Below are 57,671 nucleotides of genomic sequence, written 5' to 3' on the forward strand. Positions count from 1 at the left end.
TAAATTACTAATGTACATATTAAAGAGTAGTCAACATAATATCTAGATTGAAAGTTTACAAACATTCTTTCCTTAAAATTTATATAACACAATACTAAAATAGAAATTATTGTTTTTGCAAACTCTTTCTTTTTAGAATATTTTATATACAAATTTTTATAGTTCACTTCATTAATTACTGACAGTTTATCGATAAATTTAAATGTCCATAAAATGAATATAATAGTAAGAAAAGCATAGTACCCAATGGTAACTATAAAAACAATTGATTCAAATTTAAAAGTAAAAATAAGCATTCCTGATAATTTTAGTGCAAAAAGTACGATGATTTTTGAAAATGCTGCACCTAAAATCAATCCTATGGGCATATAGATAAAAAAAGTTAGAACATTTTCCATAAAAATTAGCATCTTAATTTCGCTGCATGTCATTCCTAAAGTCAAAAATGTTGTAAATTCCTTTTGTCTATATTTTATAAAAGAAATGTACGTAAAAATGCTCCACAACATTGTATTAAAAACTGCAATTGATGGAAGTATAAAAACATTTTTTAGTCCAATTGCTGTTACATATGAATTATAAAATATTAACTCCGTAAAGAAGAATGAAACTGAAATTACAAGAGAAAATATATATGCAAAATATTGATCTAAATTTAATTTTATAGTTTGTTCAAGCATCTTTCTCCAATTCATATCACTCACCACTAATTACAGCAAGAGTATCCAATATTCTATTAAAAAAAGTATGCTGATCTCCTTTTGTGTATATATCTGCAAATATTCTCCCCGATTTTATAAAGATAACCCGGCTACAGCAGCTTGCAGCATATATGTCATGTGTAGCCATAAGAATTGTTGCTTTTTTTTGATCATTTATTTTTTGCAAATACTTCATAAACTTTTTTGAGGTATTTGGATCAAGACTGCTAGTTGGTTCGTCAGCTAAAATAATACAAGGATCATTTATTAGTGCTCTACATGCAGTTACCCTCTGTTGTTCACCTACAGATACATTATAGGGATATTTATTTCTAATATTGTATATATTAAAAAACGTAAAATATTCTTCTATTTTTTCATTAACCTTTTCTGTACTGATACCTTTAAATATCAATGGAAGTGCAGCATTTTCTGCAAGGGTAATATTATCAAGAAGGTTAAAATTTTGAAATATAATTCCTAAGTTTTCTCGTCTAAAAATGGAACGTTCTGTTTTGTCTAGGGAAGTTATGTATTGATTCATTATCTTTACTGTTCCGCTGGTAGGTTTATCGATTCCCGACAAAATGTTAAGCAAAGTCGTCTTACCACTGCCTGATTGTCCCATAATAGCAGTAAATTCTCCACTTTCAACGCTCAGATTTATACCATTCAAAACATTAGTAGGATTAACTTCTAAATTCCATTCATAGACTTTAATAATATCCTCGGCACTCAAGATCTCCATTAGTATCACCCCGTTGTATTTAATTTTAATGGATAAGTAATTGAAAAAGTAGTCCCCTTATCAACTTCAGAATCTATATTTATATTGTGATTCAACTTTTTTGATATTAATTTACATATATATAGGCCTATACCCGTTGCATTACCTACTTTTCTCCCATTTTCTCCTGTAAAAAATGGTTCAAAGATTCTTTTTATATCATAACCCGGAATTCCAATACCTTCATCTCTAATTGTTAACTTTACTTCTTTATTATCTAAATATATATTAAAATATACATATTTCTTTTGTCTGCTATCTCCAGAATACTTAATAGCATTCGATATTATTTGTTCAAGCATAAACTTATTCCATTTTTTATCTGTAATAATTAATATTTTTTCATAATTAAATTCTATTTTAGGGAAAACATTATTATAAATAAACTGGTTTTTCTTACTATTGATAACTTCTTTTAATAATAAAACTAAATCTACCTCTTGAGGATCATAATCTTTAGAAAAACTATTTAATCTATGAATGTTTAGGATTTGATCTAAACCGCTTTTAACTTTATCATTTTCTTCTCTTATATCCAAGAATAATTTTAATATATCTGTTTGGTTTATTGTGGAATTTTCATTACTATATTTTATTCCTTTAGCAGCTTTTTGAACAACAAGATCAATTATTGAAGTGGGCGTCTTTATATTATGAATCCATTGGGATAAGAAGTATTTATTATCTGCATTTTGTGCATAAATTGTACTTATCTTATTTGTATAGTTTTCATGAATTTTAAATATAGTTTTAGCTATTTCTTTCTGTTCATTTGTTTTTGGATTTAAATCAAAGTATCTACTTTCTATACCTTCATTAAAGCTTCTATTGAACCTATAATATTTAATCCATTCATTAAACATTATAAATACATATATTATTGTAGATATAAGTAAAGGGTATATCACATCACTTTTGTTACTTATCAAATAGCCATAAAAAAGAATTAAAATTGTATTAAGGAAATACCCAACAGTAAATGCTAACTTATATTTTAAAAAGTTTACTAATACTTTTTTATTATCCATACTAATTCCCCTTATTTGCAGTTGTGTGGAATATATATCCTACACCTCGCTTGGTTGATATAGCTTCACTAACACCCAATTTTTTAAGTTTATTTCTTATTCTCGTTATATTTACTGTTAAAGTGTTATCATCTACAAAAAAGGAATCATCCCAAAGTTCTTCTAGAAGTTCTTCCCTACTGACTATTTTATTTTCATTTTTAATAAGCATATTTAATAGCTTGAACTCATTTTTGCTAAGTTCAAGTTCAATCTGATTATAAAGTACCTTAAAAGTGTCTTTATTAAGTTTAATGCCTCCATCACTTTCAAGTATATTTGATTCATTTGCATATTCACCATATACCCTTCTTATTCCAGCTTGTATCTTAGCCAGCAAAAAATCAAAGTTAAAAGGTTTTACAATATAATCATCGGCTCCTAACTCAATCCCACGTATTTGTTCTTCATCACTACATCTTGAAGAAATAATAATTACAGGTATTTTTGATACTCTTCTAAAAGTTTTACATAATTGAAAACCATCATAATAAGGCAAATTTATATCTAAAAGAACTAAATCAGCATTTGATTTTTCTAACTCAGTATCTACATTTTTAAAATCTTGTATATTAACGACTTCATATTTATATTTTTGGAGGTACTCTGTTATTAGGTCATTTAATTTAATATCATCTTCAATAACAAGTATCTTATACAAAGCAATTTCCTCCTTTTAAAATTATGCTATAGTAATTTTAATATAGCATAATTTTGTTTGGGAGAAAAGCTAGGTTGAAATTTTGATATTTTTTAACTAAAATTTAAATCCTAAGAGATTCCAGTAATTTAGATACAGAGTAAAAGCTAAAAATACACAATAAATTAATATATTGGGTATAATTGTTCCTAAATTAGATTTTTTATTATGCCAATATAAGCATATTGATATTATTAGTCCCAAAGTAAGTATGGTAGTTATTATTGGGATCATTAACAGATATATAGCGGCCTTAGGCAATTCTGTTAAGAAAATCAAGGATGATAATAAAGTAATACATTCTTTAGCCATACCAATTAAAAAAACTAAATTCAAAATACAAATAAAAGCTATAGCCCATCTATGATATTTAAAAATTAGAGGCTTTTTGTTGTTTCTATTTTTAAGATTGAATAGTATCATGGCAATAGCCATAGACAAAAATAATACTAAAAAAAACACGAAAATAATTTTATGCAATGTAGGATTCTCATACCAGTGAATTTTATTCATAACAGTATTTGAACCAGCATTAAGCATATAGGATATCTTCCCTTGCTTATTTGCTATAAAGGTAAGACTATTTCCCATAACATTTTTAAAAAGTAAAGGGGATGTTTCTTTGTAAGCATCTTGTTGTCCATTAGGGTTTTGTATAATCAATGTATCCTTAGTACTTTTTACATTTATAGGTTGAGACATTAACATCAATAACTTTCCTATTTCTCCTCTTGGATACCTGCTAGGAATATAAGCACCTTCCAAATTTTTTAAGTTGGTTTTATTGAAGTTAGTTGTATTATTCATATTTGCCTGAGGCTTAGTTTGAGGATAGTATCTATTCATAAATTGTCCAGCTACGTCACCACAAATTTTAGCTCCATTGTCACCATTAGTTGATATAAAAAAACCTACATTGCTGCCTGGTATTAAATATAACATATTGTGAAAACCATAATCATCTCCACCTTGACCAAGTACTCTTGTACCATTTATATAATTTTCCGCAAATCCATAGCACATGCATGGTATATTTTTATCTAATGGAAAATGTTTTTTATGCATATCTTCTATGGATGCTTTGCTCAATATAGAAGTATTATCATAAGTGCCATTATTTAAATGCGCAATCATAAATTTACTCATATCATCTGCTGTAGTTTTTAACCCTCCTGCTGGTAAAAAGGTATTTCCATACATAGGTACTTTTTTGTAAACTCCATTTTTATAATCATAACCTTGTGATAAATTAGCTAGTGTTTTCTTATCAAAGGCAAAACTGCTGTCATTCATATGGAGAGGTTTTAATATGTTATCTTCCATATACTTATCAAAAGTAGTGCCTGATACACTTTCAACTGCATATCCGGCTACAGCCATACCATAATTACTATACTGTATTGCTTCACCTGGTTCTCGAATTATAGGACGAAGACGAGCTGTTAAGGTATCTTTAAGTGGTTTTTCCTGGTGATAGTTATCTAGTTCTGATTCTCCTATAATCCTTTCATCAAAACCACCTGTATGAGTTAAGAGATTATCAAGAGTAACAGGCTTAGAAAAGTTATCCTTTATCTGAAAGCCTTTTAAATAATTATTTACATTTTCATTTAAGTTTATTTTACCTTTTTCTTTAAGCTGCATAACAGCTGTAGCGGTAAAAAGCTTAGAAATGGAAGCAGCTCTAAAAACTGTTGTTTTAGGATTAACTGGTGTTTTTTTATCTATGTCAGAATATCCATATCCTTTTTCAAAAAGTACATGATTATCTTTAACAACAGATAAAACAGCTCCTGGCACATTAAATCTTTTTAATTCTTGGTTAAAAATAGTGTCCGCAAATTTTTCTACATTGTCTTTGTTTAAAGTTTCTGTAGAACTACTGTTTAACAAAGGTGCTGAAAATTCTTTTTTATTTTCTTTTGCTGAAACAGTTGCGTTACTATTAACAATATAGCAAAAGCTACATATTGAAGCGCATAGCGTTGGGAAAATATATGCAACAAGCGAAAAACAAATTATAAATCTTTTAATATAAGTAATAAGTTTTTTCATAATTAGTAACCTCCTTAAACTTCTTAAGTTGACATTTTCTCTTCACATTTCATCAGATAAATAGATTTTATATGAATTAAGAAAATCAACAAATCGATTTATATAAAAAAGCCTTACAGTTTTGTAAGGTTTCTTTGTTTTTCAAAAGTTATCTTTGATATAACAGAAATGTAAAAGTAAACGGCATTTTTATGTTATGAATTTGGGTAATACAAAAATACCGTTTTTTATTTTTTATCGTGTGAACAACTTCTTTACAGAATTATTTATGAACTAGATAGGTTATGATAGATGAGGTTATAATTTGATTATAGCTTAATTAAAATCAAATAGAGGTATAATCATATGAATACAAATTTTCATACTATTGACATGGAGACATGGCCAAGATCTCACACATATAATTATTTTACAAAAACAGTATCCACACTTATTTATTCCATTAATGTAACAGTTGATATTACAATCCTTAGAAATGCACTAAAAAGTAAAGGCTTAAAATTCTTTCCTACATACCTTTACTTGGTAACCAGAGCTATTGGAAGACATCAGGAATTTCTTATGTCAATTCAAAATGATGTGTTAGGATATTGGGATTATCGGACTCCTTTTTATCCAGTATTTCATAAAGAAAGTAAAACAATAACATTTCTTTGGACAGAATATGATGATGATTTCAAAGTGTTTTATAGAAGTTATATTTCGGACATGAAACAGTATGGTAAAGATTATAGTATTATGTTATCAAAGGGAGCACCACCTTCTAACAACTACATAATTTCTTGTGTTCCATGGTTTAGCTTTAATGGCTTATCAATGCAATTGCAAAATGCAAAAAATTATTATGCACCAATTTTTGAATCCGGTGGATTTACTGAAACCAATGGTACAATTATGATGCCTTTATCTATTACAGTTAATCATGCTGCAGTAGATGGCTATCACATAAAAGTGCTTTTAGAAGAATTACAATGGACAATAACTCATCCTGAAGAGTGGATTAAATGAACAAAAATATAAATATAACGTAAGTATTCTTTCATTACAAAAAATAATGTGTATAGATTTGGTTTTTACACAAATCTATACACATTCCCATATCCATTCCTGAATGCCCACTTCTTCCAGAAAAGCTTAAACGCCTCCAATTATAATCACTTCATAGTTTTACTGTAAATAAGGTTTTAAAGCATCTCTCCATACTCTATAACCATCTCCATTTATATGTAATCCACTTACAGTATATTTATAAGATAATTTATTTTCATTAGGTAATGTAAAAAGATGATATAAATCTATGTATTGAACACTTAAGCTTTTACAAAGCTTATTTAAAGATATATTTAAATCTATTATCTGTTTTTCACTTGTATTAGTTTTAAACAAATCCTTATTTATTGGAAGAACACTTTCTACATATATTGTAGTATTAGGTAATTCTTTCTTAATCCTTCCTAATATTTTAGAATAGTTTTTAGTAATTTCATTAGTAGATAGCCCTTTACCGATATCATTTATCCCTATCATAATAAAAATTTTTCGAGGCTTTAACTTTATAACCTCACTTAAACGATTTAAAACTCCAGAGGTATTATCACCACTGATTCCACGATTTAATATACAAGGATTATTTAGTAATTCATTCCACTGACCGATATCTGTAAGACTATCCCCTAAAAATACTATTTGGCCTTGTTTATCATCTGAATTCATATACATCGTAACTTTTTGTATATAATAATCAGAATACGTTTTTTGATCTAAGCTTATATCTCCAACTTTTTTAGGCAGCATTTTATTTTCTGGTACAGTAGTATTACCTAACACTCCTACATTTTTAGATGAATGTGAAAAAAGTTTAAGATACATACATAAACACAATATAATAAAAAATATTATTGTGATAATTATTAATAGTTTTTTATTTTTCATATATGTCTCCCATCAAGTATTTAGGCATGACATATAAAGTGTCCCTCAACAAGTGCTGAGAGACACCCCATATTAACACCATATATGTTTCTAATTGCCACTTTGCTCAAATGTGCTTGAACCTACAACAAGATTAATTAATTCATTCAATTCATTTTCACTTAAACCATTTTTGTTTGAAGAACTAGAATCAAACTTGTAGCAAACACCATTTTCACTCCAAATATAAACTTTTTCTTTATTACCTTCGCCATTTTTTAATTCATATTCATATTTAAAGACTTGTTTACCTGCAATATTTAATAACTGTGTCTTATTTTTTGTTAAGCTTCCACCTAGCCCTGCAATAGTAACATATCCTGTATTTCTTGCTTCCTCATACTGTTTATAATCTTTTGTTTGAAGCAGATTTCCAACTACAGCATTATTCTTGCAGTATTCTATACCAAAATATTTATTCTCTTTGGACACAAAAGCACTTGAAATCTTTATATCTTTATTTGCACTATTCGGGAACTTAAATTTAAAACCAAGTGCATTTTCAGCTGCTTTTAAATCATCTTTATCATAAATCTCATAATCTGAACTTTTACCTGGAGTATTATAATCTAACTTTTTTACTTCCTCTGGATATCTTATGGATGATGCTATTTTTTCTATTTCATCTTGAGAAAGATTTACAGACTCTATTCCCTGATATACACCACTATATTCTAAGCTATACCAGTTGCCTTCATCCTGCCATATGAAATACTTACTAACACTCTGAGTATCTTTACCTTGATTCTTTTGGGCTGGTGTAAAAAATTTTGCAGTAACACTTGTTCCATTTATTTCCCCAAGCTTCATAGGTTGTTCTGACGTTTCGACTTTACCACCGTCTTTTTCAAATTGAGGATCTAGATCTACCACTTTCTTTAGTACCTCTGCATAGTTTGTATGAAAAACTTTAAACGAAATACGATCTATTGGTATATTAGGCATATTATATTTATCATTAAAACTTATAGATAAAAAATTATCCTTATCTGAAATTTTTTCAACCTGAAAATAATTAATAACTTTATAGCCTGCAGGCATATAATCTGGTACCTTAAATTTAAAACCAGCTACTGTTTGTGCTTTTGCTAAGTTATCATATTCTTTTACTTGTGAATCAACAAGAAACTGAATTTTTTGAGCAGAACTCATAGTGCTACTAGAGGTTACAGCAGGGATAGCATTGGGTCCCACAGCTTTAACACTAATGCCATTGACAAGTGTTAATCCTCCAACTAATACACAACATAAAGCAGCCGATGCAGACATTTTATAAGATCCTTTTTTGAATTTTGTTATCATTTTTATTCTCCCTTCGATTTGACTCTCAGTTTCAAAAAAAATTGCTGCTTGAGGATACCTAGCTAAATTTAGAGACTTTCTTGAAAAATTAATTAGTGTCATACCATAATCTACAGTCTCTTTTTCTCCAAGTATTTCAAGTACACAAGCATCACAAGCGCATTCTCTTTGCAACTTCATTTTATTCATAGCAAACCATACCAAGGGATTAAACCAATGTATTAAAACAGCAACTATACTAAGCGAATTATAAAATAGATCTTTTCTTTTATAATGAACTAGCTCATGTAAGATAATATATGAAAATTGTTTGAGGTTGTCCATATTAATTAGGCCTTGTGGTATATAAATTTTAGGTTTCAAAACGCCTAATATACAAGGACTTTTAAAATTGTCATATACATAAATTGGAATATCTATATTTATATCAGCTTTTTTCTTACATTCCTTAATTAGTGTTAATACTTCCGTATCATCAAGGGTTTTCAAGACTTTAAATTTCCTCTTGGACTTTACTAAAACTAATAAAAATATAGAAGCTATAATAAGCAATCCTAATAGCCATACACAAGAAGCTGCCTTATATATATTCACAACTAACTTATTTTTATCTATACTTTGCCATTTATCTTTTATATACATAACTTGCTTATTTTCAATGTTGTTGTTATAATGAGGTTGACGTTTAGTACTATTCAAATTTGCTTGGTTTAACCCTGAAAGATTCAAGGGTAAGCTATGTCTTTTTTGGATAGTATTTTTATTTTGTGAAGTACCCTGTTCATTTCTCGTAAAAATACTAAACAAATTTATTTGATTTTGTGAAATTACAGGTATAATAAGTCTTATAAGCACTATAATCCATAGTGCATGCTTAAACTTTACACCAATATGGTTATTGAATAACTTCAAAATTAAAGTAATTATCAGTATTGCAATACTTGCTGTTAAGGAAGTTTGCAAAACCCATAAAAAAATCCTTTGTAAGATTTCCATCTCTAACATTCCTCTTTCATAATAATCCAGAAACTCTTAAAATTACTTCTTTTTTTCTTTTTTACTCTTAAGAAGCTTTTCAAGATGTTCAATTTCTTTTTCTGATAAAGACTCTTCTTCTAAAAACTTTGTAAAAAGGATACTTACAGCTCCATCATATACTTTATGAAGAAAAGATTTATTTTCAACTTTAATACACTCATCTTCTGAGATTAGCGGATAGTAATTATAAATTCTACCTGACTTCTTAAACCCTATTATTTCCTTTTTTACAAGTCTTGCCAAAAAAGTTTTAATTGTTTGGGCTGACCATCCCATTTTATCAGATAAAGAATTTATTATTTTTTGAGATGTCAACGGGTTTTCCTTCCATATAACCTTCATTATTTCCCACTCAGCTGCTGATATTTTAGGAATATCTCTCATAATATACACCTTTTCCTTTTATAATCTACAATTGTAAACCAACAAGTATAGTCTACAACTGTAGATGATACTTGTCAAGGTATATTATGAATTTTTTACCTCCCAATAAATATGTGCAATAAAATAAATATTCGTTACAAATTTCTAATTATTTTTTATCTGATCTTTTTCTGTTGTATATATGATTGCTTTAATATATTAAAGGTGTTATTAATTATTATGGTTTTCGTGAGAGAAGTTCTTAATTTTAATATACAGGGCGACATATTAATTATAACTATAATAATATATTTTTTAGCTATTATGCTTTACATAATAGCTAAACTATCGTATAATAATAAAACACTAATATGTAATACATAATAGTCAAATCAAGGAGGGATAATTTGAAGCAGACTCAGCTTTTAAAAGGCGTACTGGAAGGATGTGTACTTCTAGTTGTTTTAGAAAACGAAATATATGGATATGAAATGATTCAAATGTTAAAAAAATATGGGTTTAAAGAAATAGTTGCAGGTACTGTATATCCCCTGCTTCAAAAGTTAGAAAAGCAAGGCTATCTTTCAAGTACAATAAAGCCTTCACCAGAAGGCCCTGATAGAAAATATTATTGCATAACTACAGAAGGAAAAACTCACTGTAAGGATTTTGTTGAACAGTGGAAGGATTTAGAGTCCAAGGTTGATAATTTAATATGCTTGAAAGGGGAAAAATTATATGAATAAAAAGGACAATTCTGTGAAAGAAATTATTGAAAGAAATAATAAATTGCGCAAAAAATTAACGGATGAAAATAGAGAGTATTATGAACAACTGCTGATATACATTCGTACCGCGGGATTATTTTATGACGATCATGAGGTAGAAAGCTTGTTGATGCAGATTTTACAGGATATAATTTCCGCCCAGAAAGATAATCAATCTGCCGAAGAATTCTTTGGAAAAAATCAACAGCTGGCGGCAGACGAATTGATTCACAACCTTGGTAAATCCAGCAAAAAAGAGACATTTAAATTAACTGGTCTTGTCTTTGGCATCAGCTCTTTCTTTGAACTCCTGAGTGCATTAACTGCTCCAGACAAGGGAATAAATATCCTTATACTAATCATAAATGCTTTATTGAGCTTCTTAGTTGTGGAAATTGTATTTTTTATACTACACAAAAGTATTTATACAAAAATCATAAAAGGAAAGGTTGCCGCTTTTTTATCTATATGGCTCCTTGTTTCTTTGATAATTGGTTTGTTTGTATTGATTGATTTGTTTACTCCTCACCTGATAACTATACATTTGTCAAATTTGTTGGGAATTTTTATTATATCTATATTACTTATTGCTGCCGCTTTCTTTATATTTAACTGCGACAAGCAGGAACGTCGTATATGGTGGCCTTTTCTACCACCTATATTTATTCTTTGTTTCATTGGAATTACATTAAGAATACCATTAACAAAAAATTGGATGTCAAGCGGTAATGGCAAAATTGCAGCAGTTGTATTAGTTATATTTGGGTATATTCTTTTCTTAGTGCTAAGTTACTTTGGTTCTAAAGGTAAGAAAGAATAGTATTTTTTATATGAATGACAAATCTCTATCTAAAAATATTAACTCATAAAAAGTTATTTATTATACTTCAAATTCACTAATAAAATATAACCGTACTGGACAAACCCAGTACGATTTTTTCCTGATACCAACCTATTAAACTAATTATTATAGCTCTTCATCTAATTTTACTCTTAACAAGTTAGTTTTTACCTTAGCCGCATATTTTATTTCATATGCTGGTATTCCATTATTAATTGCTTGTGCAATTTCATCCATTTCCCTTTTTATTTTTTCTTCGTCAGCATACCAGCCAAGTACTATTGATTTTTCTCCCCAAAACGCTCCACTGTTAACACCTATCAACCAATATTTGGGTTCGTCATTTTTTGCTCTATACATTACATGTGATGCTAAAACTTTATAACAATTAACAATTGATTTTCCATCATATGATTTAATAGTAATCTTTCCAGTCGGTACAATCATATGATTCGATAAATTTCTACTATTTTGAGCAGGTTCCTTCTCCCCCAACATCAAATAATCTAATGATACATTAAGTTCTTTTGTTAACACAATCAACTTTTCCACCTCTGGATAGCCACTTCCCTGTTCCCATTTGGAAACTGCTTGACGACTTACTCCCATTATTTCTGCTAACTCTTCCTGTGAGATATGTCTTTCCTTTCTAATTGATTTTAAATTATCTGCAAAACTCATGATTTTTTACCCCTTTCCTTTGTTATTCTGTGCAAATTATAATAGGTTTTGCACTAACTTAACACCAATCTATAGTTGCAAATCCGCAACTTGAATTTGCAACATTGTGTTTGGTAAAATAAATGTGTTTACAATCTCATTTTTTCATTCTACCGAATGGCGATATATAAATAACAATGTGCCTTTCCATCTTTCGTATATTCACTTGGAACGGTACTCTCATAATCTTCGGTAAAAACTCTCTTTATATCTCCCGATTTTTGTTTAATTACTCATTATTGTGTGAGCTATACATGCGTTAGGAAGTTTTTCTTTGCAAAAATCCCACCATTGCTTTTCTGTCATATTTCCTATTTTAATTTGATGTGGAAAATAATTATAGATTACCCCAGGCACAGAAGTTCCAAGAAGCATTCTAACATTGCCACATCCCATTTCACTAGAAAACAATTCATCACATTTAGAGCGAAATTCTGAAATAACGTTAACACCTATTAATTCTTTTATTTTATCCTTAATTAAAATACACTCCCTCATTGGATAACGTAATAATTCTACCCTGGCATCCAATATAATCATATCTGGCACAGATACATCTACTATTACTTGAATATCATGTTGATGATCCATTAGATGTGAGGTAGTTCTCCAAATATTATCCTCCACTTCATAATAGTTTACTTCAAAATTTCTTGAATAAAGACTCTTTTCCATAAATATACCTCCATAGTTATACTCAGTACTGACTATAATAACATTGAAGGAACTCTTAAGAGAGTTCCTTCAATGTTTCATTTATCCATTTTAATTCAGTTTCTAAATGATATATATGATGATTAAATATGCTAATACAGTAAATTCTGTAATCAGGTAACAATTTGCTTACTGTATTATCCTTATTTCTAGCTAATTCTTTCAGCTTATTTTCTATATACTCTTTTTGTATATTTAAATTTTTAATAACAGTATCTTTATCAGCAAAGTCAGAAAAATATAATACTCCATCAAAATCAAATTCTACACTATAATTTTTAGCTAAAATTTTATTAAGCAAAGAATTAAAATAAGCAATTCCTAAATCAGTAATAGAATATACTGTTTTTTCAGGCCTATTGCCATCCTTTTCGATAACAGAATTTATATAACCTTTTTCAGCAAGTTTATCTAAATGATAATAAATTGTAGGAAGTTTGATTTTAGCAAAGGCTGCTATGTTATCTGATACTATTTGTTTTATACTATATCCATGTTGAGGACCATATCTCATAAGAATCCCTAGAATATATAATTGTACTTTCATTTGTAATCCCCTTATACTCAGCACTGACTATAATTATATCATATTTTGGGGTAGTGTCAACAATATGTACAAATTATGTAATTAATCTAGCATAAAAATCAGCTTTTTTCTAAAATGACATGGCATAACATTATTATTTATTAATTCACAAGTTATACACAAATTATCCACATTATCCACACAATATCCTACCTATGTGCAATAATTTTAGTTGAGTCAGTTCCCTATGGGAGATTTAGCTTAATAGCTGTTTCAATAGCTGCAGGAAACTAGATTTGAAATAGTAAGTGACAATAAAGTATAATACTTGTTATGAGCATATGAATGTGATAATAACACTACTTAAATAAAGGAGCTTTTAAACATATGAATTTTTACTTTGCACCTATGGAAGGTTTGACTGGATACATTTATAGAAATGCCCATAATGCCTTTTTTAATAAAATAGATAAATACTTTTCACCTTTTATTTTTGCAAATCAAAGTGATAAGTTTAAAACAAAAGAATTAAATGATATTTTACCTGAAAACAATCAAGGTATAGTTTTGATTCCACAATTACTAACAAATAATGCAAAAGACTTCATACATACTTCAAAGAAAATAAAGCAAATGGGATATACTGAAGTCAATTTAAATTTAGGATGCCCTTCTGGAACTGTAGTTTCAAAAAATAGAGGATCTGGATTCCTTTCAAAAACAAAAGAACTTGATGCATTTTTAGATGAAATTTTTTCAGAGGCTGCAACAAAAATCTCAGTAAAAACTAGAATAGGAAAAGACAGTCCAGAAGAATTTTATAATTTGATTGAGATATTTAACAAATATCCTATAGAAGAACTTATCATTCATCCTAGGATTCAAAAAGACTTTTATAAAAATAAGCCTAATCTTAAGGTTTTTAAAGACGCCCTATCTTTAAGTAAAAATCCTATTTGCTATAATGGTGATATTTTTTCAGTCAAAGATTACAAGAAATTTACCACTAATTTTCATAGCGTAGAAACTCTAATGCTTGGTAGAGGATTATTAATCAATCCCGGATTGATTAATGATATTAAAAATAATACTAAACTAGATAAAAAATTACTAAAAAATTTTCATGACAAGATTTATGAAGATTATAAAAAAGTACTTTTTGGAGATAGAAATGTCTTGTTTAGAATGAAAGAATTATGGTCTTATATGATTCAGATATTTTCTAATAATACAAAATATGCAAAAAAAATTAAGAAATCAGAAAAATTATATGATTATGATGCGGCGGTTTTAAGCCTATTCAGAGAACAGACTATTTTAGAAAATTAATAAAATCAAATTTATCTATTACATTTTTAATTTCGTTTAGACTTTATATGCACGGGCATACTAATTTCATCAGGTGATTCTTAGACTCAGGTAGAGTTTGCTTAAGATGATCGGAGTATTACAGATGGTATTTCTCAAACTAAATACCATATTTTGCTTCTTAATATTAGTTTATAGGTAGGTGATTAAATGCTAAGTGATAAACCAATCAATTCTTTCTTAGAAAATATAGCTTCTAAACCATTAACTCCAGCTGCAGGAAGCATAGCTGCCTTGAGTGCAGCTTCTGCAGCAGCATTAACTGAAATGGCTGCTAACCTTACCTCAAAAAAGCCTAAATATCATGATATTTCAGCTAAAATGAAAGAAATAGCTGAGGAATGTTCTTCCTATAGGGAGATTTTTCTTAATGATATTGATAAAGATACAAAAGCCTTTAAAAAAGTAATAGATTTATATTTAATGCCGTTAAATACAGAATCTGAAAAAGAAATTCAACAAAAGGAATTACAAAATAGTTTTAAAACAGCTATAGAAATACCTCTAAGTATGGCCAATAATATTGTAGAGTTAATTTATGCTATAAGATTTGTTAATAAACATGGGTGTAAAACATCAGCATCAGATGTAAAGCAAGCTTATATTCTGGCAGAATCTGCAGTCCGTTCATCAATTTTTCTTATAAAATCAAATCTTGTCTTTGTCCACGATGAGGATTTTCAAACCTATATTTCAAAAAAAATTGATGAATTAGAGGCAAACTTAGAAATGTAATAAATAATATATTTATTATGTATTAACTCAATTTTCACAGTTTAATAATATTGCGAATCAATTTAGTTGACAATTGAAAATTGACAGTGGACAGTGAAGGTGAATTTTTTTCCGTTACACTACAAAAAATCTTTAATTAAATTTTTCAAAGCTCATTTTGCTAAAGCAAAACATAGCTGAGTTGATTCATATAAATTTAAAGATTTTTTCCGATAGCTAAAAATCTTCCTTCACTGTCAATTGTCCACTATCAGCTTTCAACTCAAAAACTTTGTTTCACAAAGTTTTTATATTAAGTCAAGATTTCATATGTGCGAAAGTTGAGCTATTAATTTAACACACTTTTCTCACCTTTAATACCAATATAATTAAATATCTCTTGAAACAAAGTTTTTGCCACAGGTGCTGAAACATCTGAAGCATAATAATTTGATCCACTAGGTTCATCCACACTTACAAGCAAAGTTATTTTAGGGTTCTCCTCAGGAGCCATACCGGCAAAGGAAGACATGTATTTTCCCACTGCATAACCTCCTGTTTTAGGATCAGCTACTTGAGCCGTGCCAGTTTTACCTGCAATATCTAATCCCTGTAAAAAGGCATTTTGTCCTACCCCTGAAGTAACTACTTTAGTTAAATCATCTCTTAACTCAGATGCTAATTTAGCATCATACACAGTTTTTTTACCATAATTACTATATTTTTTATCTACAACTTCATTATTTGTATCATCAATATGTGCAATACTTTTCATAACATGCGGTCTTATCCATGTTCCTCCATTTGCTATTGAATTAAAAGCAGCCATGTATTGAACTTGATTGACTGCAACTCCTTGTCCAAAAGCAAGCTCAGATAAATCAAATCTATTAATTTGATCAGGACTTCTCAAAATACCCGCTGATTCTCCAGGCAAATCTATTCCTGTTTTTTGACCAAACCCCATTTTTTGCGCAGTAGCAACAAGCTTGTCTTTACCTAGTTTATTTCCTAACTCTGCAAAACCTACATTACAGGAATTTTTTATTATATCCACAAAACTTTCGCTGCCATGCCCATTTAAATTCCAGCAGTGGATAGGACTTTTATCAATTGTTATGCTTCCATCACATATATAGGTATCATTCAATCCAATATTGTTTTCTAAAGCACTTGCTGCAGTAACAACTTTAAATATAGACCCTGGTTCAAAATTATCTTGAATAGAAGGATTTTTCCAAAGCATTTCAGCATCTTTAGAATTTTTGGCTATACTTGCTGCGTTGTTAAGATCTACACTAGGCTTATTTGCCATTGCTAATATTTCTCCATTTTGAGGATTCATAACTAAAATATTAACTGCTTTCGCATTATTATCTTCTAAAGCTTTTTGAGCTGCTTGTTCAGCATATTGTTGAATAACTGAATCTATTGTTAAAATAACATTTTTACCATCTACTGGCGGAGTATATTTTTCAGATTCATAAGGTAATTGATTATTTTTTGCATCTTTTTCATAAGTCATACTGCCAGGCGTACCCGAAAGTTCTTTATCATAGCTCATTTCTGCTCCAGAAATTCCATCACCTTCAGGATTCACCAATCCTAAAATACTTGTCATAAAATTTCCATTTACATAATACCTTTTAGTATCTGGTGAAATAATAATTCCTTTAATATTTAACGCTTTAACCTGGGTCATTACAGGTTTCTCAATCTGCCTTTTCAATAAAGCTGAATTAGCAGGCAATCCATTAGGTAGTGTTGTACTTAATACTTTTATAATGTCGCCAGATTTCATATTAAGTATGGGAGACAATTTATCAGCTAATTGAGAAAAAGACATTTTTCTCTCACTTAAAGTTTGTCTTAATGTTTTTAAATCCAAGTCAACTCTATAGATACTTTCATTTACTGCCAATTCATTAGAATTTCTATCTAGGATTTCTCCTCTTTTAGCACTAATTGGTATTGTAGTTGTTTGTTGCTCTATAGCCATTGATTTATATTCAGAACCCTTTGCTACCATTAAATACCCTAACCTTCCAACTAGTCCTAAAAATACAATAATCAATAGTATACCAGCAAATATAAATTTATTTTTTTTAACAAATTTTTTTGTTTTCATCCTTCGCCTCTTTAGTCTTTCAGGCAATTTTCCCATTTAACTAATCGCCATTTTATAATATTATTTCTTATATGCTATATAGATTATTATATTAAAAGCTATAATCATATTCAACTATAAGTAATCATGATAATCAAGTTTATTACATAATTGTTTGTGAACTAGATAAATTGCAAAATGCAATGGTATAATTTATTAGTAAAAGGATATGAAGGAGAATTTTCAGTGATTAAACAAGATTTAAGAATAAAAAATATACCTGCAATCTTGTGGGGTCTCAAATCAGATAAACTATTTATAGCAATTCACGGTAGCATGTCAAATAAGGCAGATGATAACATTGTGGTATTTGCAGAAGAAGCACTAGCAAAAGGTTATCAAGTTCTTAGTTTTGACTTACCTGAGCATGGTGACCGCAATAATGAACCCTATGTCTGCAAGGTTCAAAACTATGTTCAAGACCTTAGTACCATTATGGATTATGCAAAATCACTATCAAATAATATAAGTATATTTGCCTGCAGCTTGGGAGCATATTTTAGCTTACTTGCTTACAGCCGTGAACCATTAAAACAGTGTTTGTTTCTCTCTCCTGTAGTGGATATGGAACGCATCATAAATAATATGATGACATGGTTTAACATAAGTGAAAGTAAACTAAAATTAGAAAAAGAGGTACCAACGCCTATTGGACAGACACTATATTGGGATTACTACTCCTATGTAAAAGAACATCCTATAATCACTTGGAATTGTGCTACTTCGATTCTATACGGATCAGAAGATAACTTGTGTGAGCTTGATGTGATATCTGCATTTGCAAAACACTTTAATTGTAAACTACAAATAATGGAACATGGAGAACATTACTTTCATACAAAAGAACATCTTGAATTCTTTAGAAAATGGGTGAGAAAAAATATATTTTATAATTAAAAAGTTTTATTTCAACTTTATTTAACTCTCACTCTACATGTGGGACTTTTAGCCTATAATGATTTATTCTGTTACTTTCGCTTTTGCACTTTATTTTTATACATATTGTTATCTGCTATCTCTATTAAAGTATCAATATCAACCTTTTTTATATTATTATATTCTGCAAAACCATAGCTAAAATCCACTTTATAATTAAAAGAGCTGCCTGCATTAAGCTTGTCCATATCACTTCTTATTCTATTAATAATTAATTCTGCATCTTTTATAGCAATATTAGGAAATATAATAAGGAATTCATCTCCACCTATTCTACAAACATAGTCAGAATTTCTTACATTAGAGACTAACAACTTGACTACATTTAAGATAAGGTTGTCCCCTTCAATGTGACCATAAGTATCATTTGTCTTTTTTAAATTATCCACATCTATAAAACATATTGTTAGATTATTTTTGCTTCTCAATGCATTTTTCATTTCTTTATCCAAGAACTCCATACCTGCCCTTCTGTTGTATAACTTCGTCATTTCATCAGTGGCAGCTGTTTTTTCTAATTCATTTTCTTTGTCTGTTAATTCTTTGAATATAGTATTATAAGGCTGAGTAATACAGGTTATTATAACTGCCTTATATATAAGATAAAAAGATATTATCTTAAAATAATGCCCTAACAAGTTTGAAAATGCATAGTTATTTATATATAAAGTAAACTCAAATTCAGATATTATAGTAAAAATAATAGACCCAAACAAGTACCCATAAACTTTATTATCAAATTTATTTTTGTTCTTCCTTAACAATATGATATCAGTTGTTAATATTCCACATATAATATATTCGCTAATTATTTTAAATGGGGTTTGTCCTTTTCCTTGAATAAAACATATAGGGAATACCTTGAAATAAAAAATTGAAGCTATAATACTTGACGTAACTACGGTATAAATTCCAAAGGTTAAATATGGTCTCAATTTTCTTTTAAAATGTATAAATATAAATGGTATCAACAAAGAAATGCTTTCAAGATAACGTGCTCCTATCCATAATTGATTGGCATAAAAATTATATCCTCTAAAAATGTTCATGCCGTGGTATGACAGCGTATGTAGTAAATCTAAAAATGCTACAAACACATATGCAATACCTATGAATACAAGGTAATCAAAATATTTTTTCGAAAAATTTTTTGAATTCCATGCTACTATAAACAAAGTAAATCCTATTATTACACTAAATAATTCTGCAAGGCTGTGAAACAATAAATAGCTATATAGGTTGGTCATATACAAAGCTGCTGTCACAATTAATAAAATAATAACTTCAAAAATATAATTTTTGTATTTATACATATGATCAGCCTCCCAATAAAATAATAATTACATATAACAAATACTTCAAATAATTTTATTTCTAGATATAAACTATTAAGTACATTATATTATTAAATAATAAGAAAATCCAATAAAATATTATTTGTAAAAAATATATTAAGTTCTTTTATTTGAGAGGTGGCTTTAATTATAGTAAACTGTCCCCTTTTGATAAATTTCTTATGGCATTACTAAAATGGAAAATTAAAAGTAAAAATCCAAAAAAATTAACAAGTGATGAAATAGGTATGCTTGCCATATATGATAAACCAGTGAATTTTACGGCAAGAAAGAGTATAGATGAAATAGTAGCCTACGTTAAATCATAGTATAAAAAATATAGAAAATACACAGTACTATATACAATAATTATAAATTTTATAAGGAAACGTGATTAATATGGGACAAGGAAAGGATACAAATTACTCGAATTCATTTGTTGAACAAAATTTATCTTTTATCAAAAATCAATTAGGAGATGGTATTGGTCTCGGTGAAGGCAGATTTAAAGCATTTGGTGGTCAAAGAGAAATTGGAGTATTGTATGTGACCAGTCTTTGTGATAAAGAGTTTATAAGTGACCAAGTTATTACCCCCCTATTACAGGGAACATTAAAAAATAATATAGAAAATGGTGACATAAGTATATTGGCACAGACAATGTTTATTTCACCAATAAATACTAAAATAATAAAACAAAAAGAAAAAGCTGCAGCTGAATTATTAAAAGGAAATACAGTAATTTTCTTTGAGGGATGCAGCAGTATACTTATAGTTCAAGCTCCAAAGATGGAAAAAAGATCTATAAATAACCCAGAAAATGAAACAACTATTTTTGGTGCTAAAGAATCCTTTGTAGAAGATATAGAAACCAATATTAGCATGGTTATTAGGAGACTTCCTATACCGACACTTAAATTTGAAACTTTCACGTTAGGAAGATTATCCTGTACAAATTCAAAATTGTTATGGATTAAAGGATTAGCTAAGGATGATATTGTAGAAGAAATCAGAAGGCGGATTAAAGATGTGGATACCGAGATAATAGATGGTACTAGTACTTTAGCTGAACTTATACAAGATAAGCCTACTAGTATATTTCCAACCTATAGATTGACAGAACGTCCAGACATAGTTTCAAGGGCTCTGTCTGACGGCTATGTTGTAATACTTTGCAATAATAGTCCCTTTGCATTGATAATGCCAATGACTTTTTGGAATAACTTTAAAACCATAGATGATTATTCACAGTTACCTTTTGCTGCTTCGCTATTAAGAATCATTAGAATTTTAGCTTTCATTATATCTATTACCGTATCACCGTTATACCTTTCCTTTGTTACCTACAATCATACTATTGTTCCACCATCTCTTGCTTTGAATATTTCTCAAGGAAGAAATGGTGTCCCATTCCCTTCAATAGTAGAGCTACTCGCCATGACGATTATAATTGATATAATTCGTGAAGCTGGAACACGTATGCCGGGAATAGTAGGTTATTTTATAGGAACTTTAGGTGCAGTTATAATCGGTCAAGCAGCTGTATCAGCAGGTTATATAAGTGTATCTATTATTATAGTGGTGGCATTTTCAGCAATAGCTACCTTTGCTATTTCATCTACTATGCTAGTAAATATTTCAAGAATAATTAATTATTTTCTAATATTGTTATCAGGATTCTTGGGTATATTTGGTTTTTTTAATGGTAGTTTTATTATTCTATGGAGAATGTCCATATTGGAATCCTTTGGAGTACCTTACTTATATCCAATCATACCAGTTGAATTTCAGGGATGGAATGATATTTTTATCAGAGCACCTTTGAAAATGTTGAAAAACAAACTAACACTTATTGCAAATGTAAGTAGTAATAAAGCTGGAAATACAAAAAAGCAATGAAATATCTTTTATTATAAGAGAAGGTGACCTCCATTGAGGTATGATAAATTCACAAGAGAACAAATTGTTTTTCTTACGTATGCAAGTGGATGTGGTAATATGGCATTTAATTTTATTTGGGCTGTATATTTATCAGGAAGAAGTGGATGGGTTGCAATGTGTATAGGAATTCTTTTGACCATTCCTATTGCCATTGTAATAGTATATTTAAGCAAAAAGTATCCTGAATGTAATATATTTGACATTATAAATATTAGTTTTGGAAAACCTTTATATATAATTGTGATAATAATTAATGCAGTAATAAATATTGTTTTAGCAGCAATTGTTTTGAATTTTATGACCGGAACAGTTAAGATACACTTTTTACAATTAACTCCTGTATGGGTGATTATGACTGTTATTCTTATCATGGCCTTTTTATTTGTAAATAATAAACCCTTGCTATTTGGAAGAGCTATAGAACTACTAACAGTATGGTATATATTAAATTATTTTACAGGGTTTTCTCTTGCTTTTGTGAGCAAATTTGATTTTAAAAACATATTTCCTATATTTGATACTACACTATTAAAATTTGGGCAGGCGACATACTTTTCATTATGTTCAGCCTCAGAAATATTACTGTTTATAATAGTAATGGTTGGTGATATGCCTCAAACCACTGGTAATAGAAAAAGTATAATAAAAGGAATTGTTCTTTGGTCGTTCATATTATCGTTGGCAGTATTTATTATGCAGGGTATATCTGGCAGCAGATTATTATTACGTACCTCATCCACAGGAATTGAACTATCAAGAGCTATTTATCTTGGAGATTTTTTTAGAGGACTGGAAATATTCATTCTAGCTACGTATCAACTAATCGCTACTTTAAGATTATCATTATATTTATATTGTACATGGATACCTATAAAAAAATTATTTAATGAGAAATATTCTTTTATTATATTGCTTTTAATTTCAATTATAATCATAATCCCATCTATAAAATTAAATTCCTATAATAAAGCATTTTTTGCTTCTATATTTATGGATTATTATATTCTTTTACCTTTTGTAGCGTTTATTATAATAATAGCTTTTCTTGGTGATTATATTAAGGGAAAAATGTCTGGAAGTGATGTGGGATGAAAAAGGCAATGCTTATAATATCATCAGTAATTCTTATGCTTTCTTTCGTTGGCTGCTGGGATTATGTGGAGTATGAACAGATGACTCAAATATATGCTCTAGGAGTAGATTTAGATGCAAAATCGAATGAAGTAACTATAACACTGCAATATATTCCAACTGCTAAATCCATGGGAGATAAAACAAATACTACCAATAGTACAGGAACAGTCTATTCTGCATCTGGTATTACAATAATTGATGCCTTAACAAAGCTGCAGCAGGCAAGTCCTAATAAGCTATTTCTTGGGTATCTGCAGGTTATAGTAATTAGTGAAGATGCAGCAAAATACCTTATGAAAGATCTAATTGTATTTTTTGATAGTACCTCAAACATTCGTAATTCTGTAAACATAGTAATTGTACCTGGAAGTGCCCAGGGGACAATAGCCACTCGCGATCCCAATTCTGAAACCTCTTCGGGTAAAAAAATGCATATGCTTTTAAGCTCATCTCAAAGTAATGGTACCACATATTCCGTTACTCTGCATGATTATTTGCAGATGATGGATAGAGAAGGGGTTGAACCAGTAGCTCCCAGAATGTTAACTACAGTGCTCAGTAGTGATTCAGGCGAAGCTTTAGGTGGAACTCGAAATGGTATAAGGTTTTCTGTAGAAAAGAATGGCAATATACTTGCAAGTGGTATGGCAGCTTTTAAAAAAGATAAATTTGTTGGCTGGCTTAATGATAAGGAAAGCATGGGTCTAAATTGGATATTAGGTAATAAGATTACCTCCTATAAAACTTCTAATATAGATAAGCCTAGTATTAATAAGGATGAAAAAGATTTACCGCTTCATGCTAATCTCAAGAAAATGCTCTACTATTATATAACAAAATCAGGGAGCAAAATTAGAGTTAAAATAGAAAATAATCAACCTGCTATATATTTAGAAGTTAAGGTTGAAGCTGCCTTAAGAAAATATTATAGTGATGAGGGAAGTGAGTACATAAGTCCAGATATAGTTAATTCAATTCAGGAAAAACTATCAAGAAGTATAAATTCAGATATTATGGCAGCACTAGAAAAAGGTAAAGGTGAATTAAATTCAGATATATTTGGTTTTGGATTTAGTCTTTATAGACAACATTCTAAAGAATGGAACAAGTATTATAAAGGGGTTTGGGATGATATATTTCATGATGTTCCTGTTAGGGTAAATGTCAAGACTAAGATAACTAATACTGGAACAAATATTAAGAAGCTTCAGATTAAATAGCTAAAAATAATGTATGCTTGTATTAATAACTCTTCTCTCCTTATTTGGTAAGGAAAAAATAGTTGATGTCTATTAATTAGCTACTGCAAAAGCAAATCAATCCGGTGTTATGGTAAGTAAAAGTAGTAATTTAGCACTCACAAATACTACAATGAATAAGACAAGTTGGAGATACCACTAGTGAGGATGAAAGCAACTTTTATGGATTAAACGAGGATTTAGTTGTAAAGTCATGAAGTAAAGTAAATATAAGCAGTACATTCTGGTTTGAATTAAAAATATTTAATTTGAACTTTCATTGATACTGTGAAATACAATAAACTTACTTCCAATATAGTTTGAAATAATAGAAAAACCCGTAGCAAAAACTTGAGAAAGAAAAGTATCAACATACAGTTTGCTCACTAGTAAATGCATAATAATTAAGTTTAATGATAAGGATACTCCATTTACCATAGTGAATTCTATAAGTTGAAGAACTATCCTTTTATCCTTATCACAGAAAGTCCACTCTTTGTTTAAAATATAACTATTTAACATACCTATTGAATACGAAACTACTGTACTTAAAAGGTAATTAATCAGCAAAATCTTGTTAAAAAGATAAAAAGAAAGCAGTGTTATAGTAGTATTAGCGACCCCAACTATACAAAATTTTATTAGCTTAATCATAAGATTTTCCTATTATAAAATATTTTTTATTTAGCATGATAATCTTTACCTTCACCTCTGACATCATTAACTACATATAAGTTTTTTTGGGGACTTTTATATAATTTTATAGAACTATTAGTGGGGTTTGCCAGTTTGTCATCTAAATTTATTTCTTTATCTATTATGTACAGCGGTCTACATTTACTTTCGTCATAAATTCTAGCAATATATTCGCCCACAATTCCTATAGAAAAAAGTTGTATACCTCCTATAAAGCATGCTATAGTCAATGTTGTTACCCATCCTATAGAATTTACAGCAGTTCCTCGTAATATCTTTACTAGAAGATATACAAAAGTTATTAGTGATAGTAAAATAGTTTCAAGACCTAAATGTTCAACTACCTTTAATGGTTTTGAAGAAAAAGAGATTATTCCATCTAGCGCAAATCTTATCATCTTTTTTATGGGATATTTTGTTTCTCCTGCAAAACGTTCTTTTCTTTCATACTCTAAAGGTACTTGTTTGAATCCAATCCAACTCCACATTCCTCTCAAGAACCTATTATGCTCAGGCATTTTCTTTATGACTTCAACTACCTTTCTATCAATAAGCCTAAAGTCCCCTGTGTCTACAGGGATTGTTACACTGCTCATTTTATTTAAAATCTTATAGAATAATTTTGCTGTAATAAGTTTAAATACGCTTTCACCATCACGCTTTTTTCTTTTTCCATATACTACATCATTTCCCTGTTCCCATAACTTAATCATTTTAGGTATAAGTTCAGGAGGGTCCTGAAGATCTGCATCCATTATAATTACCGCATCCCCATTAGACTTATTGATTCCAGCAGTAACTGCAATCTGATGGCCAAAATTTCTAGAAAAGCTTATAACTTTCACATGAAAATCCCTTTTGGCAATTTCCTTTAAAATATTGAAGGTTTTATCTTTACTTCCATCATTAATAAAAATTAGCTCATAATTTAAATCATTTTTTAAAGCTACATTGCTTAACCGGGTATAGCACTCACTAGCAACTTCTTCTTCAAAATACATGGGAACAACTATTGAAATAAGTTTATGGTTCATAATTTACCTCCCCAAAATATACTTAATAAATAGTAATTATCTAACTTTATCTATATTCATTATTTTTCGTATAAGCCCGGTTTTCTATTCCTATCTTATATAAACTTTATTAATATTTTTTGTTTATTTATGAATATTTTTACGTCATGTCTAAAAAAATAAAATAAAGATTAGTATGAAAACATAAGGAGAAGGCCTATGAATTTATCTAATGCAAAATCAGTAGATAAAATAATTAATTTTATTGAGAAAAACTATTATTTTTTTTTAATAATAATTTTATCCGTATCATTGTTTAATATATTTTATAACTTAGGTAGTACACCTATAAATAGCTGGGATGAGGCAAGGCACGGAGTTAATGCTTATGAAATGATTAAAAGAAATAATTACATAGTAAACACTTATGCATATAGTAATGATTACTGGAACTTGAAGCCACCATTAAGCTATTTATCAATAGTTTTAGGCTTTAAGATAGCAGGCTTTAATGCCTTAGGTCTAAGATTATTTTCCGCTGTGGCAGGTATGTTAACAATACTTATAGTAACTATATTCGTTTTATATAATTACGGGAAAATAGCCTCTCTAATTTCAACATCCGTATTAACTACTACATCACCCTTTATTCTTGATCATTGTTCTAGAAGTGGAGATGCAGATTCCCTATTTATTTTATTCTTCACATTATCTATAATATGTTTAACTTTAGCTAAAAAAAATATTTTATGGTTTTATAGTTCTGGTTTTATTTCTGCATTAGCATTTCTTACTAAAAGCTGGCATGCCGGCAGTATAGGAGTTATTATAGTCATATATTTAACTATAAATAGATCAATGATAAATAAAAAAGATATAGCTATATTTATACTAAGTACTTCATTTCCAATTTTAGTTTGGTCATTGTTAAGATACAGTCAGGATGGTTTTACATTTTTTAAAAACATGATATCATATGATTTAATGGCTAGAACCTCCAGAACTTTAGAAGGTCATATTGGCGGCATGTGTTACTACATTGAGCATTTTCAGTGGTCTTATTTTTATTGGTTTCTTGTTTTCACAAGTACTGCGCTTACAATCATTACAATAACCCTTCCAGAAACTTTAACTAGTGATGATAAAAATTATGTTTTATGCACAGCCTTGTGGATAACTATACCCTTTTTGCTTTATACAATGGCAAAAACTAAAATTTGGTGGTACATATTCCCCATCTATCCTGCAATGGCCATAAGTATTGGTACGACTTCAAGTATACTTCTAAAATCAAAAAAATCAAATATTATTATGCCAATTTTGCTAAGCGGAATGATACTGTTTTCTGCAGGAAAAAATCAGCTATTAATTATGGAAAAAATTTCTCATGTCAAAACAGACCCGATTCAAATTCTTTTCAAGGACCTAGAAAAGCACCCTGAATACAAAGGCAAAAAAATCTACATCAATCACTTTGAACAGAGTTACTGGCTGTGTGCTGAATTATATGGTGACTTAGTTCCAACTTCCGGTGGTATAAATGGATTTTTAAAAGATAATAATAGCTGTCTGCTTTTTATTACAAGAGATAAAATAAATCTTTTAGGAAATAATATTTCTAATTTCAAGATAATAATTCAAAATAAAAACGCTTGTATTTATAGTAAGTAGCTACTAGTTTATCAAAAATCCAGGTACACCCAACTAAAAAAGTAATATCAAAAGTATAGTTAAATAAAAAAAGCTGCTTTGCAGTATCAGCTTCCCCATTCCCTATATAGGGCATAGGAAATTGTACAATACCAACAAACATGATCATCCATAAAATTTCTATTTGTAAAGTAATTTTCTCATTCTTTTTGTTTTTAATATACTCAATAAAGGAAACTAAAAACACTAAAGTATAAAAAACTACTATGAAAGATAGAGTCTTCGGCAGTTTTAAATTTCTAAAGTTTGACCAAAATGTGAAACGATTAAATTCAGGATTATATTTTGACACCTTAGATCTTTCATATTTACCTAAGGAGGTTTCGGTATGAAAGCTCTTAGATGCAGTATATTCCATGCCTTTTAATAACCTATCAGGATGTAAAATATAGAATTTTGCAAGTTTTATATTGCTAATCTTTTGATTAAATTCTTTATTGGTTATATCTGACCAAGGAATATATTTTACATATGCACTTTTAGGTAAATAAGCATGCTTCCCTGCTTCCACAGATAAATCTGGAGATAATCCAAGCATAACCAAGTCTTTTTTTGGACTTTGTGAATTTTTCAAAATACCGTAAAAAACTGAATTAAATTTTGTATCTACACCACAAGAGCTATCAATTTTACAATATACTCCTTTTACATAAAAAATTAACGTTAGAGTAGTAATAACAAGAAATATATTAGTTTTATTAAAAATTTGTTTTCTATCAATTTTCACTATCCTTAGCATAATAAGAACTACAAGTGGCAATTCAACAAAACATTGGGCTTTAGCTCCAAGAAACAAAATGGACGAGATAAATATAAATAAAAATTTTTTATAAGACCTATCTTCTCTATGTTTTAAAAAGTAAATAATACTTGAAATAAACAAAAGAAAACCTACAATCATCATTGGTTCTCCATAAAGGCTGTTAAACCATACAATATAGTTTCCATCTACTAATATTATTATAGATAATATACTAAAAAAAACTGCTGCAGCTATATTTTTAAAATGAATACAGCTAAAGCATATATATAATCCTGTCATATACAAAATTAAGTAAATAAAAGCTAAAATTCTAGTGTCAAAATAATTATAACCAATTACCTTACATAATAATTTTCCAAATGTAATAGGATAAATCATGCTTGTAGTTGGAATAATTCCTAAAAGCCTTGAAAAACTGGTTGGAAGCATTTTATATTCAGTTACAACATACTTAAACCAGTGAGCTGAATCTTTCCCTTTGGCATCTGTTAAACCAGTAGCTTTCATTACTCTTTCAAAATCTCCTTGATCTGCTATACCTGGCATAGGAGGATAAAAAAGTATAAATAAAGCTGCTATGAAAGCTCCTAGGATACTAATAATTGGTATATATCTACATAAACTTGAATTTTCCCTAAGAGACCACCTATTTTCTTTCATATTTTAGTAATAACTCTCCCCTTTCCTGGGACTTATCCAAAAATATAACATATCCATATAACCAAAGTATTTCCACAAATTTAGGAATTAAACCTAACCTACAAATAATAAACTTTTTTTAAAGATTAGTCACAACCATTTTATTGTGATAAAATAATAAAAAAGTGTTTGAAAAGTGTCGCTAATTGAAGTATGATGATTGATACAATCACAAATGTGAAATTATTTAATTAAAATTATGAATTTTAATTCGTTTAATAAAATCTATAAAGATCAGAGGAAGTTTTATATGAATAGAGATATAAAAAAAGAAGTCCAACTAAATACAGCTCAAATGCTAGTAAAATGTTTAGAAGCCGAAGGAGTAAAGTACATCTTTGGTATTCCTGGTGAAGAAAACCTAGAAATAATGAATGCAATTTCAGATTCAACTATTGAATTTATCACAACCCGTCATGAGCAAGGTGCTGCATTTATGGCCGACGTTTATGGACGTTTAACAGGAAAAGCAGGTGTTTGCCTATCAACACTAGGACCAGGTGCCACTAACTTAGTAACTGGTGTAGCAGATGCTGATAGTGATGGTGCTCCGGTTGTTGCTATTACAGGTCAAGTAGGTACTGAAAGAATGCATATAACATCGCACCAATTTTTAGACCTTTGCAAAATGTTCGAACCAATCACAAAGAGAAGTAAACAAATCGTTCGTCCTGATACTGTAAGTGAGATTATAAGACTTGTTTTTAAGTATGCTGAAAGTGAAAAGCCTGGAGCATGCCACATTGATTTACCTGTAAATATTGCAAAAATGCCCGTAGGTGCTTTAGAAAAGCCTTTGGAAAAGAAGATTCCACCAAAGGAACATGCAGATTTATCAACAATTGAGGAAGCTGCAAGTGAAATCTTCAAAGCAAAAAATCCTATTATCTTAGCTGGAAGCGGTGCTATAAGAGGAAATTCTTCAAAAGCTGTTACGGAATTTGCAACTAAATTGAAAATTCCAGTAATTAATACGATGATGGCAAAAGGTATTATTCCAATGGATAACAAGTATTCAATGTGGACAATAGGTATTCCACAAAAAGATTATGTAAATAAAATTATTGAAGAGGCTGATTTAGTAATTACAATTGGATATGATATTGTAGAATATGCCCCATCCAAATGGAATATAAATGGGGACATTAAAATTGTGCATATCGATGCAAGACCATCACACATCAATAAACTTTATCAGCCCATAGTAGAAGTAGTTGGTGATATTTCAGATGCTCTATACAATATATTGAGAAGAACTTCTAGCAAAGATGAACCAGTAAAAGCTTTGGAAATTAAATCAGAAATGCTAGCTGAACATGAAAGCTATGCAAATGACAATGCTTTTCCAATGAAACCCCAAAGAATTTTAAATGATGTTAGAAAGGTCATGGGACCACATGACATTGTCATATCAGATGTAGGTGCCCATAAAATGTGGATTGCCAGACATTATAACTGCTATGAGCCCAATACATGTATTATTTCAAACGGTTTTGCTACAATGGGTATTGGTGTTCCAGGTGCAATTGCAGCCAAATTAATTAATCCAGATAAAAAAGTATTGGCTATTGTTGGTGATGGCGGTTTCATGATGAATAATCAAGAATTAGAAACAGCCCTACGTATTAAAACTCCAATTGTAGTTTTAATATTTAATGACAGTAACTACGGTTTAATAAAGTGGAAACAAGAAGAACACTATGGTAAAAGCTGTTATGTAGATTTTACTAATCCAGACTTTGTAAAGCTTGCAGAAAGTATGTATGCAAAAGGATATCGAGTAGAAAAAGCAGAAGATTTAATTCCAACTTTAGAAGAAGCTTTCAAACAAAATGTACCTGCAGTTATTGATTGTCAAGTTGACTATGGTGAAAATATAAAGCTTACAAAGCATTTAAAAGAAGTTTATGAAAATATGTAAAGTGGAGGAATAAAATGAAAGCATTATCTATTAAACCAGAAATCTATACCTTTGATACATGTAAAGAATTTATAAACAAATTTAAAATAGGAAAAGAAGATTTAATTATTACAAGTGAGCATACTTATGTTTCATATTTTTCTAAATATAACCTTGATACCAATGTAATCTTTATTAGAAAATACGGCACTGGAGAGCCAAGTGATACAATGGTAGAAGCAATTTGTAAGGATATAAAAGATATTACTTATAAAAGAGTAATTGCTATTGGCGGCGGAAGTGTCCTTGACGTTTCAAAATTGTTTGCATTAAAGAAAGTCTCGCCAGTACTTGATTTATTTGATCACAAATTAGAATTTGTAAAAGATAAGGAATTGATCCTAATTCCAACAACTTGCGGAACAGGCAGTGAAGTAACTAATATTTCTATTCTTGAATTGAAGTCAAGACATACAAAATTAGGTCTTGCTATAGATGAACTATATGCAGATTTTGCTGTTATGATTCCAGAACTTCTAGAGAATTTACCCTTTAAATTTTTTGCAACTAGTTCCATTGATGCCTTGATTCATTCCATTGAATCCAGTGTTTCACCAAAAGCTACAAGCTATACAGAAATGTTTTCCTATAAAGCAATGGAAATGATCTTAAAAGGATATCAGGAGATTTCAAAAAATGGCCCAGACGCCAGGTTTTCCTTGTTAGATAAATTTTTACTTGCAAGCAATTATGCTGGAATTGCATTTGGCAATGCAGGGTGTGGTGCAGTACATGCTATGAGTTATCCTTTAGGTGCTAATTACCATGTTCCTCATGGAGAAGCAAATTATCAAATGTTCATTGGAGTATTTAAAACCTATTATCGTTTAAAACCACAAGGTAAAATTACAAAACTAAATAAATTCTTAGCATCCATTTTAAACTGCAAAGAAAATGAAGTTTACATTAAAATAGAAGAGTTATTAAATGTATTGATTCCTAAAAAACAATTACGTGAGTATGGGGTAAAAGAAAAAGAATTAAAGGAATTTACACAAAGTGTTATGACTAAACAAGGTCGTTTAATGGCAAATAACTATACAGAATTAAATGAACAAACTGTATATGAAATATATAAATCATTATATTAAAGTAGAGTTGATTTAAATTATGATAAATTTTCTTAATTTGGAATACTTTTTAGTTGCATCAGAAGAATTAAACTTTACTAAGGCAGCAAAAAGACTGTTTATCTCTCAACAATCATTAAGTTCTCATATTTCAAAGTTAGAGCTTGACTTAAATGTCACATTATTTAATCGTACCTCACCTTTGACATTGACACCAGAAGGAAAAAGTTTGGCAAAAAACACTATAAAGATACTGAACTTAAAAAAACAATCTCTAAAAGAACTGTCAGATATCAAAGATTTTAAACGAGGTGACTTATATATTGGTATATCCCCTACAAGAGGACTATCATTTTTGCCAGAGATACTGCCTGACTACAGCGAAAAATTTCCTAATATTCATCTACATTTATTCGAAGGTAATTCAAAAGAATTAGACCTTGCATTACTTAACGGTGATGTAGATTTAATAGTTGCAATGTTACCTTTCCATGTAGAAAATGTAGAAACAATACCTCTTTGTAATGAAGAAGTTCTTATGATCGTTCCAGATAGTATATTAGTAAAATACTTTCCTAATAACTATGATAAAGTTAAAGCACAACTTGAAAAAGATGTAGATTTAGCTTTATTGAAAGATTGCCCTTTTTTAATGTTTAACACAAGACATATGGTTAGGCTTATTGCAGATGAAATGTTTAGTAAAAAACAGATAAAGCCTAATATTATTTTAGAAACAGATAGTATTGAAACAGCCTTAGCACTTTCAGTAAAAGGAATGGGAATTACTTTTTACCCTAAAACTCTAATGAGTAACAAGAATTTAGTATTTGATAAAGACTCCTTTGCAAGTACTAACATATACCATATGAGATATAATAAAACTCATAGAACGCTGGCCATCGGCTATCAAAAAAATCGCTATATATCTCAAGCAGTAAAGGAGTTTATCAAGCTAGCAAAAGAAAAATATGAAAATTTAATTCAATGACAAGTGTAGATTTTAATTATTGTCTTTGCCTGCATCATAATAATAAAACAAATAACCGCATACCTGTTGAATTCAGATATGCGGTAGTTTTTTTAATAATATCTTCTTATTTTTAAAGTCTGATTTCAGATAATATTATTAAACTCCTGCTGTGATACCACCATCTGCAATAACAGGTGATCCTGTCATACAGGAAGAATCATCTGAAGCTAAAAATGTAGCAATTTTAGCAATTTCCATTGGAGCAATAGGTCTTCCAATAGGTTGTACGGATGCAAGATCTTTTAATACAGCTTCTCTACCTCCAAATAACTCAGCATGAGCATCATTAAAAGTTGTGTCAACCCAACCAGGACAAATACAATTTACTCTAATATTATCTTTTGCAAAATCTAGTGCCATTGCTCTTGTTAACATTAGAATAGCCCCTTTGGATGCTACATAAGCAGAAAGCCTTGGTTCTGCAACAAAACTATTTGCTGATGCAGTATTTACTATTGAGCCTCCCCCTGCTTTTTGCATAACAGGAATAACATGCTTAGATACTAAAAAGTGAGATTTTACATTTACATCCATTGTTTTATTCCAAATATCTTCTGTTAACTCAAGAACAGAACCAGGAATATTAACAGCTGCATTGTTACATAAAATATTAATTGTTCCAAACTTTTCGAGAGTAAATTTAACAAGTTCCTTTATATTCTTTTCAGAAGAAACATCTGTTTTAAAAAAATAAACAGAATGACCTTTCTTTTGCAATTCTTCTTCAAGAGCTTGTCCTTCAGCTTCTAAAATATCAGAAATAATAACCTTTGCTCCTTCATTTACAAAATCTCTAACAATTGCTTTCCCAATTCCCATTGCACTTCCAGTTACAATAGCTACTTTATTTTCTAGTCTCATATTTGTTTCCTCCTCATCAAATATAATTTATTTAATACATCATTATATATTATCAATTATAGGTCCTTCTTTTTTATATCCTTTTGATTTGATAAACCCAACAATGACACCTATGAAAATCCAAGAAAGACCTACAATTTTAGTATTTCTATCAAAGCCTGACCATACAAAAGCGCAAACGGCAAATCCTATAAATGGAAATAATAAATGAAACAAAAATCCCTTCACTCCACCTTCTTTTTTCTTGAAAAAGAAATATGCAATTACAGATAGATTTAAAATCATAAATGCTGTTACTGCACCAAAGTTAACAAACATTAAAATGGTCGTTAACTTTAATGTTAAAACAAGAGTAATGGATACAATCATTGATAGTATAATTGCATTTGCTGGAGTCATATATTTGGGGTGAATTTTTTTCAATACATTAGAGCCAGGAACAATGTTATCTCTACCCATAGCAAATAGGATACGGGCTACTGCTGATTGAATATTAAGGGTAACAGCAAGTCCAACTGCAACTACATTTATAAGGAGCATAGCCACATAAAAATACTGTCCTCCAATTTCCTTTGCAATATCAAACATTGCCATATCTGGATTTAAGTTTGCATAATTACTGTGAGCTAAACAAGCCAAATAAGTTTGAACTAAGAATATTAAAGCTGTTGTTACTAATGCTAAAACAGTTGCTTTTCCAACTACCTTTTCAGGCTGTTCTACTTCTTCAGCTAACGTACTTATTCCATCAAATCCAACAAATCCTAATAGAATCATAGAAGTTGCAGTTGCAGCAAATTTCAAATTAACATGTTCTGGTTGAAAAATTGGAAGTAATGAAAATCCTCCTATTCCCAATCCTTCGATAAATACAAACTTAATAGCAAAGCTTACAAATAAAATTAATGCTATAATCTGTAATATAAATAAAAATGTGTTTACTTTAGCGTTTAATTCTACTCCCCGAATGTTAATAAGACCAGTTATGATAATGAATATGATAGCTAAAACTTTTGGATCAAGACCTGGAAAAATGCCTGTTAACCATAAACCTGAGAATAAACACATAAGAGCAGGTGCAAGAATATAATCTGATAAAATAGTCCAACCTGCTATAAAACCAATATGTGGATTAAATCCTTTCCCTACATATGAGTAAACTGATCCTGCATATGGGAATTCCTTACTAAATCGAGCATAACTCAATGCAGTAAAAAGCATAAGCACTGCCCCAATTAGATACACCAAAGAGACCATTCCATAACTTGCTTGAGCAGCTGTACCGAACACTTGAAAAGGTGCAAGAGGTGACATCGTAATCATACCGAATATAATTAAATTTTTCATCGTAAGTGTTCTTTTTAATTCTTGTTGCATACAAATTCCTCCTATTCATCTTTAGTTAAATAAAGTGTATTACGTCTATTATAATATCGCTTGTTTAAAAAAGATAGTATTTTTTTATTCATTATGTATAAATATCGTATTTTTTTTAGAACTTTAACAAATTATGCAAATTATATAGCTCACTACTAAAAAGATACTTTTAAAAAATTCCTCCTATTTCCATATATGTACTTTCTTTAACTTCTTCTAAAAACCTTCATTTCATGTGTGAATAATTTTAACTATATTAAACATACTAAATCTGTATTTAATTGTTCTAAAGGAGGTTTTATTACGTCAATTTTAAAATATTTCCATAATCCTAAGAAATCCAAAATTAAAAAACAAAATCAGAAAACTGAAAAAAAGTTACCTCCTAAAATAAAACTTTCTTTAGATTTAGCTTCTAACATTGAAATAATAAAAAAGATGCTCGGTTTTTCCAGCGACATAACAGTAAGAAATTTTACTATTTCTCCAGATTGTGGAGTAAAAGCAGCAGTCATTTTTATTAAAGGCTTAGCTGAAAGAGAACTCATCAATGAACAAGTTATTGGAGCATTGATGTTAAATGACAGGTTTGGCAATGTAAAAAATACTAATGAATTTTTTCAAATGATAAAACAATATGGTTTACCTAATACCTACGTAAATGAAGAATCTGATATTAATAACATAGTAACTGAATTAATTGATGGCAATACAATTCTTTTGTTGGACAAAATAGACAAAGTTCTTATAGTAGGAAGCACAGGCTGGAAGGACAGGTCAATTTCTGAACCAAGTAGTGAAAATTCGGTAAGAGGACCAAAGGATTGTTTTACAGAAAACATTGAAAATAATAGTGCTCTAATAAGGCGCCATATCAAAAGTTCTGACTTAAGAATAGAATCATTTAAAATAGGTACAAAAACTAAAACAACAGTATTGATAGCATATCTTAAAGGAATAGCAAGGGAAGGCGTAATAAATGAAGTTAGAGAACGACTAGGACGAATTGAAATTGACGGCATACTTGAGAGTGGTTATATTGAAGAATTAATAGAAGATACCCCTTCATCTATGTTTCCCCAGATAGAACACAGTGAAAGACCTGATAAAATTTCTGCAGCAATCTTAGAAGGTAGGGTAGCCATTCTTGTAGATACAACTCCTTATGTGCTCATAGTTCCTACAATTTTCGTTCAGTTTATTCAGTCAGTAGATGATTACTACCAGCGTTTTCCTGTAGGATCTTTTGCAAGATTCATTCGAGTTATTGCTTATTTTATTTCAGTTCTTCTTCCTTCGCTGTACATTGCTTTAACAAGCTTTCACCAAGAAATGATACCTACTACACTGGCCTTGTCAATTGCAGCTTCCCGTGAAGGTGTACCTTTTCCAAGCATAGGAGAGGCCTTTATGATGGAAATTACTTTTGAAATTCTAATGGAAGCAGGCCTCCGCTTACCCAAACAAGCAGGTCAAGCCGTAAGTATAGTCGGTGGTCTTGTTATAGGTCAGGCTGCAGTTCAAGCAGGTATTGTTTCACAGGCTATGGTAATCGTGGTAGCCCTAACAGGTATAAGTTCCTTTGCCATTCCAGCTTTTAATGCATCATCTTCAGGCCGTTTACTTCGATTTCCACTAATGATAGTGGCTTCTGTACTCGGTTTACCTGGTATCCTGGCAGGAGTAAGTATAATTGTTATTCACTTAAACAGTCTGCGCTCTTTTGGTGTAAACTACATGGAACCTTTTATATCAGCAGATAAAAGCATAACTAAAGACACCATACTCAGAAATCCTTGGTGGAAAGTAAATCGACTTCCAGGTTATATTGCCCGTAAAAGTATTGTAAGAGAAGCCCCAAACATGAAACCAGGACCAAAAGCAAATTCTACAGAGAAAGATAATAATAGTTAATTCTGTTTTCAAAAAAGGAGAGATGCAGATGAGAAAGATAGCTTTGGGATTAATTCTTATACTTTCATTTCTACAAACTGGCTGTTGGGATGCTAGGGAAATCGATGAACTTGCCTTTGTATTAAGTATTGGTTTAGATAAAACAGATTATGGATTCAAAGTAACGGCACAAATTGCAAGTCCGGAAACTTATAGTAAAACACCATCAGGTTCTGGATTTACACAAAAGAGTAAACCCTTCTGGATAATTACAAGTACCGGCAAAACAATTTTTGAGGCAATACGTAATATGGCCTCAACATCTTCCCGTCGTATCTTTTGGTCTCATATTAAAATAATAGTTATAAGTGAACAACTAGCGCGGAGCAATACCCTTGAAATATTTGATTTTTTTACCCGGAATCCTGAGCTTCGTTTAAGAACCCTAGTTGCAGTTACCCCGGGAGACGCAGGAAAAGTTCTTGATGTTGTTCCTGTAACGGAGAAAGATCCAGCTGTATACCTGGAAAAAATAATTAGAAATAAAAACTTAACAGGTAAGTCTTATGACATAATGTTAAAGGATTTTATTGAAGACTATCTTGACCCATATGTAGGTCCAGTAACCTCAAGGATCATTATTGACAAATCAAAATCAGAACCCATTCTAAAAACAAGTGGTGCATATGTATTTGATGACAATAAAGTATCCACTGTACTTAGTGAAGAACGGACAAGAGGACTTTTGTGGATAAAAGATAAAATGAACGCATCAATAATGGTTGTAAATTGCCCCTATGATGGTATGCCTGTTACCCTTGAAATTAAAAGATCTAAGTCTTCCATCAAAAGTTATTTGGATGGTGAAGTTCCACATTTTTCAATTAATCTTAAAGTAAATGCTACCATCACCGAACAATCATGTCTTACCAACTTTAATGACATTGAAAAACTAAATAAATTGAAAAAATCACTTGAAAAATCCATTTGCAAAGACATCCAGTCTACAATACTAACAGCAAAAGATATACAAATAGATTTTCCTGGTTTAAGTTTTGCACTACACAGACAGCATAAAAAAGAGTGGAATCAAATATCTTCAAAATGGGATCAGCTTTTTAAAAATAGTAAGGTTGATATAGTTGCAAATGTAACTATTCATCATGTATCATTGGCAAAACCCCTAGAGCCAATAAAAATACAGAAATAATATATGAGATAAAGGAGTAAGAAGTGCTATGATGCAAAAAAAGGAAACCATTAGCAATAATCAGTTTAGAGATCTTCTAATTTGCATTATGTGGCCTACAACAATCAACTATGCAAGTGGCATTTTAGCTAGAGAAGTAGGCCGGGATATGTGGATAAGTGGTATTATAGGTGTACTTACTATAATACCTTTTGCTCTTCTCATTATTTATATTGGGCAAAGTTTTCCAGGCAAAACAATTGTACAATATGGTCAGGACTTGTTAGGCCGTGTATTAGGAAAAGTTCTAGGGATAATACTTACACTGTACCTTTTTATCATGTCTTCTAGTTCAATATCAATGTATGTCCATCATCTTACTGACTTTCTACTGCCGCGAACACCTTTTTTAGTAGTAAATACAATGCATGTTTTGGTAGTATTCTATTTAGTATGGAAAGGTTCTGAGGTCATTGGAAGAACATCTGTTATTGCTTTTGGGGCATCTATAATCTTTTATTTTCTTGTCTCCATGGCTTCTTTTGGTGAAATAGATATTAACAGAATTGCACCTTTTTTTGATTCAGGAGTCACTAATGTATTTAAATCCTCTTTAGAAACTGATACATTTATAGGCATATCTCAAATACTTATAGCAATGATTCTTCCAATGGTTCATGACCAAAAAAAAGCTTTTGGTTCAGCGACTTCTGGTATCCTTATCGGAGGTTCTTACTTTGTCTCCTACTTCATTGTAGAATTGATGGTTATGGGTCCTCATGTAGTAGCCTTAATGCGTATTGCCAGCATGGATTTTGTAAGGTCCATACAAATAACCCAATACCTTCACCGCTTTGAATCCTTTATGGTTGCTCTGTGGTATTGGAGTATGATGACTCATGCAGGAATTCTAGCAAGCTGTTCTTTAACCGCCTTTATGCAAACTACTGGAATAAAAAAGAAAAATCCATTCATTATTATTGTTTTTACCTTAATAATGATAATTGTTACCTTTTATATAGGTCATGACAGAGTATTATTTTTAAATTTAAGGGAGCATGTATGGCAGTATTTTTCACTTCCAATTGACTTCGGAGTACCTTTATTACTTTTCTTTGTTCTAGTCATAAAAAAAAGATTACATATGATAAAAAACAAATAAATGTAGTTGAAAGTTCAACTTTAATATGCTATTATTTATATAATATAGTTGAACTTTCAACTAGCGTTTAAGGAGGTGAAAGGTTATGGAAAGCTTACATAGTCAAATATTAAGGGAAATAGGAGGTCTATCTCGCTGTGTTCAGTCTATAAGTGACTTGAAATTTAAACAAATAAATCTACAAAAAGGTCAATTTACATTTTTGACAAGGATATGTGAAAATGCTGGAATTAATCAAGTTGATTTATCAACTCTCTTAAAAGTAGACAAAACTACAACTACAAAAGCCGTACAGAAACTTATCGAAGCTGGATATATAAATAAAAGAAAAGATGATATTGATAAAAGGATGTGGAGACTTTATCCAAAAGAAAAGGCATTAGATATATATCCATTTATCATTGAGGAAGAAAACAAACATATACAAATTTGTCTCCATAACTTCAGCAGCGAAGAAAAAGAATTTGCCTATAGATTAGTTAAGAAAATGAGGGAAAACATTGAAAATCATTGGAAAGAAATAAAAAATTCTTAGGAGTGATACTTGTGATAAGAAAAGCGACTATGGAAGATATAAAAGATATTATGGAAATCATAAGAAAAACTATTATAGAAATGCGTACTTACAACAATACTCAATGGGATGAAAATTACCCTCAAAAAAAAGATTTTATTGATGATATTGAAAATGAGAATTTATTTATAGTAGAAAGAAATGAAATATTAGTTGGCTTCCTGTGCATCAATAAAATAGAACCAGCTGAGTATAATGGATTAAATTGGTCATTAAATGAAGATTGTTTGGTTCTTCATAGAATGTCAGTTAGTCCTAATCATAGAAGATGTGGAATTGCTTCTGAATTAATGAAATTTACAGAAAGCCTTGCTCTAAAAAATAATATACAATATTTAAAAACAGATACTTATTCGGTAAATGCAAAAATGCAAGCTCTTTTTAAAAAGTGCGGTTATAATTTTGTTGGAGAAATTCACTTTAACGGAAAAGAAAAGCCATTCTACTGCTATGAAAAAATATTAAGCAAATAGAGCACATTTAATTAGAAATTGATATAAATGAACTTTTTACATATACTACATTTAGAAAAGACATTTAATTGGGAGGAACATATGAATAAAAAAGAGCTTTTTTTAAGTACTATAGAAAATGGACATAATGTAAAACTATCGCTAATGGTAATGAAAATAATATTTAAAGATACTTCTAAAATTGTATGTATATTAGCCGATAAAAGTGGAGAAATAAAAGCTAATATGCCAAATATAAATGAAAATATTACACAGGGAACAGTACTCGAGGTTGAAGGAATTAAAGATAATATTCTAGATATAAAGAACTATAAGTTAATTTCTGATTATAACGTTTCAGATTATCTTCCAACAGTAAAAAGACCTATCGAAGATATCTTGGAGGAAATTGAGCTGTATACAAATAAATATATTATTTCTAAGGAAGCTAGAGCTTTAAACGATTATTTCTTTAAAGATGAACTATTTCTAGATAAATTTAAAAGAGGAATAGGTGGTGTCTCCATGCATCATAATTATATAGGAGGCCTTGCGGAACACACCTTGAACGTTATGTATTTAACTGCTGTGCTTTGTGAAAGGTATCAATGCCGGAGAAAAGAAATGGCAATGTTAGCAGCAAAACTCCATGACATTGGAAAAGTTTATGAGTTGTATTATGATGGCCCTTTCAAATATACTCTTAGAGGAGAAATGGAAGGTCATATTGTTATTGGGGTAGAGTTACTAGATAAAGCTATTAGAGAAAATCCTACATTGTATTCAGAGGATTTTATAATGAGAATAAAAGGATGTATTGTTCAGCATCATGGAAAACTTGAATTTGGTTCTCCAAGAGAAATGAAAACAGAAGAATCATTTATAGTTAACTATGCTGATTCCATAGATGCTACTATGAATAAGATTTGTCAGATAAAGGATGAAACTGAGCCTGATAATTGGTCAGAATTCGACAGAAGAATTCAAACAAAATTATACTTATAAATAAAAGAAACTATATAAGTTTAAAATATTCATCCAATTTTTATCATCTAAAAGCCCTCTAAATAATTATATTATCTAGGGGGTAACATATTTTCTAAAAATAATGCTATTTTCTGATTTAATTTTATTACATCATTCATATTTATTCTACAGATATGTAAAATAAAAAGGCATACTTCTACGCTTCATATTTTTGTTTTAAACTCTCCATTATTTCCCTATTCTGCGCAACGATACCATTCATCTTTTTCTGTAGTTTCTGTATATCTTTAATATTTTCTCTTACCTTAGCATCTTCATAAAATGAAGTATATTTTTTTTTACAATGTGGACATTCAAAATAAGTCCTTCTAACACTATCATTTACCCAATCTGTTTCTAGTTTTTCTATTCTAAATGTTTTTCCACAATCATCACAATGAACTTCAATTCCTTTTAAAGTATTTTTCATAACATCCCTCCTAGAATTAGACTAATCTTCTTTATCCTTATTTTTCTCTTCTTTACTATCACTAATTTTTTCTTCATCTTTATTAAGTAAATATCTGAAATCAGTTAAGTCCTTATTTTTACCTCTGCCACCATTTTTACGTCCCAAACAAACCACCTCCCCATTAGGCCCTAAAACTTTATTTTTCATTCCATAACATCTAACTTTTTATACTTATGTCCATATCTATAGTATAACCTATAGATACAATTAATACTACAATTCATAATTTCAGCTAACCTAGGAAATTCTCTAAGTAAGCAATAAACATTTAAAAACTCAGTAAAAAGTATCAAAAAAGGAACCATATTCACTGAAATATAATTCCTTAACTATTTTATCCGATAGCTATCTACCCTAATATTTAGATCTCTCTTTCATTTGCCTGTCTATATCTCTTTTAGCAGCCCTCTCCAGCATTGTATTTCTTTTATCATAGTTTTTCTTTCCCTTTGCTACTGCTAAATTTACTTTTACCCTACCATATTTAAGGTAAAGAGACATTGGCACAAGAGTATATCCCTGTTGAGCTGTATATTGCTGCAATTTAATTATCTCATTTTTATGAAGAAGTAATTTTCTATTTCTTAATGGGTCCTTGTTAAAAATATTTCCTTGTTCATAAGGGCTAATATGCATATTACATATAAATATTTCACCATTTCTTATTTCAGCATAGCTATCTTTTAAGTTACATTTACCTGCTCTTATAGATTTAACTTCTGTTCCAACCAGTTCTATTCCAGCTTCCATGGATTCTTCAATAAAATAATCATGCCTTGCCTTTCTATTTTCTGCAAGAGTCTTATTACTGGACTTTTTATTAGTCAAAGCATCCCATCCCCTTTCATAACGTCTGTTTACCTAGTCCCCATTTTCTTCATCATCTATTTCCTTTACCACTTCAAAATATATCTCATGAGCGAACATATCAACTTTTAATACTCGAATTTTTATCTCATCACCTAATTTATAAATGTTTCTATTTCTCTCCCCTACAAGGCTTAAATGTTTTTCATCATATACATAATAGTCATCTTCCAAAGTACTCATGTGAACTAATCCTTCTATCGTATTTGGAAGTTCTACAAACATTCCGAAATTAGTAACTGAAGATATTATTCCTTCAAATTCTTCTCCAATTCTTTTACTCATATATTCCGCCTTTTTAAGATCGTCTACTTCTCTTTCAGCGTCTTGAGCAACTCTTTCCATTTCAGAAGATTGTTTTGCAGCATAGTCTACTTCTTTTACCAATGTTTTTATTCTATTATCAGTTAACCTGCCATTTATAAATTCTTTAATAATTCTATGAATAATTAAGTCAGGGTATCTTCTTATAGGCGATGTAAAATGGCAGTAGTATCTAGCTGCCAGCCCAAAATGGCCCACACACTCCGATGAATACCTAGCCTGTTTCATAGAACGGAGCAGCAAAGTACTCACCACAATCTCTTCTTTTTTACCCTTTACCTTTTCTATAATATCCTGTAGTGCTTTAGGATGGACTTCCTGCCCCCATTTTATCACATATCCCAAATTATGTACAAACTCATTAAAATGCATTAATTTTTCTTCATCGGGGTCTTCATGTATCCTATATACAAAAGGTAAATTGGTCCAAAACATATGCTCAGCTATAGTTTCATTACACACCAGCATAAACTCTTCTATTATCCTGTTAGATATTCCTCTTTCATAAGGCTCAATCTTTACAGGCACACCTAAGTCATCTAAAATTATCTTGCATTCTTGAAAGTCAAAATCTATAGCTCCTCTTGTCATTCTCCTTTTATTTAAAATTTTACACAGCTCTTCCATCAAATTAAATGTATCCACCAAATAGCTATACTTTTCCATAGTCTCGGCATCTTTATCTCTCAGTATTTTTGTTACGTCAGTATAGGTCATCCTCTCATTGCTTTTAATTACACTTTCCACAACATTATGCTGTACTACCTTCCCAGTTTTGTCTATTTCCATAAGACAGCTCAATGCTAGTCTATCCGTATTAGGATTTAAACTACAGATACCATTTGAAAGCTTTTTAGGCAGCATGGGTATAACCCTATCTATAAGGTAAACAGAAGTCCCTCTCTTTAACGCTTCTTTATCTAACGGATTTTTCTCCCTTACATAGTTGGATACGTCGGCTATATGGACACCTAGGGAGTAATTTCCATTGGGCAACTTACTTATAGAAATAGCATCATCTAAGTCCTTCGCATCTTCTCCATCTATTGTAACTGTAAGTAAATTTCTCAAATCAGTTCTTCTATCATACTCTTCTTTGGGAATTTCTTCAGGTATATTTTCAGCATATTGCTGAACTTTTATAGGAAACTCTTCAGGTAAGTTATTCTTTTTTATTATGGTCAATATATCTATACCCTTTTCTCCTTTTTTGCCCAATATATTTACTATTTTTCCCTCTGGATTTCTTCTTTTTTCAGGCCACTCAGTTATTTCTGCAACTACCACATCACCTGTTTGGGCATCTTTTCTAGATTCCTTAGGTATAAATATATCTTGATATATTCGCTTTTCTTCTGGTACCACAAATCCAAAATTTGTACTATCTTCAAACGTTCCTATAACTACTTTATTGGCTCTTTCTAATACTCTTATAATTTCCCCTTCACATTTTTTACCTTTGTCTTCCATTTTCGTTATTTTTACTACTACTTTATCGCCATTCATGGCACCATTTAAATAGGAAGATGGTACAAATACATCTGCTCCTTCATTCTCTGGTATAACGAAACCATATCCTTTTTGATGACCTTGAAACTTACCTGTCACAAGTCCCATTCTATCCGGTATTCCGTATCTTTTTCTGCGTGTTTTAACTACCAATCCTTCCTTTTCCAAGTCATCCAATACCTTTTTAAAATCTTTTGCTTCAGCCTTTGTTACAGAAAATATACCCTCTAATTCCCTTATATTCATAGGCTTATAAGCCTGCTCTTCCATAAAATTTATAATTGCTTCTTTTATATTCATTTTTTCACCACCTACTATTATCTTGACTTAATTATGGTAAAAATATTCAATATTACCCAAATTATTTATTTATAAAAAAATAAATAGAGCAACATATACCCTATTTATACAAACTGCTATCTAAATTACTTTATGAAATTTTGCACTACACATATAATTGCAAATAGTATAGCTAGTATAACAGTTGTTCTTACTAACATTGCTTCTGAAGTCCTTGATTTATTTCTTGAATAAAAGCTTTCACCTGCTCCACCAGATATAAGTCCACTCAATCCATTAGTTTTACCTGGCTGTACCAATATAACTGCTATAAGCACAGCTCCAATTATCAGCTGCAAAATTACTAAAAAAATGTGCATAGGTAATTTCCTCCTACATATTGCATTTTAAATTAACACATATACTATATTAACATATGTATCTAATAATTTCAATTTACTATTTTTTAAAAAACCCGGTGTTTTTACACCGGGTCCTTTTTTACTTTCTGTTTAAATTGTAAAATGCATCTAGTCCTCTGTACTCAGCTACTTCGCCTAATTCTTCCTCTATTCTTAAAAGTTGATTATACTTTGCAACTCTTTCACTTCTTGCTGGTGCACCAGTTTTAATCTGTCCTGCATTTACTGCTACTACTAAATCAGCTATTGTAGTATCTTCTGTCTCACCTGATCTATGTGATACAACTGCAGTATAACCTGCTCTCTCTGCCATCTCTATAGCATTTAATGTCTCTGTAAGAGTTCCTATTTGGTTTAATTTTATAAGTATAGAATTGGCAACTTTTTTATCTATACCTTTTTTCAATCTTTCTGTATTAGTTACAAAGAGGTCATCGCCTACTAACTGAATTTTATCTCCTAATTTTTCAGTTAATAATGCCCATCCTTCCCAATCTTCTTCTGCCATACCATCTTCTAAGGAGATTATAGGATATTTATTTGCAATATCTACATAAAAATCTACCATTTCTGCAGGAGTTAAAACTTTGCCTTCTCCCTTTAAATTGTATTTTCCGTCTTCATAAAATTCTGATGAAGCAGGATCTAATGCTATAAATATATCTTTTCCTGGAGTATATCCAGCCTTTTCTATAGCTTCAACTATTACCTGTATAGCTTCCTCATTTGATTTTAGATTTGGAGCAAATCCACCTTCATCACCTACACCAGTGTCATAACCCTTGGATTTTAAAAGTGACTTCAATGTGTGATAAACTTCAGAGCTCATTCTAAGAGCTTCACTAAAACTTGGAGCGCCTGCAGGCATTATCATAAATTCCTGAAGATCTACATTATTATCAGCATGCTTTCCACCATTTAATATGTTCATCATTGGAACTGGAAGAACTTTTGCGTTTACTCCACCTATATATTGATATAAGCTTAGTCCCAAATATTCAGCAGCTGCTCTTGCACAAGCAAGTGATACACCTAATGTAGCATTAGCACCTAGCTTAGCCTTATTTTTTGTACCATCAAGTTCTATCATTGTCTTATCTATAAGTACCTGATCAAATACATTCATTCCTATAAGTTCTTCTGCTACGTAATTATTTATATTGTCAATAGCCTTCAAGACACCTTTTCCCTTATATTTTTCAGTATCTCCATCTCTAAGTTCTACAGCTTCAAATGCTCCTGTAGATGCACCAGAAGGTACTGCTGATCTGCCTACAGTTCCATCTTCTAATACAACTTCTACCTCTACAGTTGGATTTGATCTTGAATCAAGGATTTGTCTTGCCATTACATCTACTATTTCTATATAATTTTTCATAAATTCTAACCGCTATGTAAAACAACGGTTTTTTCACTCCCTTCATTTCTTATTTTAATTTTATATACATATTTAAAAAATCAGCTAATTAAGTTTAATCTTTTAATATGAGACTTTTACCTGTCATTTCTGAAGGCTTTTCTAGTCCCATAACATCAAGTATTGTAGGAGAAATATCTGCTAATATCCCATCTTGTCTCAAAGCTTTTGAGTTATTTGATACAAATAAAAATGGGACTTCATTTGTAGTGTGTGCTGTCATAGGATCACCTGTGGAATAGTTTGTCATTTGCTCACAATTTCCATGATCTGCTGTTATAAATACTGTTCCATCTCTTTCTAAAACTTCATCTACAATTTTCCCCAAACATTCATCTACTACTTCTACTGCTTTTTTTGCAGCCTCAAATTTTCCCGTATGACCTACCATATCAGGATTAGCAAAATTTAATATTATAGTATCATATTTATCTTGATTTAGTTCATTTAACACTTCACTTGTTACCTCTCTAGCACTCATTTCAGGCTTTAAATCATAAGTGGCAACTTTAGGTGAAGGAATGAGATCTCTATCTTCATTTTCATTTGGTTTTTCAACTCCACCATTGAAGAAAAAAGTTACATGGGCATATTTCTCAGTTTCTGCTATTCTAAGTTGTCTCTTTCCTTTACTGCTGAGATACTCTCCCAATGTATTTTTATGTAGTTCATTTTTAAAGGCTACATCTACATTTTCCAGAGTAGAATCATATTCTGTCATAGTTACAAATTCAATATTTAAATTATTTCTTTTAAATCCTTTAAATACCTTATCATTTATAGCTCGTGTAAGCTGCCTTGCCCTATCAGGTCTAAAGTTAAAAAATATTACAGAATCTTCATCTTTTATAGTAGCAATTGGATTTCCACGTTCTTCAATTACTGTTGGAATTATAAATTCATCGGTCTTACCATCTTCATAGGAATTTTGAACTGCTTCCAAGGCACTCTTTGCCTTTTTTCCTTGACCATATACAAGTGCATTATATGCAAGCTCCACCCTTTCCCATCTATTGTCTCTGTCCATAGCATAATACCTTCCCGATACTGTTGCTATCTGTCCAAGTCCTATTTGCTTTATGTAACTTTCCATATCTTTTATATAGGATCCAGCAGAAGAAGGAGGTACATCCCTTCCATCAGTAAACGCATGAATATATACGTCCTCTAGACCTTTTTCATTTGCTAGTTTGAGAAGTCCTTTCAAATGGTCCGTATGAGAATGTACACCCCCTGGTGATAAAAGTCCCAAAAGATGGAGGGATGAATTATTTTTAAGACAGTTATCCATGGCTTTATTTAGAGCTTCATTTTTGAAAAAATCCCTTTCTTCTATGGACTTTGTAATTCTAGTCAGTGCTTGATACACAATTCTTCCTGCACCTATATTTAGATGTCCAACTTCAGAATTGCCCATCTGTCCTTCTGGAAGACCTACACTTAATCCACTAGCTCCTAACTCAGTATGAGGATAATTTTTATAATATTTATCAAAATTAGGTTTATGGGCTGCTTTAATTGCATTTCCCTCTGTTTTTTCAGATATTCCAAAACCATCTAATATCATAAGCATTACTGGTTTCTTTTTCATCTTTTCCTCCAAAATACAATAAAATTTAGTAATTAACTATTTTTGCAAAGTCTTCTGACTTTAAGCTAGCTCCTCCAACTAACGCTCCATCTATATCTGATTGTGCCATCTGAGCTTTAATTGTAGCCGGTTTCACAGAACCACCATATTGAATTCTTGTTTTCTCCGCTGTTTCTCTGCCGTACATTTTCGCAATTACACTTCTAATATAAGCTATAGTATCATTTGCCTGTTTATCTGTAGCAGTTTTTCCCGTACCTATAGCCCATATTGGTTCGTATGCTACAACTAATTTTTCGATCTGACTTTTTTCAAGTCCTGCAAGATCAATCTTTATCTGTTTCCCTAAAACCTCTTCTGTTACATCTGATTCTCTTTCTTCTAAAGTCTCTCCACAACAAACTATAGGGTTTATATCATATTCAAAAGCTTTTTTCACTTTTTTATTAATTGACTCGTCTGTCTCATTAAAATATTGTCTTCTCTCACTGTGCCCAATTATTACAAAATCTATTCCAATATCCTTAAGCATATTAGGAGCTACTTCTCCAGTGTACGCACCACTTTCTTCATAATGCATATTTTGTGCTCCTACTTTTATGTTACTTCCCTTTACTGCTTTCACAACTGCATCTAAACAAACATAAGGAGGGCATACAACTACATCACATTTCGCATCACTTACTAGCGGTTTTAACTCTTCAACTAACTTCAGTGCTTCAGTTACAGTCTTATTCATTTTCCAATTTCCAGCTATTATTGCCTTTCTCATATAAATTACCTCCCTTTATTTCTATCTATCGTTTAAAGCCGCTATTCCTGGCAGCTCTTTTCCCTCTAAAAACTCAAGAGAAGCTCCTCCGCCTGTAGATATATGTGTCATCTTATCTCCAAAACCAAGTTGATTTACAGCTGCAGCACTATCTCCACCACCTATGATTGTAGTCGCTTCAGATTCAGCCATTGCTTTAGCTACAGCAAAAGTACCCTTTGCAAAGCTTTCAAACTCAAACACTCCCATAGGTCCATTCCATACTACAGTTTTTGCATCTTTTATAGCTTCTTCATATAACTTAGATGTTTTAGGCCCAATATCAAGCCCCATATAACCATCTTTTATATCTACTCCATCTGTAACTATAGGTTTTGCATTTGCATCAAACTTATCTGCTATTACAGTATCTATAGGTAAAAGTAACTTTACTCCTTTGGCTTTTGCCTTATCTATCATCTGTCTGGCATACTCCAATTTATCCTCTTCTAGCAGAGAAGTTCCTATAGAGTGCCCTTTAGCTTTTGAAAAAGTATAACTCATTCCTCCTCCAATTATAAGGGTATCTACCTTTTCAAGCAAATTATTTATTACATTAATTTTATCAGAAACCTTAGCACCACCTAATATAGCAATAAATGGTCTTATTGGATCTTCTACTGCATTTCCTAAAAATTTAAGTTCCTTTTGAATTAAGTACCCACATACGGCGGTATCCAAAAATTTAGTAACTCCTACAGTAGAGCAGTGTGCTCTATGAGCTGAACCAAAAGCATCATTTACAAATATTTCAGCAAGGGATGCAAGTTCTTTTGAAAAATTGTCTTCATTTTTAGTTTCTTCTTTTCTATATCTTGTGTTTTCAAGAAGGACTACATCTCCATTTTTCATATTCTTAACTGCAGCCCTGGCATTTTTTCCTACTACCACATCATCTGCTGCAAATACAACTTCTTTTTTTAAAAGTTCTGAAAGCCTTTTTGAAACTGGAAGCAGTGACATTTCTGGTTTTGGCTCTCCCTTTGGTTTTCCAAGATGTGAGCAAAGTATAACCTTTGCATTTTTCTCCAGTAAATATTGTATAGTTGGAAGTGCACCGATAATCCTATTCTCATCTGTTATCTTTCCATCTTTTAGTGGAACATTAAAATCACATCTAACAAGTACTCTTTTTCCACTTACATCTACATCCTCAATTGTCTTTTTATTAAAAGCCATATCTGTTCCCAACTCCTTTATAAATTTATTTCACGGTAACATTATACAACTGATTTTAAAATTATTGTAGTAAAAAAGCCCGGCCTCATAGCCAAAACTACAAAACCAGGCCCTATAATATTATAGTCTGTCGGCAACATATTTAGTTAAATCTGCTAGTCTATTTGAATATCCAAATTCGTTATCATACCAAGCAACAACTTTAACCATGTTTCCGCCTATAGCCATAGTTGAAAGTCCATCCACTATAGAAGATCTTTCATCTCCTCTATAATCTACAGATACCAAAGGTTCATCACTGTATCCTAATATTCCCTTCATATCACTTTCAGCAGCTTTTTTGAATGCTTCATTTACTTCTTCTACTGTTACATCTCTTGAAAGTTCTGCAACTAAGTCTGTACATGATACTGTAGGTGTAGGTACTCTAAGAGAAAATCCATTTAATTTTCCCTTTAATTGAGGAAGTACAAGTGCAACTGCCTTTGCTGCTCCTGTAGTAGTTGGAATCATAGATTCACAAGCTGCTCTAGCTCTTCTCATATCTCTGTGAGGAGCATCTAAAAGTCTTTGGTCTCCTGTATATGAATGTACTGTAGTCATAAGTCCCTTTACTATCTTAAATTCTCTATCTAATATTTTAGCAAATGGTGCAAGACAGTTTGTAGTACAAGATGCATTTGAAATTATATTATGTTTAGAAGCATCATAAGTTTCTTCATTAACTCCCATAACTATTGTTGCATCTTCATTTTTAGCTGGAGCAGATATAAGAACTTTTTTAACTGATCCTCCCAAATGTGCATTGGCTTTTGTAGCATCTGTGAAAAGTCCAGTGGATTCTATAACTATTTCAGCACCTAATGAATTCCAATCTATATTTTTAGGATCTCTTTCTGCAAATATTTTTATTTCATTTCCATTTACAACTATAGAATTTTCCTTTGCTTCTACAGTTCCATCAAATCTGCCATATAAAGAATCATATTTTAATAAGTGAGCTAATGTTTTTGCATCAGTTAAATCATTGATACCTACAACCTGTAATTCATTAGCATATCTTTTTACTAATGCTTTAAATACATTCCTTCCTATTCTTCCAAAACCATTAATTCCAACCTTAACCATTTATAATTCCTCCTAAAAAATTAAATATTTATTTTAAAATAATATATTGTGTTTACTTTATAAATTTAACAATTTCCCTAGCAGCACCTTCATCTGTAATAAGGATACCATTATGATTATTTCTTACTGTAGCAAGAATAGCCTCAGCCTTACTACCTCCTCCAGCTACAGCCATCAATATCTCTATTTTACCTATTTCTTCATTTACTATTCCTATGCTTGGAGTAGAATATACTACATTTCCATTTCTATCAAAGTAACATCCAAAAGCTTCGCCTACTGCTCCATCTTCCTGGATCTTATTTATCTTTTCTTCTGGTAATCCTCTTCTTCTTGCCATCTTACAAGCCATTCCTACACCGTACATAAGTATATTTGCATTCGATATACTTTTTAATATATCCTGTATATCTTTTTCCTCAATAATTGCCTTTAACGCATTCCCACTTAAGTTATCAGGAACATGGAGTAATTTATAATTACCTTCTAATTTTTCTGCTAATCTGGCAGATAGCGTATTTGCTTGAGTTTCAACATTTTTACCCATGCCACCTCTAGCTGGCACAACTAATATATCCTTTATGTTAGAAACTTTAGGCATATTATCAATTACTTCTTTTATAGTGGATCCACCAGTAATTGCAATCACATCATTACTTTTTAACACATTCTTAAGATAACTTGCAGCAGCTCTTCCTATTTCATTTAACACAGTTATATCTTCATCACAATTTCCGGGAACAATTATGATATTTTCTAAATCCAGATTATCCTTTATAAATTTCTCAATCTTAGACAATCCCCTTAGTTCATGTATAAAATCCTTAAGTTTGTTTATAATTTCTTCTCCATCTGACGTTATAGTCATACCAGGAGTGTTTATTTCAATAAAGCCTTGAGCTTTAAGAAAATTTATTTCAGTTCTAACAATTCTCTCACCTATACCTAGGTTATTGGCTAATACTCTCCTTCCCACAGGTTGGTTATAGTATATAGTCCTTAAAATGTTATATCTTTTCTCTAATAGTTTTACCAATTCAGGTACTATTCTCTGCTCAAATTTAAGTACATCTTCCACTGCTGTGCCTCCCTGGTCAAAATCAGTCCCACTACATTATTAATTGTCCCACCTATATTATAAAACATATGAATGATTTTTTAAATAGGAATATGAAAAAAATTTAACAACAATTATAAATATTAGGGAGAATATTAAAATCTTCTTCTCCCTTTTGATGATTTTATACCCATCTCCTCCCTATATTTTGCTACAGTTCTTCTAGAAATATTCATATCTTGTTGATTAACTAAATCACATATTTGTTGGTCAGATAAAGGTTTTTTCTTGTCTTCTTCATTTATTATTTTTTCAATACTCTTTTTAATAATTAATACAGACACATCTTCTCCATCAAACCCTTTTGATATTCCTGTAGTAAATAAGTCCTTTATTTTTATTGTTCCCCTACTTGTATATATATATTTATCCCTTATAGCCCTGCTTATAGTAGATTCATGCATGTCCATGCTACTTGCTATATCCTTTAGAGTCATTGGTTTTAAATATCTTTCTCCATAATCAAAATAATCCCTTTGCAAATCCAATATCTTTTGTAACACTTTATATATAGTACTTTTTCTATGTTGTATACTTTTTATAAGAAATACTGCACTATTTAATTTTTCTTTTACATAATCTGCAGCTTCTTTGTCCTCCTGGTTTTCAACTATATCTTTATATACTGAATTTATAATTAGTCTTGGTGTTAAATCGTCATTCATAATTATATAGTATTTGTCTCCAATTTTTTCTATATAAGCATCTGGAATTATATATTTTACATCTTCTCCTGTATAAAATCCCCTAGAGGGCTTTGGATCAAAAGTTTTTATAATATCACCATATTCCTGAGCCTGCTTCACATTTATCCCCATATTCTTTGCTATAACATTATACTTATTTTCCGCAATTAGCTCTAAATATTTGTCTATTATTATAAATATATTTTCATCCTTTACTTTTCTTTGTCTTGCCTGTATCCTCAAACATTCTGATAAATTCCTGGCACCTATTCCATAAGGTTCTAAAGTTTGAATTATACCTATACAGTACTTTACAAGCTTTGTTGAAATCTTAAGGTCTTTTTCTATTTCCCCTTCTTCTATAACTAAATATCCTCTATGATCTATGTTTTCTATAATATAGGAACATATAGATTTAACGTAATCCTTTTCATTTAAGCCCATTATTTCCTCTTTTAAATATTCCTTTAAGGACTTTTTGTGAGAAATAAAGTTAAAAGGAGACACTTCTTCTTCGTCACTTTTTTGATAGCTTTGATGACTAAAATTATTTGAATTAAGACTCTTTATAATTTCCTTATAATCCAATTTGTCTTTTTCTATCTCAGTAGAGTCCGGTTCCTTAACATCAAGGACAGGGTTTTGTTGGAACTCTTTTTCTATATATTCTTGGAGTTCAAAGCTTGACATCTGAAGCATTTTTATAGATAATTGCATTTGCTGAGTCATGATTAACTTTTGTTCTTGAGTTAAATTAAGTCCAAAATCCATGTTCATTTTTATATACCTCCCATTCTCACATTTTACTAAAAAAACAGCTTCCTTATTTTATTATATCATGAAGCTGTAAAAAATTTTATTTCGTTTATTTTTTCTGCAATTTGTAATATACATGAAATACTTTACAATGCTTAAATTACAAATTGCAGGCTTTACATATATCTTAATAATCCTCTACGAAAAATACTCCACAAGCTCCTGATCCCGAATGTACCCCAACTGTACATCCTACTTCACATTCTATAAAATCTAATTTTTTCTCATTTAAGTTTTCCCTCAGAGAATCCAATATATCCACTTCTCCTACATGAAGTAATATCAAATCTTCAGCACTTTTTATTCCTCTTTGATCAAGGTAAGTTAACATACTTCTAAGAACTTTCTTGCTTCCCCTTACCTTGTCAACTACTGACATTTCTCCATCTTTCACTTCGACTATTATCTTTATGCCCAAAATGTTTCCTATAACTCCAGCTGTTTTAGAAAGACGTCCTCCTCTTACAAGGTTATCTAAGCTATTAAAAGCAAGAGTGCTTTTTATATGGGGAGAAATTTTCTTAACTTCATTTTCTATTTCTTTTATTCCAAGTCCTGCTCCTTTTAATTTTGCAGCCTTAATAACTTGAATTCCAAGTCCAGAAGTTACATTCATACTATCTATCACAACTATATCCTCTGATTTAAGGGTTTCTTTGGCAATGCATGCAGATTGATAAGTACCACTCATTTTTGATGAAAGATGAATAGAAATTATTTTATAACCCTTTTTTATATAAGAACTATAACAATCTAAAAACACCTGTGGATTTACTTGAGCCGTTGCAGGAAAAATACTGCTATTTTCCATTTTATTAAAAAGTGTATAAATATCTATATCAATTCCATCCCTATAAGATTCTTCACCAAAATTAATAATAAGAGGAAGTACCTCTATATCGTACTTTTTTAATATATATTCAGGTAAATCTGCTGTACTATCTGTTATTATCTTTATTTTTTCCATAGCTTACTCCTTATTTCATATCCGGAAAGTCTATCTGCCTTAAAGCCTCATAGGCAACTATTGCTACGGTATTAGATAAATTTAAGGAACGAGTGCTTGTTTTTATCATAGGAACTCTTATACATTTTTCAGGGGCACTGTCTCTTATTTCATCTGGCAAACCACAGGTTTCCCTTCCAAATACTATAAAATCACCGTCTTTAAATTTGGCTTCATGATAAAAGTTTTTTCCATGAGTAGTGGAAAAATAAAAAGTACCACCTTTATATTTTTCTCTAAGCTCTTCATAAGAATCATATAAAGTTAAATCGAGATACTTCCAATAGTCAAGACCTGCCCTTCTCAAATGTTTTTCATCTAAACTAAAACCTAAAGGTTTTATCAGATGGAGCTTGGATCCTGTAAGTACACATGTTCTAGCAATGTTCCCTGTATTTTGTGGTATTTCAGGCTGAAATAACACTATATTTAAACTCAATTTTATTTCCTCCTCTATTACAACATATAAAATATAAATAATAATTTCTTTAAGTTTATGGACTCATTAGTTCAAAAGTCCTATTAAATATATTACTCCATATTGATGTTTCAGTAAAGAGCATACTTTTAACTCTACAATTAGAATTCAATGCTGCAAAGTTTTAAAAAAGTTTAAAGTCCAAATATCAAAGTTCAAATAATGACGATTTCCTTCGTACCTCATGGAATCTATCCACAGTTGTGGATTATTTAAGATTAACTTTTCAATAGCAATTTTAAGTAATTATAGATTTAATTTTAAACTTTATGATCCATATGTAGATTTATATGTGTATTCTAACTTAAAAATCAACTTATACGAAGGCATATTTTTACAATAATGAAGTTCTTTTAAATATTTTGTACATAAGTCTTAGAAAAAAATTCGTAAAAACTTAGAACTTTTGAATTGTTTGAGGTACGAGTTTTCAAAAGTTCTTCGCTTTTTTAGAATTTTTTACTTAGACTTATCAAAATATTTAATGAACTGAAGTTTGTAAAAAATATCCGTAGTATAAGTTTGATTTTTTGTTTAGTAATACCTATATTGACGATCATTGAGGATTTTCATTTAAATATTTTATTATGCCATCTGAAATATTTTTTGCAAGTCTTTTTAATACATCATCATTTGACAACCTTTTTCTATCTTCATCATTAGTTATAAATCCGCATTCCATAAGTACCCCAGGTATTTTACTATATCTTAGTACTGCTAGATTTTGTCTTCTTATACCCCTACTTTCCCAACCATCATTTTTTACTGCCTGACTTTCTATTGTCTTTGCTAATCTTATCCTTTCAGATTTTTGATATCCGTTCACATCATAATATAATGCAGTTATTCCATTAAAGTTTTTATCATTTAAAGAATTTACATGAATTGAAACAAAAACATCTGCATGATAAGAATTTGTTTTATTACCTATTTCTTTAAGTGGTACCAGCTTGTCCTTATCTCGAGTCAAAAATACTACATCTCCCTGACTCTTTAAATAAGACTCAGCATACTTTGCTATCTTTAAAGTTAAGTCCTTTTCATTCATATTTCCATAGCTTGTCCCTCTATCTATTCCTCCGTGACCAGGGTCAAGTACTATACGATACTTTTTAGATGAACTATGATTATTTGACATTTTAACTACAGGAGATGCAGCTACCTTCATAGAGCTAACTTGATTCAATATTTTAATATTTTTTACAAAAATAAACATTATCAAAATTAAAAAAATGCAGGAAAACATTAGCTTTTTTCTGCTGTCAATTCTCATAATATCACTGTCCCTTTTTTGTTTTTTATGATATGTACATTATATCATTTGTTTCCTTAATATTCCAGTTAATATTATTCTTCTAGCAAATTATATTTTTACACAGATTTAATTTTGTTTTAATATGCTATTAATAATTATATATTAGTATATTTGTTATAGGAGGTATCAAAAATATGAATATATGTATAGACATTGATGGAACAATTACAGACCCATATTACTGGATAGAAAGTGCCAATAAATACTTTAATAAGAGTATAACTGCCGATAAAGTAACCCAATATGAACTTCATAAAATTATTGGAATAACAAGAGATGAGTATATAAATTTTTACAATAAAATTAAATTTAAACTTCATACTGAAGAGACAATAAGAAAAGATGCCGTAGAAGTTACACAAAAACTGGCAAAATTAAATAATATTTATTTT

Annotated in this window: 54 protein-coding genes and 1 pseudogene (2 of these 55 running past the window's edge); 21 read left to right on the forward strand and 34 right to left on the reverse strand. The window is 30.3% G+C overall.

Going from position 1 to position 57,671, the window contains the following annotated elements:
* The 5 genes from CLAU_RS08235 to CLAU_RS08255 form a co-directional block, all read right to left on the reverse strand.
* Positions 1 to 695, reverse strand: the 5' portion of a protein-coding gene (locus tag CLAU_RS08235; protein WP_029170063.1) for an ABC transporter permease family protein. Its footprint begins 583 nt before the window's first position; the window shows 695 of its 1,278 coding nt (coding positions 1-695); the start codon lies at positions 693 to 695; its stop codon lies beyond the left edge, outside the window.
* Position 696: 1 nt separating this feature from the next.
* On the reverse strand, positions 697 to 1,449 hold the full coding sequence (locus CLAU_RS08240) for an ABC transporter ATP-binding protein (RefSeq protein WP_029170064.1): 753 nt from the start codon (positions 1,447 to 1,449) through the stop codon (positions 697 to 699).
* Between the two features lie 5 nt (positions 1,450 to 1,454).
* Positions 1,455 to 2,516 carry a sensor histidine kinase gene (locus CLAU_RS08245; RefSeq protein ID WP_023162435.1) on the reverse strand — a complete coding sequence of 354 codons (1,062 nt, stop codon included), beginning with the start codon at positions 2,514 to 2,516 and terminating at the stop codon, positions 1,455 to 1,457.
* A 1-nt stretch (position 2,517) separates the two neighbouring features.
* Positions 2,518 to 3,216: a response regulator transcription factor gene (locus tag CLAU_RS08250; RefSeq protein WP_023162436.1), complete on the reverse strand. Its 699-nt coding sequence runs from the start codon at positions 3,214 to 3,216 to the stop codon at positions 2,518 to 2,520.
* Positions 3,217 to 3,312: 96 nt separating this feature from the next.
* Complete coding sequence (locus CLAU_RS08255) at positions 3,313 to 5,310, reverse strand: serine hydrolase domain-containing protein (protein ID WP_023162437.1); 1,998 nt, start codon at positions 5,308 to 5,310, stop codon at positions 3,313 to 3,315.
* A 345-nt stretch (positions 5,311 to 5,655) separates the two neighbouring features.
* Here CLAU_RS08255 and CLAU_RS08260 point away from each other — a divergent pair, with 345 nt between their 5' ends.
* A complete protein-coding gene (locus tag CLAU_RS08260; RefSeq protein ID WP_023162438.1) occupies positions 5,656 to 6,318 on the forward strand; it encodes a CatA-like O-acetyltransferase in 663 nt (220 codons plus the stop codon).
* A gap of 159 nt (positions 6,319 to 6,477) precedes the next feature.
* On the opposite strand, the gene CLAU_RS08265 is transcribed toward CLAU_RS08260, so the two are convergent.
* The 3 genes from CLAU_RS08265 to CLAU_RS08275 all read right to left on the reverse strand — a co-directional run bounded on the left by CLAU_RS08265 (position 6,478) and on the right by CLAU_RS08275 (position 10,005).
* Positions 6,478 to 7,242, reverse strand: a complete 765-nt coding sequence (locus CLAU_RS08265; RefSeq protein ID WP_023162439.1) for a GDSL-type esterase/lipase family protein — start codon at positions 7,240 to 7,242, stop codon at positions 6,478 to 6,480.
* Between the two features lie 90 nt (positions 7,243 to 7,332).
* Entirely contained in the window at positions 7,333 to 9,579 is a 2,247-nt protein-coding gene (locus tag CLAU_RS08270) for a M56 family metallopeptidase (RefSeq protein WP_029170065.1), read from the reverse strand.
* A 42-nt stretch (positions 9,580 to 9,621) separates the two neighbouring features.
* Entirely contained in the window at positions 9,622 to 10,005 is a 384-nt protein-coding gene (locus CLAU_RS08275) for a BlaI/MecI/CopY family transcriptional regulator (protein WP_029170066.1), read from the reverse strand.
* Positions 10,006 to 10,391: 386 nt separating this feature from the next.
* On the opposite strand from CLAU_RS08275, the gene CLAU_RS08280 reads away from it, so the two are divergent.
* Positions 10,392 to 10,730, forward strand: a complete 339-nt coding sequence (locus CLAU_RS08280; protein WP_023162441.1) for a PadR family transcriptional regulator — start codon at positions 10,392 to 10,394, stop codon at positions 10,728 to 10,730.
* Positions 10,723 to 11,571, forward strand: a complete 849-nt coding sequence (locus tag CLAU_RS08285; RefSeq protein ID WP_023162442.1) for a DUF1129 domain-containing protein — start codon at positions 10,723 to 10,725, stop codon at positions 11,569 to 11,571. The genes CLAU_RS08280 and CLAU_RS08285 overlap by 8 nt, the downstream gene beginning before the upstream one ends.
* 147 nt (positions 11,572 to 11,718) lie before the next feature.
* Here the strand turns inward: CLAU_RS08285 and CLAU_RS08290 are convergent, their stop codons facing one another.
* From CLAU_RS08290 to CLAU_RS08300, 4 genes and pseudogenes are all read right to left on the reverse strand, one after another.
* Positions 11,719 to 12,273, reverse strand: a complete 555-nt coding sequence (locus CLAU_RS08290) for a helix-turn-helix domain-containing protein (RefSeq protein WP_023162443.1) — start codon at positions 12,271 to 12,273, stop codon at positions 11,719 to 11,721.
* 149 nt (positions 12,274 to 12,422) lie between these two features.
* A pseudogene (locus CLAU_RS21135) lies at positions 12,423 to 12,539 on the reverse strand (AraC family transcriptional regulator); the annotation flags it as partial.
* Positions 12,538 to 12,987 (reverse strand): DUF2889 domain-containing protein, encoded by a 450-nt coding sequence (locus tag CLAU_RS08295; protein ID WP_023162444.1) that lies wholly within the window; start codon positions 12,985 to 12,987, stop codon positions 12,538 to 12,540. The pseudogene CLAU_RS21135 and the gene CLAU_RS08295, both read right to left, overlap by 2 nt.
* A gap of 55 nt (positions 12,988 to 13,042) precedes the next feature.
* Positions 13,043 to 13,573 (reverse strand): PadR family transcriptional regulator, encoded by a 531-nt coding sequence (locus CLAU_RS08300; RefSeq protein WP_013240476.1) that lies wholly within the window; start codon positions 13,571 to 13,573, stop codon positions 13,043 to 13,045.
* Between the two features lie 366 nt (positions 13,574 to 13,939).
* Here CLAU_RS08300 and CLAU_RS08305 point away from each other — a divergent pair, with 366 nt between their 5' ends.
* Entirely contained in the window at positions 13,940 to 14,881 is a 942-nt protein-coding gene (locus CLAU_RS08305; RefSeq protein WP_013240477.1) for a tRNA dihydrouridine synthase, read from the forward strand.
* Positions 14,882 to 15,070: 189 nt separating this feature from the next.
* Positions 15,071 to 15,655: a cyclodeaminase/cyclohydrolase family protein gene (locus CLAU_RS08310; protein ID WP_013240478.1), complete on the forward strand. Its 585-nt coding sequence runs from the start codon at positions 15,071 to 15,073 to the stop codon at positions 15,653 to 15,655.
* A 328-nt stretch (positions 15,656 to 15,983) separates the two neighbouring features.
* Here CLAU_RS08310 and CLAU_RS08315 read toward each other — a convergent pair whose 3' ends face one another.
* Positions 15,984 to 17,762, reverse strand: a complete 1,779-nt coding sequence (locus CLAU_RS08315) for a penicillin-binding transpeptidase domain-containing protein (RefSeq protein WP_013240479.1) — start codon at positions 17,760 to 17,762, stop codon at positions 15,984 to 15,986.
* Positions 17,763 to 17,987: 225 nt separating this feature from the next.
* On the opposite strand from CLAU_RS08315, the gene CLAU_RS08320 reads away from it, so the two are divergent.
* The gene (locus CLAU_RS08320; protein WP_013240480.1) at positions 17,988 to 18,698 is read left to right on the forward strand and encodes an alpha/beta hydrolase; all 711 of its coding nucleotides are present in this window, start codon (positions 17,988 to 17,990) and stop codon (positions 18,696 to 18,698) included.
* A 71-nt stretch (positions 18,699 to 18,769) separates the two neighbouring features.
* Here the strand turns inward: CLAU_RS08320 and CLAU_RS08325 are convergent, their stop codons facing one another.
* Positions 18,770 to 20,050 carry a sensor domain-containing diguanylate cyclase gene (locus CLAU_RS08325; RefSeq protein WP_013240481.1) on the reverse strand — a complete coding sequence of 427 codons (1,281 nt, stop codon included), beginning with the start codon at positions 20,048 to 20,050 and terminating at the stop codon, positions 18,770 to 18,772.
* 203 nt (positions 20,051 to 20,253) lie between these two features.
* On the opposite strand from CLAU_RS08325, the gene CLAU_RS08330 reads away from it, so the two are divergent.
* The 4 genes from CLAU_RS08330 to CLAU_RS08345 all read left to right on the forward strand — a co-directional run bounded on the left by CLAU_RS08330 (position 20,254) and on the right by CLAU_RS08345 (position 24,366).
* Positions 20,254 to 20,400: a hypothetical protein gene (locus CLAU_RS08330; protein ID WP_199275782.1), complete on the forward strand. Its 147-nt coding sequence runs from the start codon at positions 20,254 to 20,256 to the stop codon at positions 20,398 to 20,400.
* 70 nt (positions 20,401 to 20,470) lie between these two features.
* Positions 20,471 to 21,970, forward strand: a complete 1,500-nt coding sequence (locus CLAU_RS08335; protein WP_013240483.1) for a spore germination protein — start codon at positions 20,471 to 20,473, stop codon at positions 21,968 to 21,970.
* A 33-nt stretch (positions 21,971 to 22,003) separates the two neighbouring features.
* Entirely contained in the window at positions 22,004 to 23,104 is a 1,101-nt protein-coding gene (locus CLAU_RS08340) for a GerAB/ArcD/ProY family transporter (protein WP_013240484.1), read from the forward strand.
* The gene (locus tag CLAU_RS08345; protein ID WP_013240485.1) at positions 23,101 to 24,366 is read left to right on the forward strand and encodes a Ger(x)C family spore germination protein; all 1,266 of its coding nucleotides are present in this window, start codon (positions 23,101 to 23,103) and stop codon (positions 24,364 to 24,366) included. The genes CLAU_RS08340 and CLAU_RS08345 overlap by 4 nt, the downstream gene beginning before the upstream one ends.
* A gap of 282 nt (positions 24,367 to 24,648) precedes the next feature.
* Here the strand turns inward: CLAU_RS08345 and CLAU_RS08350 are convergent, their stop codons facing one another.
* Positions 24,649 to 25,038 carry a GtrA family protein gene (locus CLAU_RS08350; RefSeq protein ID WP_013240486.1) on the reverse strand — a complete coding sequence of 130 codons (390 nt, stop codon included), beginning with the start codon at positions 25,036 to 25,038 and terminating at the stop codon, positions 24,649 to 24,651.
* Between the two features lie 26 nt (positions 25,039 to 25,064).
* Positions 25,065 to 26,114, reverse strand: coding sequence for a glycosyltransferase family 2 protein (locus CLAU_RS08355; RefSeq protein WP_013240487.1), 1,050 nt, complete (start codon positions 26,112 to 26,114; stop codon positions 25,065 to 25,067).
* Between the two features lie 198 nt (positions 26,115 to 26,312).
* Here CLAU_RS08355 and CLAU_RS08360 point away from each other — a divergent pair, with 198 nt between their 5' ends.
* Complete coding sequence (locus CLAU_RS08360; protein ID WP_013240488.1) at positions 26,313 to 27,764, forward strand: ArnT family glycosyltransferase; 1,452 nt, start codon at positions 26,313 to 26,315, stop codon at positions 27,762 to 27,764.
* On the opposite strand, the gene wsfD is transcribed toward CLAU_RS08360, so the two are convergent.
* The gene (gene wsfD / locus CLAU_RS08365) at positions 27,718 to 29,226 is read right to left on the reverse strand and encodes a glycan biosynthesis hexose transferase WsfD (RefSeq protein WP_013240489.1); all 1,509 of its coding nucleotides are present in this window, start codon (positions 29,224 to 29,226) and stop codon (positions 27,718 to 27,720) included. The two genes, CLAU_RS08360 and wsfD, sit on opposite strands and share 47 nt — an antisense overlap.
* A gap of 289 nt (positions 29,227 to 29,515) precedes the next feature.
* Here wsfD and CLAU_RS08370 point away from each other — a divergent pair, with 289 nt between their 5' ends.
* The 3 genes from CLAU_RS08370 to CLAU_RS08380 are packed head-to-tail and all read left to right on the forward strand — an operon-like array spanning position 29,516 to position 33,286.
* Entirely contained in the window at positions 29,516 to 31,186 is a 1,671-nt protein-coding gene (locus CLAU_RS08370) for an acetolactate synthase large subunit (protein WP_013240490.1), read from the forward strand.
* 14 nt (positions 31,187 to 31,200) lie between these two features.
* Positions 31,201 to 32,316: a 4-hydroxybutyrate dehydrogenase gene (locus CLAU_RS08375; RefSeq protein WP_013240491.1), complete on the forward strand. Its 1,116-nt coding sequence runs from the start codon at positions 31,201 to 31,203 to the stop codon at positions 32,314 to 32,316.
* A gap of 19 nt (positions 32,317 to 32,335) precedes the next feature.
* The gene (locus CLAU_RS08380; RefSeq protein WP_013240492.1) at positions 32,336 to 33,286 is read left to right on the forward strand and encodes a LysR family transcriptional regulator; all 951 of its coding nucleotides are present in this window, start codon (positions 32,336 to 32,338) and stop codon (positions 33,284 to 33,286) included.
* A gap of 138 nt (positions 33,287 to 33,424) precedes the next feature.
* On the opposite strand, the gene CLAU_RS08385 is transcribed toward CLAU_RS08380, so the two are convergent.
* Together CLAU_RS08385 and CLAU_RS08390 are read right to left on the reverse strand one after the other, a co-directional pair.
* Complete coding sequence (locus CLAU_RS08385) at positions 33,425 to 34,189, reverse strand: SDR family NAD(P)-dependent oxidoreductase (protein WP_013240493.1); 765 nt, start codon at positions 34,187 to 34,189, stop codon at positions 33,425 to 33,427.
* 42 nt (positions 34,190 to 34,231) lie between these two features.
* A complete protein-coding gene (locus CLAU_RS08390) occupies positions 34,232 to 35,566 on the reverse strand; it encodes an APC family permease (protein WP_013240494.1) in 1,335 nt (444 codons plus the stop codon).
* A gap of 237 nt (positions 35,567 to 35,803) precedes the next feature.
* Here CLAU_RS08390 and CLAU_RS08395 point away from each other — a divergent pair, with 237 nt between their 5' ends.
* The 6 genes from CLAU_RS08395 to CLAU_RS08420 all read left to right on the forward strand — a co-directional run bounded on the left by CLAU_RS08395 (position 35,804) and on the right by CLAU_RS08420 (position 41,841).
* Complete coding sequence (locus tag CLAU_RS08395) at positions 35,804 to 37,480, forward strand: spore germination protein (RefSeq protein WP_023162446.1); 1,677 nt, start codon at positions 35,804 to 35,806, stop codon at positions 37,478 to 37,480.
* 28 nt (positions 37,481 to 37,508) lie between these two features.
* On the forward strand, positions 37,509 to 38,669 hold the full coding sequence (locus CLAU_RS08400) for a Ger(x)C family spore germination protein (protein WP_023162447.1): 1,161 nt from the start codon (positions 37,509 to 37,511) through the stop codon (positions 38,667 to 38,669).
* A 28-nt stretch (positions 38,670 to 38,697) separates the two neighbouring features.
* Positions 38,698 to 39,810, forward strand: coding sequence for a GerAB/ArcD/ProY family transporter (locus CLAU_RS08405; protein ID WP_023162448.1), 1,113 nt, complete (start codon positions 38,698 to 38,700; stop codon positions 39,808 to 39,810).
* A gap of 85 nt (positions 39,811 to 39,895) precedes the next feature.
* Positions 39,896 to 40,345, forward strand: coding sequence for a MarR family winged helix-turn-helix transcriptional regulator (locus CLAU_RS08410; protein ID WP_023162449.1), 450 nt, complete (start codon positions 39,896 to 39,898; stop codon positions 40,343 to 40,345).
* A gap of 11 nt (positions 40,346 to 40,356) precedes the next feature.
* Positions 40,357 to 40,857, forward strand: coding sequence for a GNAT family N-acetyltransferase (locus tag CLAU_RS08415; RefSeq protein WP_023162450.1), 501 nt, complete (start codon positions 40,357 to 40,359; stop codon positions 40,855 to 40,857).
* 81 nt (positions 40,858 to 40,938) lie between these two features.
* On the forward strand, positions 40,939 to 41,841 hold the full coding sequence (locus CLAU_RS08420) for a 3'-5' exoribonuclease YhaM family protein (RefSeq protein WP_023162451.1): 903 nt from the start codon (positions 40,939 to 40,941) through the stop codon (positions 41,839 to 41,841).
* 178 nt (positions 41,842 to 42,019) lie between these two features.
* Here CLAU_RS08420 and CLAU_RS08425 read toward each other — a convergent pair whose 3' ends face one another.
* The 15 genes from CLAU_RS08425 to CLAU_RS08490 form a co-directional block, all read right to left on the reverse strand.
* Positions 42,020 to 42,292 carry a hypothetical protein gene (locus tag CLAU_RS08425; protein WP_023162452.1) on the reverse strand — a complete coding sequence of 91 codons (273 nt, stop codon included), beginning with the start codon at positions 42,290 to 42,292 and terminating at the stop codon, positions 42,020 to 42,022.
* Between the two features lie 21 nt (positions 42,293 to 42,313).
* Positions 42,314 to 42,439: a hypothetical protein gene (locus tag CLAU_RS21350; protein WP_275507577.1), complete on the reverse strand. Its 126-nt coding sequence runs from the start codon at positions 42,437 to 42,439 to the stop codon at positions 42,314 to 42,316.
* Positions 42,440 to 42,688: 249 nt separating this feature from the next.
* Complete coding sequence (gene smpB / locus CLAU_RS08430) at positions 42,689 to 43,162, reverse strand: SsrA-binding protein SmpB (RefSeq protein ID WP_013240506.1); 474 nt, start codon at positions 43,160 to 43,162, stop codon at positions 42,689 to 42,691.
* A gap of 33 nt (positions 43,163 to 43,195) precedes the next feature.
* The gene (gene rnr / locus CLAU_RS08435) at positions 43,196 to 45,334 is read right to left on the reverse strand and encodes a ribonuclease R (protein WP_023162454.1); all 2,139 of its coding nucleotides are present in this window, start codon (positions 45,332 to 45,334) and stop codon (positions 43,196 to 43,198) included.
* 125 nt (positions 45,335 to 45,459) lie between these two features.
* A complete protein-coding gene (gene secG, locus CLAU_RS08440) occupies positions 45,460 to 45,693 on the reverse strand; it encodes a preprotein translocase subunit SecG (RefSeq protein WP_013240508.1) in 234 nt (77 codons plus the stop codon).
* 121 nt (positions 45,694 to 45,814) lie between these two features.
* Positions 45,815 to 47,113 carry a phosphopyruvate hydratase gene (eno, locus tag CLAU_RS08445; RefSeq protein ID WP_013240509.1) on the reverse strand — a complete coding sequence of 433 codons (1,299 nt, stop codon included), beginning with the start codon at positions 47,111 to 47,113 and terminating at the stop codon, positions 45,815 to 45,817.
* A 94-nt stretch (positions 47,114 to 47,207) separates the two neighbouring features.
* Complete coding sequence (gpmI, locus tag CLAU_RS08450; protein WP_023162455.1) at positions 47,208 to 48,743, reverse strand: 2,3-bisphosphoglycerate-independent phosphoglycerate mutase; 1,536 nt, start codon at positions 48,741 to 48,743, stop codon at positions 47,208 to 47,210.
* 25 nt (positions 48,744 to 48,768) lie between these two features.
* The gene (tpiA, locus tag CLAU_RS21140) at positions 48,769 to 49,515 is read right to left on the reverse strand and encodes a triose-phosphate isomerase (protein ID WP_023162456.1); all 747 of its coding nucleotides are present in this window, start codon (positions 49,513 to 49,515) and stop codon (positions 48,769 to 48,771) included.
* Between the two features lie 21 nt (positions 49,516 to 49,536).
* Positions 49,537 to 50,733: a phosphoglycerate kinase gene (locus CLAU_RS21145; protein WP_013240512.1), complete on the reverse strand. Its 1,197-nt coding sequence runs from the start codon at positions 50,731 to 50,733 to the stop codon at positions 49,537 to 49,539.
* Between the two features lie 120 nt (positions 50,734 to 50,853).
* Positions 50,854 to 51,861, reverse strand: a complete 1,008-nt coding sequence (gene gap / locus CLAU_RS08465; protein WP_013240513.1) for a type I glyceraldehyde-3-phosphate dehydrogenase — start codon at positions 51,859 to 51,861, stop codon at positions 50,854 to 50,856.
* 52 nt (positions 51,862 to 51,913) lie between these two features.
* Positions 51,914 to 52,939, reverse strand: coding sequence for a sugar-binding transcriptional regulator (locus CLAU_RS08470; protein WP_013240514.1), 1,026 nt, complete (start codon positions 52,937 to 52,939; stop codon positions 51,914 to 51,916).
* A 134-nt stretch (positions 52,940 to 53,073) separates the two neighbouring features.
* Complete coding sequence (gene rpoN / locus CLAU_RS08475) at positions 53,074 to 54,435, reverse strand: RNA polymerase factor sigma-54 (protein ID WP_174377513.1); 1,362 nt, start codon at positions 54,433 to 54,435, stop codon at positions 53,074 to 53,076.
* 172 nt (positions 54,436 to 54,607) lie between these two features.
* Positions 54,608 to 55,447, reverse strand: a complete 840-nt coding sequence (locus tag CLAU_RS08480; protein ID WP_013240516.1) for a DegV family protein — start codon at positions 55,445 to 55,447, stop codon at positions 54,608 to 54,610.
* 10 nt (positions 55,448 to 55,457) lie between these two features.
* A complete protein-coding gene (gene trmL, locus CLAU_RS08485; RefSeq protein WP_013240517.1) occupies positions 55,458 to 55,925 on the reverse strand; it encodes a tRNA (uridine(34)/cytosine(34)/5-carboxymethylaminomethyluridine(34)-2'-O)-methyltransferase TrmL in 468 nt (155 codons plus the stop codon).
* A 595-nt stretch (positions 55,926 to 56,520) separates the two neighbouring features.
* The gene (locus CLAU_RS08490; RefSeq protein ID WP_023162457.1) at positions 56,521 to 57,237 is read right to left on the reverse strand and encodes an N-acetylmuramoyl-L-alanine amidase family protein; all 717 of its coding nucleotides are present in this window, start codon (positions 57,235 to 57,237) and stop codon (positions 56,521 to 56,523) included.
* Positions 57,238 to 57,404: 167 nt separating this feature from the next.
* On the opposite strand from CLAU_RS08490, the gene CLAU_RS08495 reads away from it, so the two are divergent.
* On the forward strand, positions 57,405 to 57,671 hold the 5' portion of the coding sequence (locus CLAU_RS08495) for a 5' nucleotidase, NT5C type (protein WP_029170070.1). 312 nt of this gene lie beyond the right edge of the window; only the first 267 of its 579 coding nucleotides appear in the window; it begins with the start codon at positions 57,405 to 57,407; its stop codon lies off the right edge, out of view.

Source organism: Clostridium autoethanogenum DSM 10061, assembly GCF_001484725.1.
Classification (GTDB): domain Bacteria; phylum Bacillota; class Clostridia; order Clostridiales; family Clostridiaceae; genus Clostridium_B; species Clostridium_B ljungdahlii.

What these genes read in the sequence shown, in the direction of transcription:
- CLAU_RS08315 (WP_013240479.1), bottom strand. Translation starts at nt 17,762, where the DNA reads ATGAAAACAAAAAAATTTGTTAAAAAAAATAAATTTATATTTGCTGGT.
- CLAU_RS08420 (WP_023162451.1), top strand. Translation starts at nt 40,939, where the DNA reads ATGAATAAAAAAGAGCTTTTTTTAAGTACTATAGAAAATGGACATAAT.
- CLAU_RS21145 (WP_013240512.1), bottom strand. Translation starts at nt 50,733, where the DNA reads ATGGCTTTTAATAAAAAGACAATTGAGGATGTAGATGTAAGTGGAAAA.
- CLAU_RS08240 (WP_029170064.1), bottom strand. Translation starts at nt 1,449, where the DNA reads ATGGAGATCTTGAGTGCCGAGGATATTATTAAAGTCTATGAATGGAAT.
- CLAU_RS08330 (WP_199275782.1), top strand. Translation starts at nt 20,254, where the DNA reads ATGGCATTACTAAAATGGAAAATTAAAAGTAAAAATCCAAAAAAATTA.
- CLAU_RS08345 (WP_013240485.1), top strand. Translation starts at nt 23,101, where the DNA reads ATGAAAAAGGCAATGCTTATAATATCATCAGTAATTCTTATGCTTTCT.
- CLAU_RS08360 (WP_013240488.1), top strand. Translation starts at nt 26,313, where the DNA reads ATGAATTTATCTAATGCAAAATCAGTAGATAAAATAATTAATTTTATT.
- CLAU_RS08375 (WP_013240491.1), top strand. Translation starts at nt 31,201, where the DNA reads ATGAAAGCATTATCTATTAAACCAGAAATCTATACCTTTGATACATGT.
- eno (WP_013240509.1), bottom strand. Translation starts at nt 47,113, where the DNA reads ATGAAAAATTATATAGAAATAGTAGATGTAATGGCAAGACAAATCCTT.
- CLAU_RS08255 (WP_023162437.1), bottom strand. Translation starts at nt 5,310, where the DNA reads ATGAAAAAACTTATTACTTATATTAAAAGATTTATAATTTGTTTTTCG.
- CLAU_RS08350 (WP_013240486.1), bottom strand. Translation starts at nt 25,038, where the DNA reads ATGATTAAGCTAATAAAATTTTGTATAGTTGGGGTCGCTAATACTACT.
- CLAU_RS08265 (WP_023162439.1), bottom strand. Translation starts at nt 7,242, where the DNA reads ATGAAAAATAAAAAACTATTAATAATTATCACAATAATATTTTTTATT.
- CLAU_RS08295 (WP_023162444.1), bottom strand. Translation starts at nt 12,987, where the DNA reads ATGGAAAAGAGTCTTTATTCAAGAAATTTTGAAGTAAACTATTATGAA.
- CLAU_RS08335 (WP_013240483.1), top strand. Translation starts at nt 20,471, where the DNA reads ATGGGACAAGGAAAGGATACAAATTACTCGAATTCATTTGTTGAACAA.
- wsfD (WP_013240489.1), bottom strand. Translation starts at nt 29,226, where the DNA reads ATGAAAGAAAATAGGTGGTCTCTTAGGGAAAATTCAAGTTTATGTAGA.
- tpiA (WP_023162456.1), bottom strand. Translation starts at nt 49,515, where the DNA reads ATGAGAAAGGCAATAATAGCTGGAAATTGGAAAATGAATAAGACTGTA.
- CLAU_RS08245 (WP_023162435.1), bottom strand. Translation starts at nt 2,516, where the DNA reads ATGGATAATAAAAAAGTATTAGTAAACTTTTTAAAATATAAGTTAGCA.
- gpmI (WP_023162455.1), bottom strand. Translation starts at nt 48,743, where the DNA reads ATGAAAAAGAAACCAGTAATGCTTATGATATTAGATGGTTTTGGAATA.
- CLAU_RS08355 (WP_013240487.1), bottom strand. Translation starts at nt 26,114, where the DNA reads ATGAACCATAAACTTATTTCAATAGTTGTTCCCATGTATTTTGAAGAA.
- gap (WP_013240513.1), bottom strand. Translation starts at nt 51,861, where the DNA reads ATGGTTAAGGTTGGAATTAATGGTTTTGGAAGAATAGGAAGGAATGTA.
- CLAU_RS08380 (WP_013240492.1), top strand. Translation starts at nt 32,336, where the DNA reads ATGATAAATTTTCTTAATTTGGAATACTTTTTAGTTGCATCAGAAGAA.
- CLAU_RS08405 (WP_023162448.1), top strand. Translation starts at nt 38,698, where the DNA reads ATGATGCAAAAAAAGGAAACCATTAGCAATAATCAGTTTAGAGATCTT.
- CLAU_RS08275 (WP_029170066.1), bottom strand. Translation starts at nt 10,005, where the DNA reads ATGAGAGATATTCCTAAAATATCAGCAGCTGAGTGGGAAATAATGAAG.
- CLAU_RS08305 (WP_013240477.1), top strand. Translation starts at nt 13,940, where the DNA reads ATGAATTTTTACTTTGCACCTATGGAAGGTTTGACTGGATACATTTAT.
- CLAU_RS08390 (WP_013240494.1), bottom strand. Translation starts at nt 35,566, where the DNA reads ATGCAACAAGAATTAAAAAGAACACTTACGATGAAAAATTTAATTATA.
- rnr (WP_023162454.1), bottom strand. Translation starts at nt 45,334, where the DNA reads ATGAATATAAAAGAAGCAATTATAAATTTTATGGAAGAGCAGGCTTAT.
- CLAU_RS08490 (WP_023162457.1), bottom strand. Translation starts at nt 57,237, where the DNA reads ATGAGAATTGACAGCAGAAAAAAGCTAATGTTTTCCTGCATTTTTTTA.
- CLAU_RS08410 (WP_023162449.1), top strand. Translation starts at nt 39,896, where the DNA reads ATGGAAAGCTTACATAGTCAAATATTAAGGGAAATAGGAGGTCTATCT.
- CLAU_RS08290 (WP_023162443.1), bottom strand. Translation starts at nt 12,273, where the DNA reads ATGAGTTTTGCAGATAATTTAAAATCAATTAGAAAGGAAAGACATATC.
- rpoN (WP_174377513.1), bottom strand. Translation starts at nt 54,435, where the DNA reads ATGGATTTTGGACTTAATTTAACTCAAGAACAAAAGTTAATCATGACT.
- secG (WP_013240508.1), bottom strand. Translation starts at nt 45,693, where the DNA reads ATGCACATTTTTTTAGTAATTTTGCAGCTGATAATTGGAGCTGTGCTT.
- CLAU_RS08270 (WP_029170065.1), bottom strand. Translation starts at nt 9,579, where the DNA reads ATGGAAATCTTACAAAGGATTTTTTTATGGGTTTTGCAAACTTCCTTA.
- CLAU_RS08285 (WP_023162442.1), top strand. Translation starts at nt 10,723, where the DNA reads ATGAATAAAAAGGACAATTCTGTGAAAGAAATTATTGAAAGAAATAAT.
- CLAU_RS08385 (WP_013240493.1), bottom strand. Translation starts at nt 34,189, where the DNA reads ATGAGACTAGAAAATAAAGTAGCTATTGTAACTGGAAGTGCAATGGGA.
- CLAU_RS08310 (WP_013240478.1), top strand. Translation starts at nt 15,071, where the DNA reads ATGCTAAGTGATAAACCAATCAATTCTTTCTTAGAAAATATAGCTTCT.
- CLAU_RS08325 (WP_013240481.1), bottom strand. Translation starts at nt 20,050, where the DNA reads ATGTATAAATACAAAAATTATATTTTTGAAGTTATTATTTTATTAATT.
- CLAU_RS08480 (WP_013240516.1), bottom strand. Translation starts at nt 55,447, where the DNA reads ATGGAAAAAATAAAGATAATAACAGATAGTACAGCAGATTTACCTGAA.
- CLAU_RS08260 (WP_023162438.1), top strand. Translation starts at nt 5,656, where the DNA reads ATGAATACAAATTTTCATACTATTGACATGGAGACATGGCCAAGATCT.
- CLAU_RS08425 (WP_023162452.1), bottom strand. Translation starts at nt 42,292, where the DNA reads ATGAAAAATACTTTAAAAGGAATTGAAGTTCATTGTGATGATTGTGGA.
- CLAU_RS08370 (WP_013240490.1), top strand. Translation starts at nt 29,516, where the DNA reads ATGAATAGAGATATAAAAAAAGAAGTCCAACTAAATACAGCTCAAATG.
- CLAU_RS08300 (WP_013240476.1), bottom strand. Translation starts at nt 13,573, where the DNA reads ATGAAAGTACAATTATATATTCTAGGGATTCTTATGAGATATGGTCCT.
- CLAU_RS08400 (WP_023162447.1), top strand. Translation starts at nt 37,509, where the DNA reads ATGAGAAAGATAGCTTTGGGATTAATTCTTATACTTTCATTTCTACAA.